We start from the raw sequence: 57,671 nt of genomic DNA, 5'->3' as shown, positions 1-57,671 counted from the left end.
GCCGTCATCGCCGAGGCGCTGTGGCAGGCGGGTGTCCCGCGGGACGTACTCGCGCTCGTCGACCTCGGTGAACGCGAACTCGGACGCCGGCTCATCGCGCATCCGTCGGTCGATCGGGTGATCCTCACCGGCGCATGGGACACCGCGGCGCTGTTCCGCTCGTGGCGCCCGGACCTGCCGCTGCTGGCCGAGACCAGCGGAAAGAACGCGATTGTCATCACCCCCACCGCCGATCTCGATCTCGCCGTCGCCGACCTCGTACGCAGCGCCTTCGGCCACGCCGGTCAGAAGTGCTCGGCGGCCTCGCTGGTGATTCTGGTCGGTCCGGTGGGCCGCTCCAAGCGGTTCGTGCGGCAACTGACCGATGCCGTGAAGTCGATGCGGGTGGCCTGGCCGTCGGACCCCGCAGCCGAGATCGGCCCGGTCATCGAACCGCCGCAGGGCAAGCTCGCCTGGGCGCTGAATGACCTGGAGGGTGACGAGAAGTGGCTGATCCGCCCCCGATCGCTCGATGGCAGCGAGCGGCTGTGGAGTCCCGGCGTGCGTGCCGGGGTGCAGCCGGGCTCGCGCACACACCTCGAGGAGTTCTTCGGGCCGATGCTGGGGGTGATGCACGCGGCGACGCTGAGCGAGGCGATCGAGATGCAGAATGCCGTGGCCTACGGGCTGACGGCGGGGCTGCACACGCAGGACCCCGCTGACCTGGAGCTCTGGCTCGAGCGGGTGCAGGCCGGCAACCTCTACGTGAACCGGGGCATCACCGGCGCGATCGTGCAGCGCCAGCCGTTCGGAGGGTGGAAGCGCTCGTCGGTCGGACCCGGCGCGAAGGCCGGCGGGCCGAACTACCTGGTCGGGCTGGGGCGCTGGCGCTCGCAGTCGCGGGGCAAGGTGTCGAGCACCTTGCATCTGCGGGGTCTCGACACCCGCATCTCGACGTTGATCGAGGCGGCGCAGCCCTCGCTCGGGTTCGACGAGTTCGAGTGGCTGCGGCAGGCGGCGCTGTCAGACGCCGTCGCGTGGGATCGCGAGTTCGGTCAGGTGCGTGACGTCTCGCACCTGGGGGTCGAACGCAACCTGTTCCGGTACCGGCCGGTTCCGGTGACGGTGCGTGCGACGTCGGATGCCGGGCTGCACGAAGTGCTGCGGGTGGTGTTCGCCGGCATCCGCGCGGGTGCGACGTTCGTGCTGTCGGTACCGGCGGGCCTTCCCGCCGGCGTGCGCGGGCAGCTCAGTGACTTGGAGGTGCTCATCGCGGTCGAGAGCGACGCGGAGTGGATCGACCGCGTCGCGCGGCGCGGCGGTGCGGTGCACTCCGGAGGGGTGGATGCCGTGATGTCGGATGCCGGGGCCTCGGGCCGTGTGGATGCCGGGCGCGTGCGGCTGGTCGGATCGCGCGAGGCCGTCGCGGCGCTGCACGCGGATCTGGCGCGTGCGGTGGCCGGTGACCCGGATCTCGCCGTCTATGACAATGAGGTGACTACGGCCGGGCGGCTGGAACTGCTGCCGTTCGTGCACGAGCAGGCGATCTCGATCACCGCGCACCGCTTCGGCGACCCCGACGACTGGAGCGCCGGGGTCATCTGAGTCGGCCCGCGCGGGTTGTTCTCGTCGCAAGCGGTCGTTCCGGTCGCAGTTTGTGCCGCTTCCGCGGTGATGTTGCGGGACTTTTTGCGACCTGAACGGGGCGACCGCGACCCGTGTAAAAGATTCTTGACATCGCGCCGCGGGTAGGCGTAACCTCCGTGTAAAGAATCTTTTACACGGAGGTGTGTGATGGTCGCTGAGGAACGGGCCGCCTGGGCCGGACTGATCAGCCTGGTGCTGACGATCCCCGTATACGTGGTGGTGCTCGTGGGTGCTTCCGATCCCACGACATCGTGGCTGCCGATCATGCTGTGGACGATCGGTGCCGGCATCGTGCTCACCGTGCTGATCATCGCGGTCTGGGCGCTCATCGCCCGTGCCCGTGAGGGAGACGCGGTCGCCGCCACCGACATCCGCGACCGCGACATCTCACGTATGGGAACACGCGTCGAGCACGCCTTCCTGGTCATCGCCGGGCTCGGCGTCATCGCCCTGTGCGCGGTGAACGCCGATGTCTTCTGGATCGCACAGACCATGTTCGCCGGGTTCGCCGTCTCGGCTTTCGTCGGCGGAATCGCTCGCGTGATCGCCTACCGGCGGGGGCTCATCTGATGGTCAAGCCGACACTGGTCACCAACAGCATCCGCGCGCACCGCGAACGCGCCGGGCTCACGCAGGCCGAACTCGCCCGCACCATCGGCGTCACCCGCCAGACCCTCATCGCGATCGAACAGGGAAAGTACTCGCCCACGCTCGAACTCGCCTTCCAGATCGCCCGCGCGCTCCAGCTCGGGCTCGATGACCTCTTCCAATACCCGGAGGAATGACATGACCGTTTCGACCACCGCCATGACCGCCTGGATGCAGCACCGCTACGGGCCGGCATCCGGCATCCGACGCCACGAGCGCACCATGCCCGAGCCGCGACGCGGCGAGGTGCTGCTGCGCATCGAGGCCACCGCGCTCAACGCCGGAGACGTGCGGATCATGCTCGGCGACCCGCTGATCGTCCGACCCGCCTTCGGACTGCGCGGGCCCCGTCAGCCGGTCCGAGGCATGGATGTCGCGGGTACGGTCGTCGCCCTCGGCGACGGAGTGACGGATGCCACCGTCGGCGACGCCGTCGTGGCCGAACTGCCCGGCGGGGGAGGGCTGGCGCCGTTTGCGACGGCCCCGGTCGCTCGCTGCGTTCCGCGACCCGAGGCCGTGCCGCCGCAGATCGCGGCGACGCTGCCGATCGCGGGCGGAACCGCCTGGCAGGCGCTCGACCTCGCCGGGGTGACCGAGGGCCGCCGGGTGCTCATTCTCGGGGCCTCCGGCGGCGTCGGCACGTTCGCCGTCCAGCTCGCGGCGATCCGTGGCGCCGAGGTGCACGCCACGTCTGGCGAACAGCGCCACCCGCTGCTCTCCGGGCTCGGCGCCGCACGGGTGCTCGGCCGGGACACCCCGGTGGACGAACTGCCCCACGGTGAGTACGACGCGGTGATCCAGATCGCGGGCGGGCAGTCGCTGCGCGCGCTGCAACGGCTCACTCGCCCCGGTGGCACGGTCGTGCTCGTCGGGGGCGACGGTGGACGCGTACTCGGACCGATCCCTCGGATGCTACGGGCCGCTGTGCTCTCGATCGGATCGCGCCATCGCATCCGCCCTCTCGCCGCCGTCGCGAAGCCGGACATCCTCGCGAACCTGCTCGACCTCGTGGCACAGGGGCGCCTGCGTCCTGTGATCGCCGACGAGTACGCATTCGAGGCGGCGGGCGAGGCAATGGCCCGCATCGAGGCGGGGCACGTCGCTGGAAAACTCGTCGTGCACGCTGAGGATTCGCCCACTGCATCGTGAGCCTTCCCGTGAAATAATGGTCTCTGGCGTGCCCGCGTGCATCTTCCCCGTCAATGTTGCGGGTCGAACTTCCGCCGGGCCCCTGGACAGCGTCCGCCGCACCTTCACGAGGAGCCTCCATGTCCATGCCTGAGACCACCACGGCCACCGCACCCACCCGCGTCGCCCACCACCGCCGCTACCTGATGTGCCGTCCCGAGCACTTCACGGTCAGCTACAAGATCAACCCGTGGATGGAGCCCGCCAAGCCCACCGACACGGCCAAGGCCCTCGAGCAGTGGCAGAAGCTGTACGACCTGTACCTCGAGCTCGGTCACGAGGTCGAGCTGATCGAGCCCCTCGACGGCTACCCCGACATGGTCTACACCGCCAACGGCGGATTCGTCATCGACGGCCGCGCCTACGTGCCCGAGTTCTACTTCGAGCAGCGCCAGGGCGAGGCCCCCGCCTTCGCCGAGTGGTTCCGCGCGAACGGCTTCGACACGGTTCTGCCCCAGGAAGTCAACGAGGGCGAGGGCGACTTCCTGCTCGCCGGCGACGTGATCCTCGCCGGCACCGGCTTCCGCTCCGCCGGCGACAGCCACCGCGAGGTGCACGAGGTCTTCGGACGCGAGGTCGTCACGCTCACGCTCGTCGACCCGCGGTTCTACCACCTCGACACCGCGCTCACCGTGCTCGACCCGGTCGTGGGTCACGAGAACGGCGGCCCCGAGCGCGCCAACATCGCCTACCTGCCCGGCGCGTTCGACGAGGCATCCCAGCGCATCCTCGCCGCGCGCTTCCCCGACGCGATCCTCGTCGCCGACGAGGACGGCGCCGTGTTCGGCCTGAACTCGGCCAGCGACGGCTACAACGTGATCATCTCGCCGCGCGCCAAGGGATTCGAGAAGCAGCTGCGCGAGCGCGGATACAACCCGCTCACCGTCGACCTGTCCGAGCTGCTGCTCGGCGGTGGCGGCATCAAGTGCTGCACGCTCGAACTGCGCGGCGCGAAGACCGACGGGGAGTCCTGATGTCGACCTCGACGACCGCGCCGCTCGAACCGCACGTCGCCGAGAACTACAGCCCACTGCCCGTCGTCGTCTCCGAGGCCGACGGGGTGTGGGTGACGGATGCCGACGGCAAGCGCTACCTCGATCTGCTGGCCGCCTACTCGGCTGTCAACTTCGGTCACCGGCATCCGGCGATCGTGCAGGCGCTGACCGCGCAGCTGGGCCGCGTCACGCTCACCAGCCGCGCGTTCATGAACGACCAGCTCGAACCGTTCGCCGCGGCCCTCGCCGAACTGTGCGGCAAAGAGCTGGTGCTGCCGATGAACACCGGCGCCGAGGCCGTCGAGACGGGCATCAAGGTCGCCCGCGCGTGGGGGTACCGGGTCAAGGGCATCCTGGCCGGTCGGGCGCGCATCATCGTCGCCGACGGCAACTTCCACGGCCGCACCACGACGATCGTCAGCTTCAGCGACGATGAGCAGGCGCGTGCCGATTTCGGCCCGTACACGCCCGGTTTCGACGTGGTCGCCTACGGCGATGCGGATGCCATCGCGAACGCGATCACCGACGACACCGCGGCCGTGCTCATCGAGCCGATCCAGGGCGAGGGCGGCGTGATCATCCCACCCGAGGGATACCTGCGCCGGGTCCGAGAGATCTGCGACGAGCGGAGCGTGCTCTTCATCGCCGATGAGATCCAGTCGGGCCTCGGCCGCGTCGGCGAGACCTTCGCCTGCGATCGCGAGGGCGTCGTGCCCGACCTGTACCTGCTGGGCAAGGCGCTCGGTGGGGGCATCCTGCCTGTCTCGGCCGTCGTCGGCAACCGGGATGTGCTCGGGGTGATTCGTCCTGGCGAGCACGGCTCGACGTTCGGCGGCAACCCGCTGGCCGCAGCCGTGGGCACCAAGGTCGTCGAGATGCTCAGCACGGGCGAGTTCCAGCAGCGTGCCCGTCTGCTCGGCGCGCATCTGGCATCCGCTCTCGAACCGCTCATCGGGCACGGTGTGACCGCGGTGCGCATCGCGGGGCTGTGGGCCGGCGTCGATATCGACCCCGCGATCGGAACCGGGCGAGAGATCGCAGAGAAGCTGCGCGAGCGCGGCGTGCTGGTGAAGGACACCCACGGGCAGACCATCCGCATCGCGCCGCCGCTGGTGATCCGCGCGACCGAGCTGGACTGGGCCGTCGAGCAGCTGCGGCACGTGCTCGCCGCGTAGCCCGCGCAGCGCACGCACGCATGCAACACCTCTCCTCCTCACGAGGGGTCAAGAAATGTCGCGTTCAGAGGGTTGGACTGCGCAGAACTTGGCCCCTCGTGGGTCACGCAGCGCACGCAACACCTCTCCTCCTCACGAGGGGTCAAGAAATGTCGTGTTCAGGGGGCTGGACTGCGCGATTCTTGACCCCTCGTGGGTGGGGACGGGCCGGGGCGCGTGGGGCTTGGGCGCGAGTGCGCGAGTGCGCGGGGCTTCAGTCCTTCAGGAACGGGCCTGCGTCCTGCGAGGGAACGTCGGGGTCGTCGAGGCCGGCGAGCTCGTCCTGATCCACGAGTACGTCGACGTCGATCGTCGACGGCGACGCATCCACGTGACTCTCGATCGCGAGTGCTGTCGGCGTGATGCGCGACGGCTCGGTCGGCGCCACGGGCAGCCCGAACCGGCGCTGCAGGCTACGCATCCATCGGGGCTGGGCTCCCAGCACGCCGGTGGCGTCGTGCGCCTCGACCTCCAGGCCGTAGTAGTCGCCGATCCGGTCGATGAACTGCGCACGCTCGGCCTTCGCATAGGCGCGGCGCTCACGGGTGAACGCCACGACAGTCGACCAGCAGATCAGCAGCATCACCACACTGAAAGGCAGCGCGATCGTGATCGCCGCCGTCTGCAGCGCGGTGAGGCCTCCGGCCAGCAGGAGCGCGATCGCCAGCAGGGCCGTCGCCGCGACGAAGAACGTGCGGATCCATCGGCGCGGTTCGGGCTTGCCACCGGTGGCGATCATGCCCATCACCAGGGCGCCCGAATCGGCCGAGGTCACGAAGAAGATCGTCAGCAGCAACAGCACACCGATGCTGACGATCGCCGACCCGGGCACGTGCTGCAGCATCTCGAACAGCGCACCCTGCAAGTCCACCTCGCCATCGGGTCCGGTGAGGGTGCCCGGGTTGGCGAGCTCCATCGCCAGCCCAGAGCCGCCGAGCACGGCGAACCACAGGATGCCGAGCAGCGTCGGCACCATGATCACGCCGATCACGAACTCGCGCACCGAGCGGCCCTTCGAGACCCGGGCAATGAAGATGCCGACGAAGGGCGCCCACGAGATCCACCAGCCCCAGTAGAACGACGTCCACCCCGCCTGCCATTGCTCGCCGGCCTCGCCCTGGAACGCACTCACGTTGAACGACAGACCCACGAAGTTCTGCACGTAGTACCCGATCGACTGCACGAAGTCGCGCAACAGGAACTCGGTCGGGCCGACAGCCAGCAGGTAGAGCACCAGCAGCCCGGCCAGCACCAGGTTGGCGTTCGACAGCCACTTCATACCGCGGGTGACGCCCGACAGCACCGACATCAGCACGAACACCGAGATGATGAGGATCAGCACGACCTGGGTCGCCTCGTCGGGGTCGGCGAAGCCTGCCGCATGCAGGCCGGAGCTCATCTGCAGCACACCGAGCCCGAGCGAGGTCGCGACGCCGAAGAGGGTGCCGACCAGGGCGATCACGTCGATCGTGTGCCCCCAGCCGCCTTCGACGCGCTTGCCGAGCAGAGGTTCGAGCGTCCACCGGATCGACACGGGCCGCCGACGGCGATGGATCGCGTACGAGAGGGCGAGCCCGATCACGACGTAGATCGACCAGGCGTGCACGCCCCAGTGCAGGTACGTCTGCCCCAGCGCCCCCTGTGCGAGCTGCTCGGGTGTTCCCGTCACGCCGGGTCGCGGGTTCACGAAGTGGCTGAGAGGTTCGCTGACACCGTAGAAGACCAGACCGATGCCCATTCCGGCGGCGAACAGCAGCGAGAACCAGCTCATCAGCGAGAACTCGGGCTCTTCGTCGTCTCGCCCGAGCTTGATATCACCGAACCGGCTGAAGCCGAGGAACAGGCTGAACGCGACGAAGAACGCCGCGATCAGCACGTAGTACCAGTTGAAGGCGTTCACGATCGAGGTCTGCACGGCCGCGAACACCTCTTCGGCGACCTGCGGGAACAGCAGGGTGAACAAGACGAACGCGATGATGATCGCCGCCGCGGGCCAGAAGACCCATCGCAGAACCTGGGGTTCGCGCATCTCGGTCTCGGTCATCTGAGTCGCCTCGCCGTGTCCGCTCATGCCCTCCACGCTATCCAGTGCGGGTCACAGGTGACGAATGCGGCCTCAGGATGCGGGGTGCAACTCGCGTCGGCGCATGAGCCACAGCGCTGCCGCAGCACCCAGCACGGTGATCGCGAGCAGCCACCATCCGCCATTGACGTCGATTCCGTCGGGTCCCGGCGCCGGCGCCTGCGCGAAGGGCGACAGCCGGGTCGCCCATTCCGGTAGCGAGAACAGTGGGCCGAACAGGCCGATGAGCAACGCGACGAGCACCAGCATCCACCCGAAGACGATCGTCGCTCGCGGCGCGACGACGAAGACTAGCGCGGTCAGCGCCAGGATCACTGCGGCCGCCAGCCCCTGGCCCGCGCCGGCGATGACAGCGTCGGCGACCAGGTCGGCACCGCCGCGCAGACCTCCCAGCGCCGATCCTGCGATCGCGGCGGCCAGGGTCAGTGCCGCCGCGGCAGCCGCCGCCACGAGGTGCGAGGCCAGCCAGCGGGTTCGGTCGACGGCGCCCGCCAGGACGGGCTCGGCGGTGCCGTGTGCCTCTTCCTGGCGGGCCCGGCAGACCGTCTGCACAGCGGCGCACGAGGCGAGCACGCCGACGATCAGGTAGAAGACCACGACCATGCTCTGCTCGATGTCGTTCTGCTGCGACATCGCTTCGAGCAACTGCTGCACCGAGTCGATCCGCGCGAGTTCGTTCATCGCCGAGGTGAGGCTCGTGGCCAAGACGCCGGCGATCAGTCCGCCCGTCGCCCATCCCCACGCGGCGCCGCGCGACAGACGCCAGGCCAGGCCGATCGGCGATCCCAGCATCCGCGACGCCGAGGCGCGACCGTGTCGTTGCGGCACGATGCCCTCGCCGAGATCGCGCGTCGACTGCACGAGGAACGCTGCGGTCGCGAGCAGAACGCCCAGGGCGATGCCCAGCAGTGCCGGCCAAGTGACGTCATCGGCGTAGGCGCGGGTGTTCTCGGCCCATCCGATGGGCGACAGCCAGGTCAGCCAGCTGCTCTCCAGACGGGTGAGGTCGTCGCTGGGCGTGCCGAGCGCGTTGCCGAGCCCGGCGGTCAGGTAGGCCGCGACCAGCAGCCACACGGCCAGGGAGTTCGCGCCGCGTGAGGTGCGCATCAGTTGCGCCGACAGCAGCCCGACCCCGAGAAAGCACAGACCGACGGATGCCACGGCGAGCCCTGCGATGAGTGAGCCCGCGACCGGGTACCCCAGGGCGATGAACGCGAGGGCGATGCCGACGCCGATCACCGTGTTGACGAGGAGGCCGTGCAGCGTGGTCGCCGCCAGGGGGAGCACTCGCGCCGCGGGGGTTGCCGCGATCAGTTCGGCCCGCCCCTGCTCCTCATCGGTGCGGGTATGGCGCACGGCGAGGAACACGCTCATCATGCCGACGAGCATCGACAGGAACGGGAGGATCAGGAACACCGCTACCTGCGCCTCGCCCGCCCCGGACGGCAACCCGCGGAACAGCAGGATGACCGGATTGGCCATTACCGCGGCCAGCAGCCCGTGGCGGTCGGCCTCGGTCGTGAACGAGGCGGTGACACCGCCGACCGCGGCCGCAGCGAGCAGCGTCGTTCCGACGACCCACAGCGGCACCTGCAGGCGGTCGCGGCGCAGCCGCAGCAGCAGGAGCGTCCTCATTGACGGAGCTTCCCGCGTGCGTCCACTGTGTCGTCCACTGTGTCGTCCACCACGTCGCCGTAGTGACGCAGGAACAGCTCTTCCAGCGAGGGTGGTTCGATGCGCAGTCCCGTAACGGCCCGACGGGAGAGTTCCGGGAGGACGGCGGTGACCCGGTCGCTGTCGACCGTGAATCGGGCGCGGCCGCCACGCACAGCGCCGTCGTGGGCTTCGGGGATCCCTGCTAGAGCGTCGTCGGAGGTCGCGTCGAACGAGACCTCGGTGCGGGTGAGGTGCCGCAGGTCGGTGAGGGTGCCGGTCTCGACGATGCACCCCGCCCGGATGATCGATACGTGATCGCACGTGTGCTCGACTTCGCTCAGGATGTGGCTCGAGAGCAGCACGGTCGCGCCGCCGTCCCTCAACCGGGTGAGCTCATGCCGAAACGTCACTTCCATCAGCGGGTCCAGGCCGCTGGTCGGCTCATCGAGGATGTACAGGTCGGCGGGAACCGCGAGAGCCGCGACGAGCGCGACCTTCTGCCGGTTGCCCTTCGAGTACGAGCGACCCTTCTTGTGGGGGTCGAGCTGAAACACGTCCAGCAGACGCGCTCGCTGTGCGCGGTAGTCGGCGGCGTCGGTGCGGGCGCCGCGCAGCCGGGCGAGCAGGTCGATCGCCTCGCCGCCCGACAGGTTCGGCCACAGGCTGACATCGCCGGGCACGTACGCGATGCGCCGATGCAGGCGGGCGGCCGACGTCCACGGGTCCTCGCCGAACACCGACACAGTCCCGCCGGTCTTGCGCGCCAGCCCCAGGAACACGCGGATCGCGGTGGACTTGCCGGCGCCGTTGGGGCCGAGGAAGCCGTGCACCTGCCCGGCGCCGATCTCGAGGTCGAGGCCGTCGAGGGCGCGCACCCGTCCGTAGGTCTTCGTCAGCCCGCGCGTGCGGATGATGGGGTCCATGCGACAGGACGCTACTCCTGTCGTGCCGCCGGCGGAATGGGGCTCACGCCACGGTCGCGGTGACGGTGTGCCATCCGGTCGCGCCGTCGGGCGCGGGAGGAGCGGATGCCCCGGTCTGGACGTTCCCGTCGGCATCGATCGCCCGACAGCGCAGCACGTGCGCGCCCGGGGTGGCGCGCCAGGGCATCCGCCACTGCACCCACGTGTCGGACGAGAGCGCCGGGGCGAGCTCGGCACGCTGCCACGGGTCGTCGTCGACCTGCACCTCGACGCCGGACACACCGGTGCCGGGCTGCCAGGCGACGCCGGCGATCACGGCGTCGCCGGCGGCGATCTGCGCGCCCGAGCGCGGTACGTCGATGCGCGACTGCAGTTTGATCGGACCGCGTGCCGACCAGCCGCGGTCGGTCCAGTACGCCCGCGACCGATCGAAGCGGGTCACCTCAAGGTCGGTCACCCACTTCGTCGCCGAGACGTACCCGTACAGGCCGGGCACGACCATTCGCGCGGGAAAGCCGTGCTCCAGAGGGAGGGGCTCGCCGTTCATGCCGATCGCGAGCAGAGCGTCGCGGTCGTCGGTGAGCGCTTCCAAGGGGGTGCCGGCGGTGAAGCCGTCGGCCGAGGTCGACAGCACCATATCGGCGTCGGCGTGCGGTTGAGCACGGGCAAGGAGCTCGCGGATCGGGTATCCCAGCCACACAGCGTTGCCGACCAGGTCTCCGCCCACCGGATTCGATACGCACGACAGGGTGACCGGTGCCTCGATCAGCGGCAGGGCGAGCAGCTCGTCCCAGGTCAGCCGCACCTCGTGGTCGACCAGACCATGGATGCGCAGCTGCCACTGCGCCGGGTCGACGGTGGGCACCACGAGGGCGGTGTCGATGCGGTAGAAGTCGCTGTTCGGAGTGATCAGCGGGCTGAGCCCGGCGACATCGAGCGCTGCTCCGGCCGGTGCCGCCGGAGCGGGCACGGCCGGTCGGGGCAGGCGGATCGCGTCGCGCACGACCGTGACCGCGGTCGAACCGGCGCGGGCGAGCGTGCCGCCCACCGCCAGGGCGACCCCGACGATCGCGGCACCACCGGTCCAGGCGAGGAAGCGCCGCCGGGAGTGCGCGGACGTGTCGGATGGTGCGCCCTCCGGCGCGACCCCCTCGGACGGCACGACCCCCTCGGCGGGCACGACCCCTTCGGCGGGCACGACCCCTTCGGCAGGCACGAGCGAAAGCAGCGTCCGCAGGAACACCGCCGCGACGGCGCCCGCGACGACGGCGGGCAGCCACGACAGCGGTCCCGCGTCGGCCCGGGTGAGCGCGAGAACGCCGACTCCGACGCCCAGCGCGGCGAACGCGATGACGCCGACACCCCGCCACCGAGATTCGGCGACGCCTGCGATGGCCGCGACGGCGAGCAGCGCGACGCCGATGCCGATCAGCAGCGCGAGCTTGTCGGCCGTGCCGAACCAGGCGATCGCGGTGTCTTTCGCCCATGTCGGCGCCGCGTCGATGAGGGCGCCGCCGATCACGGCGAACGGGCTGGCCGTCGGTGCCGCCAGGGCCGCGACGAGCTCGCCTGCTCCTGCGCCCAGCAGCGCTGCCGCGCCACCGGCCGCTGCCGCCGCACCGGATCGCCTCATGACTCCACGTTACGAGCCCCGGCCCGCGTCGTGCGCCTGATCTTCGCGCGAGGCGGCGCTACGCGTTCCGGGCGCCGCGGGCGCTCGCCACGGCCAGCAGCACGAGTGCCCCGACGAGCGCTGCGAGCATGGTTCCGCCGAGAACCGCGGCCGAGACTCCGAACAGCGAGACCAGCGGCGGCACGAGGGCGCCCAGCAGCATCGAGACGGTGCCGAGCACGGCGGATGCCGACCCGGCGCTGCGCGTGATCTGGCCCAAACCGAGCGCGGTGAGCGAGGGGTTGTTGATGCCGTGCGATGACATGACGACGAACAGCGGCACCAGCAGCCACGGCAGTGACGAGTCGAGCATCCCTGCCAGCAGCACCGCGATCGCGGCTGCCGCGGCGATCGACAACGACCACCGCACGACCCGCTGAGCGGGGGCTCGGCGGGCGAGGCGCCGGTTGAGGGTCGCAGCGGCGAGGATGCCGACCGAGTTCGCCGCAAACACCAGGGCGAAGCCCTGCGGACTCAGACCGTACTGCTGCTGCAGCACGAACGGCGACATCTGCAGGTACGAGAACAGGGCGATCGAGGCGAGACCGAGCGTGGCGGCCGCGAGCATGAACGGACCGTTCGTGAGGGCCGCACCGATGCCGCGGAAGTCGTTGCGGATGCCACCGGCGGTGCGGTCGTCGGGGGCGTGCGTCTCGGGGACGGCGAGGGCGGCGACCGCGAGCAGCAGCGCACCGATCACGGCGAGCGTCACGAAGACGCCACGCCAGTCCGACACCAGGGCGATGCCGCCGCCCACGAGCGGGGCGAGCACCGGCGTGATGCCGAGCACGGCGGCGAGTGTGGAGTACGCCGCGACCGCTTCGGCACCCGAGAACAGGTCGTGCACCACGGCGCGGGCGATCACCATTCCGGCGGCGCCACACAGTCCCTGCACGATGCGGATGCCGATCAGCACCTCGATCGTGGGTGCTACGGCGCACAGCAGCGAGGTGACGATGAACCCGGTGATCGCGATGAACAGCGGCATCCGCCGTCCGTACCGGTCACTGATCGGCCCCCACAGCAGCTGGCCCAGCGCCAGGCCGATCATGCACGCGCTCAAGGTGAACTGGGTCAGCGACTCGGAAGCGCCCAGGTCACTGCCGAGCTGTGGCAGCGACGGCAGGTAGACATCGAGTGAGAGCGGGCCGAAGGCCGTCAGTGCGCCGAGCGCGAGGAGCAGTGAGCGCGGATGCCGCTGCACGGGTCAGCGCTTGCTCTTGCGAAGGCGGGGCAGGCGGATCGGCGAGGTGATCGCGGTGCGCTCGTCGAAGGTCTCGGGTTCCATCGCGCGCACGACCGAGACCGGTCGGGTCTCGTCGAGCGTGAGCTTGAACTTCGCCCCCTCGCGCCGGTGCAGGCGGCCGGACCACAGCATCCACCCGACGCCGATCCCGAACGCGACGATGCCGGCGACGCCGCCGACGACGATCGCGGTGCGCGCCGAGAAAGCATCGACGATCCACCCGGCGATCGGCGCGCCGATCGGCGTCGATCCCATGATGACCGCCATGTACAGCGCGAGCACTCGGCCGCGCAGCGCTGGCTCGGTCGTCGTCTGCACGTAGCCGTTGGCCGTGGTCAGCATCGAGACGATGCTGAACCCGACGAAGACGAGCACCAGCGCGTAGGTCCAGTACGTCGGCGCGAACGCCGAGAGGACGGATGCCACCCCGAACCCTCCCGCCGAGAGCACCAGCACCCTCACCCGGGCGCGGTCTCGCCGCGCCGCGAGCAGTGCGCCCGCCACTGATCCGATCGCGAGCACCGAACTGAGCACGCCGTAGCCATCGGCGTCCTTGCCGAACTCCAGAGCCATCGTCGAGGCGAAGATCGGGAAGTTCATGCCGAACGCGCCGATCAGGAACACCATCACGAACACCACGACGAGGTCGGGCCGGCCCCAGACGTACCGGAAGCCCTCGGCGAGGCCACCCGAGCGGTGGTCCTTGGCGCGCGGGATCAGCTCGTGCACGCGCATCGCGAGCAGGGCGATGATCATGGCGAGGAAGGTGACGGCGTTGGCGACGAACACCCACCCGCTGCCGAGTACGACGATCAGCAGGCCGCCGACGGCCGGGCCGATCAGTCGGGCCATGTTGAACGCCGCTGAGTTCAGCGCGACGGCATTCGAGGCGTCGTCGATGCTCACCATGTCTGACACGAACGCCTGGCGGGCCGGGGCGTCGAAGGCGTTCGCGACGCCGAACGCTGCCGCGAAGCAGAACATCAGCGGAAGCGTCATGACGCCGGTCAGCAGCAGCGCCGCGACGCCGAGCGCCAGCAGCATCAGCGTGGATTGCGTCACGAGAAGCACCTTGCGCCGGTCGAACCGGTCGGCCACCCAACCGGTCATGCTCACCAGCACCAGTGGCGGGCCGAACTGCAGCGCCATGGTGATGCCCATCGCGGTGGCGTCGTTGTCGGTCAGCTCGGTGAGCACCACCCAGTCCTGGGCGGTCGCCTGCATCCAGCCGCCGATGTTCGAGATGACGCCGCCGAGGAACCAGGTGCGGTAGTTGAAGGTGCGGAACGACCGGAACATGCCGCTCATGCGTCGGCCATCCTCTGCAGCAGGGCGGCCGCCTCGCGCAGCACCGCGAGGTCGCTGTCGTCGAGGCCGGCGTCGGTGATCATCGCCGCCAGCAGCTCGTCGCGGCGGCGGATGGTCTCGGTGACCACATCCTCGCCCTGTGGGGTGATCTCGACGTGCACCCGGCGGCGGTCGTCCTCGTCGGGGATGCGCACGACGAGACCCATCTCGACCAGCCCGCCGACGATGGCGCTCATGGTCGGCGCGGTGACGCGTTCGCGCTCGGCGAGCCGCGACAGCGTGTGCCTGCCGTGCGCGCGCAGGCCGCCCAGGATCGCCAGCTGCGCGTCGCTCAGGGAGTCGACGGCTCGCGCGCAGCGGAGGCGCCGGGCGAGGCGGAAGACGGCGTAGCGGAGTTCAGTGGCGGTGGCGGGGAGATCGGCAGTCATTGCTTAGATAGCCTAACTAACTTTTGGGTGCTCCGGGGGATACATTTCGGGGGCGATGAAAATAAAGACCAGAACACTTGACGTCGAGGGCGATCCTGCGAAAATCGTTTTCATGTCACTCGCGCTCGAACTCGCCATCCAGGACCCTGCCGGAATGCGCATCGCGCGCGAGGCGGGTGCGGCGCGCGTCGAACTCACCCAGGCGCTGGCCCTCGGCGGGCTCACGCCCTCTCAGGCGACGATCGAAATCACCAGCGAGGTCGCGGGGGAGGACGGCCCCGAGGTGCACGCCCTGGTGCGCTCCCGTGCCGGCGACTTCCACTACGACGCCGACGAGATCGCCCTCATGGCGCGCGATGTGCGCCTCGCGCTCGCCGCGGGTGCGCACGGTGTCGTCGTCGGATGCCAGAGCGACGACGGCGCGCTCAACCGGGAGGGTCTCGCACGACTGGTGGATGCTGCCGCTGGCGCCCCGGTGACGCTGCACCGTGTGATCGACACCACCCCCGACCCGATCGCCGCGCTGCGTACGGCGCGAGAACTCGGCATCCGACGTGTCCTGACCTCGGGCGGCGCCTCGCGCGCGGTCGACGGCGTCGACGTGCTGCGCGCGCTCGTCGCCGAGGCCGACGGCGGCATCGAGGTCATGGCGGGAAGCGGCATCACGGCATCCGACGTCGTCGCGATCGCCGCCACCGGAGTCGACGCGGTGCACTTCTCGGCCAAGCGCACGGTGACCGCCGATGGGGGAGTCCGCCTGGGATCCGCCAGCGACGGCGTCGGCGGCTACGAGACCACCGATCGCGACGCGGCACTGGCCGTCGTCGCCGCCCTCGCCCCGGTCGTCGCCTGACCCGCGCCGAGCGAAATCCGTAGACTCGGGCCATGGCCGCACCCACAACAGCCGAGTTCGTCGACGCCCACGGGATCTCGATCGTGTACGACGTGTACACGGCAGAGGGCGAACCGCGCGGCGTCGTGCAGCTGCTGCACGGCGTCGGTGAGCACGCCGGTCGGTACGGGGCCGTCATCGACGCTCTCACGGCGGCCGGCCTCCACGTCTACGCCGACGACCACCGCGGCCACGGGCGCACCGGCATCAGACAACACGGCGGCCCGGCGAAGCTGGGCCGACTGGGTCCGGGCGGTCTGCGCGCCGCCGTCGCCGCCTGCTGGCAGCTCACCGGGATCATCCGCACCCAGCATCCGGAACTGCCGCTCGTGCTGATCGGTCATTCCTGGGGGTCGTTCCTGTCGCAGATGCTGGTGAACCAGCATCCCGAGGCGTACGACGCCGTCGTGCTGACCGGCTCGGCGCTGCGCACCCCCGGTGACCTGAATGCGGCGCCGTTGAACGCGCGCTGGGCGGGGCCCGACGCGCACGGCCTGGAGTGGCTCTCGCGCGACCCCGCCGTGTGGGAGGCGTTCCGCGACGACCCGCTCACGACCGAGACGCCGCTGTTGAAGCTGTTCGGTCCGATCGAGGCGCTGCGCCTGTACGGCCGACCGGCACGCGATCTCGGACGCGACATCCCCGTGCTGCTCATGGTCGGCGGTGACGATCCGGTCGGCGGCCCCCGCAGTGTGCACAAACTCGCCGACGCCTACCGCACGCGATCCGGGCTCACCGACGTCACCACACTGGTGTACCCCGATGCCCGGCACGAGATCTTCCACGAACTGCAGGCCGAATCCGTGCGTGCCGACCTGCTGGCCTGGCTCGACGCGAGGGTGCCCGTCCGGGAGTGAACCCGGTGCGCTCGCGCCCCGGCGGCTTAAGCTGGACGGGTGCATGGTGAGTACAAGGTTCCCGGTGGAAAGCTCGTCGTCGTCGATCTCGAGGTCGAAGACGGCCTGATCCGCGACTTCCGCCTCGCGGGCGATTTCTTCCTCGAACCCGACACGGCCCTCGACGCCATCAACGCCGCGGTCGAGGGTATGCCGGTCGAGGCTGACTCGGCCACGATCGCCGCCGCCGTGCGCGCGGCCCTGCCCGACGGCGCGCAGCTGCTCGGGTTCTCGCCCGAGGCCGTCGGCACTGCCGTGCGGCGCGCCCTGGTCACCGCCCCCGGATGGAGTGACTTCGACTGGGAGGTCGTGCACGAGAAAGCAGTCTCGCCGCGTATGAACCTCGCCCTCGACGAGGTGCTCACCGCCCGCGTCGGCGAAGGGCGTCGGCGCCCCACCCTGCGCATCTGGGAGTGGGACGAATCGGCCGTGGTGATCGGCTCGTTCCAGTCGTACCGCAACGAGGTCGACCCCGACGGTGCCGTGAAGCACGGCTTCGACGTCGTGCGCCGCATCTCGGGTGGCGGCGCGATGATGATGGCCGCGGGTCAGATCATCACGTACTCGCTGTACGTTCCGGCATCCCTCGTGCAGGGCATGACGTTCGCCGACTCGTACGCCTTCCTCGACGACTGGGTGCTGCAGGCGCTGCGCTCGCTCGGTATCGAGGCGACGTATCAGCCGCTCAACGACATCGCCTCACCCACCGGCAAGATCGGCGGTGCGGCGCAGAAGCGCCTCGCCAACGGTGGCGTGCTGCACCACGCCACCATCTCGTACGACATCGACGGCCAGATGATGACCGAAGTGCTGCGCATCGGACGCGAGAAGCTCAGCGACAAGGGCACCACGTCGGCCGCGAAACGCGTCGACCCGCTGCGCACGCAGACCGGCATGGAGCGGTCCGAGATCATCGAGCGATTCAAGAGCACGTTCCGCGCGCTCACCGGCGCCGAGGACGGCGCGATCTCGGACGACGAGTACGCGGCAGCCGAGCAACTGGTGCAGTCGAAGTTCGCCACCGACGCGTGGCTGCACAGGGTTCCGTGACCGAGTCCGCTGCTCGGGGCTCGGTCGAGATCATCCAGGGCGACAATCTGGCCGTCGCGCCCACCCTGGCATCCGGGTCGTTCACCCTCGTCTACCTCGATCCGCCGTTCAACACCGGGCGCACCCGTGAACGGCAGGTCGTCACCGCCCGTCGCCTGCACGCAACTCCGGAGAATCTGGATGATCCCGGCCCAGAACCGGCAGATTCTGCCGAATCTGCCGCAGATCTCCGGAGTTGTGAACCGGAAGCCGACGAGCCGAGCGTCGACCGCGAGGTGCGCCAGGGGTTCCATGGCCACACGTACGAGCGCGTGCGCGGCATGCTGCGCGCATATGACGACCGTTTCGACGACTACGGCGACTTTCTCATCCCCCGCCTGGAAGAGGCGTGGCGGCTGCTGGCCGCCGACGGCACCCTGTATCTGCACCTCGACTACCGAGAAGCGCACTACGCCAAGGTGATGCTCGACGCCGTGTTCGGCCGCGACGCCTTTCTCAACGAGCTGATCTGGGCGTACGACTACGGCGCCAAGTCGCGCAGGCGCTGGCCCACCAAGCACGACACGATCCTGGTCTACGCCAAGACGCCCGGCGCGCACTACTTCGACTCGGATGCCGTCGATCGTGAGCCGTATATGGCGCCGGGGCTCGTGACCGCCGAGAAGGCCGCGCGCGGCAAGTTGCCCACCGACGTCTGGTGGCACACCATCGTGCCGACCACCGGCCGCGAGAAGACGGGATACCCGACGCAGAAGCCCGAGGGGGTGCTGCGCCGTATCGTGCAGGCGTCCAGTCGGCCCGGAGATCGTGTGCTCGACCTGTTCGCGGGATCGGGGACGCTCGGGGCCGTGGCTGCCCCACTCGGACGGCACGCGGTGCTCGTCGACGACAACGCCGATGCGATCCGGGTGATGCACGAGCGGATGCCGCACGCGTACGTCCGCACGATCTGAGGCGTGCCGCGGTGGCCGCAATTAGGATGGGCACGTGTTCGAGCTGAGGCGCCTGCGCCTGTTGCATGAGCTGGCACTGCGCGGCACGATCGCCGGGGTGGCGGCCTCGCTGTCGTACAGTCCGTCGACGGTCTCGCAGCAGCTCGCGCTGCTGGAACGCGAAGCGGGGGTACCGCTGCTCGAACCGGACGGGCGCCGGGTACGACTGACGGCCGAGGGGCGGATGCTGGCAGAGCACGCCGCTCGCGCGCTCGAACTGGACGAGGCAGCTCGCGCGGAGCTGTCGGCGCCGGGGGCACTCGAACCCGTGCGGTTGGCCGCGATGCCGACAGCGGCGCAGACGATCGTGCCGGCTGCGCTGACGCTGCTGGCCGAACGCGCCCCGCAGCTGCGTGTGGAGCTGGCCGAGCTGCCGCCCGAGAAGAGCCTGTTCGAGTTGTCTGCGCGCCGATTCGATCTGGTGATCGCCGAACAGTACCCGGGGCACACCCGCGAGGTGCACGCCGGTCTCGAACATCGACTGCTGGGCGAGGATCCGATCCGCATCGTGCTCCCGCCCGATGAAGAGCCGCGTGGTCTGGCCGAACTCGCCGACCGGGTCTGGGTCATGGAGCCGGCCGGTACGGCCGTGCGCCACTGGGCCGTGCAGCAATGCCGGGCCGCGGGTTTCGAGCCCGATGTGCGGTTCGAGGCCGACGATCTGACCGCTCACCTGAGGCTCATCGCGGCGGGTCATGCGGTGGGGTTGTTGCCCGATCTGATCTGGGGAGATGAGCCCAGCGGCATGAGTCTGGCGACCCTTCCCGGCGCCCCCGTGCGCGAGGTTTTCACCGCCGTGCGGTCGGCGGCACGGGCATCCGAGAGCGTGACGCTGGTGCGCGCGGCGCTTGCCGACGCGTTCGCCGCGCACCGCAAGGTGGCGCCGTAGGCGCACCCGCCACAAAACCATCGATGAAACCAAACAGTCATCGTCGTAAAAGTTCGCTTTTCTTTAGGGATCTCAGGCCGCATTCTGAGAACATGACCACCCCTCTGCTTCCCGACTCCGACACGTCCGCCGAGCTCGCCGAGCTCGCCGACGACGCTGTCGCACTCGTCCGTCAGTGGCTCGTGCAGAGCCGCGAAGTTCCTACCGATGTCGCCGCACAGCGCCTGGCCGGCGTGCTGCGCGACGAGAACGGCCTCGCATTCACCGTCGGCTTCGTCGACGGCGTCGTGCGCCCCGAAGACACCAAGGTCGCCGCTCGTGCCCTGCGCGAGATCGTGCCGCTGACCCCCAAGTTCCTGCCCGCACCGCTGCGCGGCGCCATCGCCCTGGGCGGCGCTTTCGCCCCGATCCTGCCCGGGATCGTCGTGCCGATCAGCCGTCGCGTGCTGCGGGGCATGGTGCGCCACCTCATCGTCGACGCCCGCGACGCCCAGCTGGGCTCGGCCATCCGCCGCATCCGCTCGGCCGAGAACGTGCGCCTGAACGTCAACCTGCTCGGCGAGGCCATCCTCGGTCAGGAAGAGGCCGCCCGTCGTCTGGCCGGCACGCGCCGCCTGCTCGAGCGCGACGACGTCGACTACGTCTCGATCAAGGTGTCCTCGACCGTTGCCCCGCACAGCCCCTGGGCGTTCGACGAGGCCGTCGACGAGGCCATCGAGGCACTGCGCCCGCTGTACGAGGTCGCCAAGGCGAACGGCACCTTCATCAACCTCGACATGGAGGAGTACAAGGACCTCGACCTCACCATCGCGGTCTTCACGCGCATCCTCGACCGTCCCGAGTTCCAGAACGTCGAGGCCGGCATCGTGCTGCAGGCCTACCTGCCCGACGCCCTCGGCGCGATGATCCAGCTTCAGGAGTGGGCCGCCGCACGCGTGGCCGCCGGCGGTGCGCCGATCAAGGTGCGCGTCGTCAAGGGCGCCAACCTGCCCATGGAGACCGTCGACGCCGAGTCGCACGGCTGGGAGCTGGCGACCTGGTCGACCAAGCAGGAGTCGGATGCCTCGTACAAGGCCGTCCTGGACTACTCGCTGCAGGCCGAGCGCGTCAAGAACGTGCGCATCGGTGTGGCCGGTCACAACCTCTTCGACATCGCCCTGGCCTGGCTTCTCGCTGAGAAGCGGGGCGCCACCAGCGGCATCGAGTTCGAGATGCTGCTGGGCATGGCCTCGGCGCAGGCCGAGGTCGTCAAGCGCACCGTCGGCTCGCTGCTGCTGTACACGCCGGTCGTGCACCCCGACGAGTTCGACGTTGCGATCGCTTACCTGATCCGTCGCCTTGAAGAGGGCGCCAGCCACGAGAACTTCATGTCGGCCGTGTTCGATCTCGACGCCGACGCGAAGCTGTTCGATCGCGAGAAGCAGCGCTTCCTGGCATCCGTCGCCTCGATGCCCACCGAGGTTCCCGGTCCGAACCGTGTGCAGGACCGCAGCAAGCCCGCGGCGCCCGCACTGCGCGACGGCTTCATCAACACCCCCGACACCGACCCGTCGCTGGCGGCCAACCGTGCCTGGGGCGACGCCATCCGCGCCCGCATGGAGGGCTCGACGCTCGGCAACGACACCGTCGCGGCGAACACGCTGAACTCGGCCGCACAGGTCGACGAGCGCATCGCAACGGCGGTCGCCGCCGGCGAGGCCTGGCGTGAGCTGGGTGCCGCCGGTCGTGCCGAGATCCTGCACCGTGCCGGTGACATCCTCGAGGCGCACCGCGGTGACCTGCTCGAGGTCATGGGTTCGGAAGCCGGCAAGGTCATCGAACAGGGCGACCCCGAGGTGTCCGAGGCGATCGACTTCGCGCACTACTACGCCGAGAGCGCCAAGAAGCTCGCAGACGTCGACGGTGCCACGATGCAGCCGGTCGGCCTGACGGTCGTCACCCCGCCGTGGAACTTCCCCGTCGCGATCCCCGCCGGCTCCGTGCTGTCGGCTCTCGCCACCGGCTCGCCGGTGATCATCAAGCCCGCACGCCAGGCACGCCGCTCCGGCGCCGTCATGGTCGAGGCGCTGTGGGAGGCCGGTGTACCGCGCGATGTGCTGCAGTACGTGCAGCTCGACGGACGCGAGCTGGGCACCCAGCTGGTCAGCGACCCGGCCGTGGGCCGCGTGATCCTCACCGGCGGCTACGAGACCGCCGAACTGTTCCGCGGGTTCCGCAACGACCTGCCGCTGCTGGCCGAGACCAGCGGCAAGAACGCCCTGATCGTGACTCCCTCGGCCGACCTCGACCTCGCCGCCAAGGACGCCGTCTACTCGGCGTTCGGTCACGCCGGTCAGAAGTGCTCCGCCGCATCGCTGGTGGTGCTGGTCGGCTCGGTCGCGAAGTCGGACCGCTTCCGTCGCCAGCTGCTCGACGCGGTCAGCGCGTACGAGGTCGGCGCGCCCAGCAACGGCTCGACCCGCATCGGTCCGCTGATCGGACCCGCTGAGGGCAAGCTGCTCGGAGCGCTCACGCAGCTGCACCCGGGACAGTCGTGGATGCTCGAGCCGAAGAAGCTCGACGACGAGGGTCGTCTGTGGCGTCCGGGCATCCGCGAGGGTGTCCAGCCGGGCAGTGAGTTCCACATGGTCGAGTACTTCGGCCCCGTGCTCGGTGTGATGACCGCCGAGACGCTCGATGAGGCGATCGACATCGTCAACGCGATCGAGTACGGCCTGACCTCGGGTCTGCACTCGCTCGACGAGGCTGAGATCCAGCAGTGGCTCTCGCGCATCGAGGCCGGCAACGTCTACGTCAACCGCGGCACCACGGGCGCCATCGTGCAGCGCCAGCCGTTCGGCGGATGGAAGAAGGCCGCCGTCGGCGCGGGTACCAAGGCCGGTGGCCCGAACTACCTCGTCGGTCTGTCGGAGTGGACGGATGCCCCCGTCTCGACCTCGCGTCCGCTGGATGAGCTGGGCCTGTCGGCCGTCAAGCTGGTCGACGGCGATGAGGCGGCCTGGCTGCGCGGCGCCCTCGCCACCGACATCGACGCGTGGGCGGACGAGTTCGGTGTCGTCCGCGATGCCACCGGTCTGGTGACCGAGCACAACGCCCTGCGCTACCAGGCGATCCCCGCCGCCATCCGTTTCGACGGTGGCCGTATCGTCGACCTGATCCGCGTCGCTGCCGCCGGTGTGCGCGCCGGCTCGCGCGTCACGGTGAGCACGGCGTCGGCCCTGCCGAACCCCGTCGTCACCTGGCTGGGTGCGCACGATGTCGTCGTCGTGACCGAAGACGCGCAGGCCTGGGCGGGTCACGCCCGTCGCCTGGCCGACGCCGACGGTCGCGTGCGCCTGGTCGGATCGGATGCCGGTGCGACAGCATCCGCCGTGAACGGCTCGCCGAGCCTGGCGATCTACGCGAACCCGGTCGTCGCGGCCGGTCGTGTCGAGCTGCTGACGTTCCTGCGCGAGCAGGCCGTCTCGGTCACGGCGCACCGCTTCGGTACGCCGCACCGCTACGAGATCCCGCTGCTGGATCCCGTGCGCTGACACGTGAGTCGCTGAGACACGCAGAACAGCGCGAAGGGCGCCGGGGTTTTCCCCGGCGCCCTTCGTCGTCCCCGCGCAACAGCTGCCCAACACCACGAGGGGGCCACAACACCACGAGGGGCCACACACCACGAGGGGCCAATAAACGTCGGGTCGGGGGTGCCCGATGCCGCGTTTACTGACCCCTCGTGAGGAAGTGCCGGGTGGGTGTCAGGCGGTGTACTCGTCGGCGACCGAGAGGGCGTCGTCGAGCACGGCCAGGCCACGCACCAGGTCGTCCTCGCTGATCACCAGCGGCGGGGCGACGTGCATGCGGTTGAAGTGCGTGAACGGCCACACGCCGCCCTTCTTCGCCGCCGCAGCGAACGCGCCCATCGGCGCAGCATCCGCTCCCGCCGCGTTGAACGGCACCAGCGGCTCGCGGGTCTCCTTGTCGCGCACCAGCTCGACGGCCCAGAACAGACCGCGACCGCGCACCTCGCCGACGCTCGGGTGGGCGTCGACCCACGCGCGCAGTGTCGGCTCGACGACGCGCTCGCCCAGGTCGCGCACCCGCTCGAGGATGCCGTCGCGTCGGAACACCTCGAACGTCGCCACACCGGCGGCGCAGGCCAGCGGATGCCCCGAGTAGGTCAGCCCGCCGGGGAATGCGGTCTTGTCGAAGTGCGCCGCGATGGCATCCGAGATGACGACTCCACCGAGGGGCACGTAGCCCGAGTTGACGCCCTTGGCGAAGGTGATCAGGTCGGGCTGGGCGTCGAACGCGTGGATGCCGAACCATTCACCCAGGCGGCCGAAGCCGACCATGACCTCGTCGGCGATGTACACGATGCCGTACCGGTCGCAGAGCTCGCGCACGCCCTGCAGGTAGCCGGGCGGCGGCACGAGCACACCGTTGGTGCCCACGACCGTCTCGATGATGATCGCCGCGATGGTCGAGGGCCCCTCGAGCACGATCGTCTGCTCGAGGTGCTCCAGCGCACGCTGCGACTCCTCGGCGAGGGTGGTCGAGTGGAACGGCGAGCGGTACAGGTAGGGGCCGAAGAAGCGCACGGCTCCGGCGTCGCTGACTTCGTTTGCCCAGCGGCGCGGGTCGCCGGTCAGCGAGATCGCGGTCGAGGTCGAGCCGTGGTAGCTGCGGTACATCGAGAGCACCTTGCGGCGTCCCGTGGCCTGGCGGGCCATGCGCACGGCGTACTCGTTCGCCTCGGCGCCGCCGTTGGTGAAGAACACCTTCTCGAACCCGTCCGGGGCGACCTCGCTGATGAGGCGGGCCAGCTCGCCGCGCACGTCGTTGGCGACGGCGGGCTGGATGGTCGCGAGGCGTCCGGCCTGCTGCTGGATCGACGCGACGAGATCGGGATGCTGGTGACCGAGGTTGAGGTTGACCAGCTGGCTGGAGAAGTCGAGGTACGCGTTGCCCGCGTAGTCCCAGAACGTCGATCCCTCGCCGGCGGCGACCGGCAGCGGGTCGATCATCGCCTGGGCGCTCCACGAGTGGAACACGTGGGAGCGGTCGTCGGCGCGCACCTGCGCCTCGGCCTCGGGTGCGGGGAGCGGATGCTGCACGCCGTGCCGGTCGGTGAACTGTGCCATGTCGGTGTCTCCTTCGCGATCAGTGGTTGCTCGGGAAGCCGAGGTCGATCTGGGCGGGGGTGTGGTCGGGCCAGCGGGTGGTGACGACCTTGGAGCGGGTGTAGAAGTGGATCGATTCGGGGCCGTAGATGTGCGAGTCGCCGAACAGGGAGTTCTTCCATCCGCCGAACGAGAACGCGCCCACGGGCACGGGGATCGGCACGTTGACGCCGACCATGCCGACCTCGATGTCGAATTCGAACTGGCGGGCGGTGCCGCCGTCGCGGGTGAAGATCGCGGTGCCGTTGCCGAAGGCGTTGGCGTTGATGAGCTCGACGGCGTCGGCGTAGGTCTCGACGCGCACGACCGACAGCACGGGGCCGAAGATCTCTTCGTCGTAGGCCTTCATGCCGGGGCGCACGTTGTCGAGCAGGGTGACGCCGGTGAAGAACCCGTCATTGTCGAAGCGCTTCTGCGTGCCGTCGACGACGACGGTGGCGCCCTCGGCTGCGGCGCCGGTGACGTACGACTCGACCTTGTCGCGGTGCTCACGGGTGATGAGCGGGCCCATCTCGCTGGCCGGGTCGGTGCCGTCGCCGATGCGCAGGTCGCCGATGCGTGAGCGGATGCCCTCGACGAGCCCGTCGGCGATGTCGCCGACGGCGACGAGCACCGAGACGGCCATGCAGCGCTCGCCTGCCGAGCCGTAGGCGGCCGAGATGGCGGCGGCGGAGGCGGCCTCGATATCGGCGTCGGGCATGACGACCATGTGGTTCTTGGCGCCGCCGAGTGCCTGCACGCGCTTGCCGTTGGCCGAGGCCCGCTCGTAGATCGACTTCGCGATCGGGGTCGAGCCGACGAAGCTGATGGCGGCGACGTCGCGCGCGTCGAGCAGGGCGTCGACGGCGGTCTTGTCGCCGTTGACGACGTTGAGTACGCCGTCGGGCAGGCCGGCCTCCTGGAAGGCGCGGGCGATCCAGAGCGCGGCCGAGGGGTCCTTCTCGCTGGGCTTGAGTACGACGGTGTTGCCGCAGGCGATGGCCGAGGCGATCATCCACAGCGGAACCATGACGGGGAAGTTGAACGGCGTGATGCACGCCACCACGCCCACCGGCTGCTTGACGGAGTGCACGTCGACGCCGCGCGCGACCTGCTCGGCGCGCTCGCCCTTGAGGTGGTGCAGCAGGCCCGCGGCGAACTCGACGTTCTCGATGCCGCGTGAGACCTCGCCGGCGGCGTCCGAGAGCACCTTGCCGTGCTCGCTGGTGATGATCGCGGCGAGCTCGTCGGTGCGCTCGACGAGGATCTGGCGCAGGCGGAAGAAGACGTCGGCGCGCTTGATGAGGCTCGACGACCGCCATGCCGGGGCGGCGGCCTTCGCCGTGGCGATCGCGTGGGAGACCTCGTCGGCCGAGGCGGCCGCAACCTGACGGTGCACCTCACCGGTGGCCGGGTTGTACACCGGCAGGGTGCGGGCGGTCTCGCCGGCGTCGGCGCCGTTGATGAAGTGGCGGATGGTGCTCACAGATGTGCTCCTCGTCGAGATTCAGGGGATGTGCCGTACAGAATGACCGAATCGGTACGGGTGGCTTGATCCCCATGCTGACAGAGGCAAGGATGGGGGAGTGGGTGCAGATCGTCAGGACATCGGCGCGGATCAGACAGATCGTCCGGAAGAGGATGCGCTCCCTCGTGTGCGCGATGTGCTCAGTGTGGACGCGCTGCAGCGCGGCGCCCCCGAGGTGTTGGTCGGCGGCGAGGCGCTGGATGCCCGTGTGCGCTGGGTGCACGTCTCGGACAGTGACCAGGTGGCCGACCTTCTTGACGGCGGCGAGCTGCTGCTGACGACGGCAGCGGGTTGGGCGGGGGCGGATGCCGCGCTGCACGATCTGGCCGACCGACTGGCCGGGGCCGGCGTCGCCGGGGTCGTGATCGAGCTCGGGACACGCTTCACGGTCGCACCGCCGGCGTTCATCGCCGCGTGCCGCGCCCGGGGTCTGGCGCTGATCGCCCTGGAACGCGTGGTGAAGTTCGTGACGGTCACCGAGGCGGTGCATCGCCGGATCATCTCGGGGCAGCTGGAGGCGCTGCAGGAGCGTCAGCGGTTGCATGAGCTGTTCACCGGGCTGAGCCTGCGCGGCGCACCCGCGGATGTCGTCGTGCGCGAGACGGCCCGCGTGCTCGATGCGCCCATCGTGCTCGAGACGCCCGGGCGCGAGGTGGTCACCGCCGAGGTGCGCGACGTGCGGGCATCCGATGTGCTCACCGGGTGGGCCGCCCGATCCCGCAGCGACGTGGAGTTGTTGACGGTGCCGGTGCAGGCGCGTGGCGTGCGATGGGGTGCGCTGGTCGCGCTGCCCGGAGCGGAGCATCCGGCGGGGGTGCTGACCGTGCTCGAGCTGGCCGCGACAGCGCTGGCCTTCGCCCGGCTCGCCGACGGCCCTACGGCCTGGGAGGTGCTCCCGGCGCGGGATCTCGTTCAGGCGATCGCGGGGGGCGGCCACAGCGGCGACGCGGATGTGGCGGCGCGCTTGGCGGCGGCGGGGCTGCCGGTGGTGGGGCGTACGCTCGGCGTGCTGGTGGTGCCGCGGGCGCAGCCCGGGCAGGTGCAGCGTCTGGTCGAGGCGCTCATCGCGACGGATGCCCGAAATGCGGATGCTGATACGCGGGCGATGGGCGCCGTGCACGATGGCGATGGTGTGGTGCTCGTCTCGGCGCGGCGGGAACTGTCGTCGGCGCAGATCTCCGCCGCGGCGGCAGGGCTTCCGACGGGGCTCGCGATCGGAACACCGGCGTCGACGGTCGCCGAGCTGTTGGCATCCGTCCGTCCGGCGCGGCTCCTGGCCGCGCGCCTCGGCCCTGCCGAGGTGCGGCGCGTCGATGACCGGCCGCTGACGCGCCTGGTCACCGAGCTCGGCGGCGATCACCGCCTGCAGGAGCACAGTGAGCGGATGCTGGCGCCGTTGATCCGGTTCGATGAGCAGCACGGCGGCGACCTGCTGCGCGTGCTGCGCGCCGTGGTCGCGCACCCGGGCAGTCGCACGGCCGCAGCGGCGTCGTCGCACCTGTCGAGGTCGGTGTTCTACCAGCGGCTGACGCTGATCTCGGACCTGCTCGACGTTGACCTCGACGACGGTGAGACGCTCGCGGCGCTGCACCTGGCGGTGCTGACGCTGCCGGGATGACGCCGATTCGGAAGCTCTAGATAGGGAGCGCCGCCCGATACGATCTCCTCTGGTAGGGATAGATCGCAAAGCATGACGCGGGGGCTGTCGGACCGCAGCAGGAGCGAAGGAGCAGGACGATGACGATGAGGTTTCGGTTCGAGAGCATCACGTCCACCCTTGGGGACCGCGTCCCACTTGTTGCCGCGGGGGTTACGTGCGTCGTTGGGGCCAACAATGCGGGCAAGTCGCAACTGTTGCGCGACCTCGTGTTGAAAGCCCAGAACGGCAATCAGGCGAGCACAGTCGTGCTGAGAGAAGCAGAATCCGAGCTCGTTGTCTCCGATGCGCAAGAAGCGGGCGATTGGCTGGAACGGCATGCCGTTCCAGCGGAATACGCCAGCGTCCCTCCGAGGCTCATGTTTTTGCCGAGCCAGAATCAGTGGTGAACATGTTGAACACCGACTCGTACCCGACATTGAGACTCGAAGTCTGGTTGCGGTGCTTGTTACTGTCCGCTGTTCCAATCTTGTTGGTGATCTTCGCCATTATCACCTTGCAGTCAACCAGTTTAACTGTGACTATCAGTTTCACATTGGTCGGGCTCGCGCTTTCTCTGATTGCATTGCATTCATTGCGCGCCTGGCGATCGACCGCACGCTCAGCCAGGATTAGATCTGCGAGTAGCAGCGCAAGCTTCGTGCGCCCGTTCGTCAAGTGCACGGTTGTTGACGCAGATGGAAAGACTCGGCACGAAGGGAGGGGGTGGTGTCTCGTTGTGGACGATCGCCTACACCTTGAGACTTCGAGAGCTTTACCTCCGAAGGGTGACGCGGTTATTGCACAATGCGAACTGTCGGAAATCTCCAATATCTCTGCAACGCGGGTCGCGTTCGGATGGGGTGTGCCTCAGGTGTCGATTGCAGTAGACGGCCGCCAGATTTCCTTCGAGCCAATGCGATGGTCGGGTACTCCTTACCGGGCCGCAACAACGGCGATGGTGGGGAGCATTGCCGCTGAGCTTAATGCTGTCCTGCGCGCATCGCGGGCGATCTGAAGGAAGATTCTATGGCGGCGTTGTCTTCTCGGGACGCGACCCCGCCCATCGGTCCGACCAAGCGGTGGCGGGCCAGAGCGCGAAGGGGCCTCCGGCTGCGGAACTGGCCATACTCAACCGGCGCCCGAACTCCGGGTCATGCAATGCGCATCGAACAGCGCATTCGCCCGACATGCCTCCACCAGCTCGGCTCTCGCGATCGGGACGGCGAGTCAGCGGTCGATCAGGTGTCACCTATCCATGCAGCAGAACCCTCAACTGCGAAGCCCCCCTTCGCCTGAAGCGAAACGGGGACGGGGCGAGAGCAGCGTGCGTTGCGGCGGTGAGCGCCTGGGTAGGCGGATCAGGGGCAGACCAGGTACACCTTGCGCAGGGTCTCGGTGACGGTCCATACGGTGCGCATGCCCTCGGTGAGGCGCACGACCGAGCCGGGGCCGAGGTCGATCGACGGTAGTGACGGATGCTCGAAGTCGACACGCGCCCGCCCCGACAGCACGATGAAGACCTCATCCTCCTCGGTATCCGAGGCCACACCGGGACTCATCTCCCAGACGCCCAGCTCAACGCCCGAGAACGTCCCGAGGTCCTGTACGCCGGCCGTCGGTTCGCCACGGCGCACGTCGACGGCCGGGAGCGGTTCATGTGCGAGGGTCAGGCCCGCGGCATCCGACGCTGTTCCCGGCGTGAGCGCATCCGCACTCACGAGTCGAACCCCATCCCGATCGCGTCGAGGGTTTTCAGCAGCAGGTTGCGCTTGCCCTCGTTGTGATCGGCGCGGTCCATCGCACGGCGCACCATGTTCACTCCGATCGCGGCGGCCGGCTCGGGTGGGAACGGGATCGGGCGGGTGCGCACCATCTCGAGCTGGGTGCGCTCGTTCTCGACTCCGGCGAGCTTGTCGAGCATCACGTCCGCCGCGAAGCGGGATGCCCCGACGCCCAGGCCGGTGAAACCGGTCGCGTACGCGACACGGCCGCCGCGCGCGACACCGTAGAAAGCGCAGAACCGACTGCATGAGTCGATCGCGCCCGCCCAGCGGTGCGTGAAGGTCACATCCTCCAGCTGCGGGAACGTCGTGAAGAAGTGCGACGCGAGTCGTCGGTGCGATTCGGGGCGCTCCTCGTAGGTGGCGCGTACCTTGCCGCCGAAGTGGTAGATCGCGTCGTAGCCGCCGAACAGGATCCGGTTGTCGGCGCTGAGTCGGTAGTAGTGGAACTGGTTCGCGGAGTCGGCCAGGCCCTGACGGTTCTGCCATCCGATTGCGCCGAGCTGGTCGGTGGTGAGCGGCTCGGTCATCAGCACGTAGTCGTACACCGGCACCGTCATGAGCCGGTTGCGTGCCAGCAGCGACGGGAAGACGTTGGTGGCGAGTGCCACCTGGTCGGCGGTGACGGTGCCGCCCCCGTCGACCGTCACCGTCTGGGTGCCCTTGCCCGAGAGCCCGGTGACCCGGCTGTGCTCGTGGATCTGCACACCCAGCTCGGTCGCGACGCGGGCGAGTTCAACGGCGAGCTTCGCCGGATGCACCATCGCGCAGCCCCGCCGATCCCAGTTGCCGGCGAGATAGGTGGGGGAGTGCACCTCGGCGCGCACGGCGTCCTGGTCGAGGAACTCCTCGCCGTGCATCCACTCGATCTGGTGCCGCTCGGTGGCCACCGCCAGCTGGCCGGTGTGCTCCCAGTCGACGTCCATGCCGTAGCGCTGCACGGTCTGCTCGATGCCGTCGAGGTTCTCAAGGCCCAGGCGTTCGAGCTGCTCCATCTCGTCGGGCCAGCGGTTCATGCCGTTCTCGTAACCGTGCGTCAGGCTCGCCTCGCAGAACCCGCCGTTGCGCCCCGACGCGGCCCAGCCGATCCGCGACGCCTCCAGCAGCACGACGGAGCGCTGCGGGTCGCGCTCCTTGGCGCGCACCGCCGTCCACAGGCCGGCGTACCCGCCACCCACGACGACGAGATCGGCGCGCACATCGGTGCGCAACGGCGGATGCTCGGGGCGGGCGACATCGTCGAGCCAGAAGGTCGAGTGTCGGGTGTCGCGCAATGCCGCATCGATCTGCGATTCGGCAGGACGGAACCTCTCGAAGACGGTGGTTCCCATAGTTCTCACTCCGTTGTGGATATCGGGGAAGGGGTGGGGGTCGGCGTCAGCGCGTGCCCCAGTTGTAGAAGTCCTTGTGCAGGCCGGCGTAGAGGAAGCTCTCGGTGTGCGTCACCCCGGGGATCGATCGCACGCGCGATGAGACCAGGTCGAGCAGGTGCTCATCCGATTCGCAGATCGCCTCGGCGAGTACATCGAACGATCCGAGCGTCACCACGACGTAGGCGATCTCGTCGATCGCCTTGACTGCGTCGGCGAGCTCGCGCGGATCACCGGTCGTGCGGATGCCGATCATCGCCATACGAGAGAAGCCGAGCTGACGGGGGTCGGTCACCGCGACGATCTGCATGATGCCCGCATCGGTGAGGCGCTGCACGCGTTGGCGCACCGCGGCCTCACTGAGTCCGACCGCACGGCCGATGTCGGCATACGGTCGGCGTCCGTCCTGCTGCAGCAGCTCGATGATCTGCTTTGACACATCGTCGAGGACGGGGGCTTTCGACTTGTCGCTCACGTGTCGATCCTGACACTCAAAACGGGAGAACGCAACTGATTTCGCAGGATCTAGCGCAGAATACTTCCGATTCCGTAGGGATCCTGGTTAGAGTGGCGGCATGGCCACGACGACGTTGCGCAACCACATCGCGGGTGAGTACCGCGAAGCCCTCACCGACGAGCGGCTCGACCTGATCGACCCTGCCACAGAAGGCGTGTACGGCAGCATCCCGCTCTCGGGTGTCGCCGACATCGACGCCGCGTACGCCGCCGCCGCGGCGGCTTTCCCCGCCTGGCGCGACGCGACGCCCGGAGACCGCCAGCTCGCCCTGTTCCGCATCGCGGATGCCATGGCCGCCCGCGCCGAGGAGTTCGCCGACCTCGAATCACAAGACACCGGCAAGCCCCGCGCCACCCTCGTGGCCGACGAGATCGAGCAGTCGATCGACCAGCTGCGGTTCTTCGCCGGCGCGGCGCGCAGCCTCGAAGGGCGCGCGGCCGGTGAATACCTCGCCGGACACACCTCGTACGTGCGACGCGAACCGATCGGCGTGATCGGCCAGGTCACCCCTTGGAACTACCCCCTCAACATGGCGGTCTGGAAGATCGCACCCGCGCTCGCCGCCGGGAACGCCGTCGTACTCAAGCCCGCCGAGTCCACGCCGCAGTCCACGCTGCTGCTCGCCGAGATCGTCGCCGAGCACACCCCCGCGGGCGCGTTGAACGTGGTGCTGGGTGGGCGTGAGACCGGGGCAGCGCTGATCGCGCACCCGAGTGCGCAGATGGTCGCGATCACCGGATCGGTGCGGGCTGGCATGGCCGTGGCCGAGTCTGCGGCATCCGATCTCAAACGCGTGCACCTCGAGCTCGGAGGCAAGGCGCCCGCCGTCGTCTTCGACGACGCGTCGATCGACAAGGCGGTGGATGCCATCGTGTCGGGCGCCTTCTTCAACGCCGGTCAGGACTGCACCGCGGCGACCCGGGTGATCGTCCACGCATCAGTGCACGACGAACTCGTGCGCGCGCTGGTCGCCCGCACGCAGACGCACGCCCGCACTGGTGGGCCGCGCGAGGAGGGCGTGTTCTACGGTCCCCTCTCCAGCGCTGCCCAGCTCGCGCAGGTGCAGGGCTTCGTCGACCGGCTGCCGGGCCACGCGAAGGTCGAGACCGGAGGCACGCGGGTCGGCGAGCAGGGCTACTTCTTCGCACCCACGATCGTGTCGGGCATGCGTCAGGACGACGAGGCCGTGCAGGATGAGATCTTCGGCCCGGTGCTCACCGTGCAGTCGTTCTCGGATGATGACGAGGCCTTGGGCATGGCCAACGGCGTGCGCTATGCGCTGGCGGCATCCGTCTTCACCCGCGACCACAACCGCGCGATGCGTTTCACCCGCGATCTCGACTTCGGCTGCGTGTGGGTGAACACCCACATCCCGTTCGTGTCAGACATGCCGCACGGCGGATTCAAGCACTCCGGGTACGGCAAGGACCTCTCGCAGTACGGCTTCGACGACTACACGCGCATCAAGCACGTCATGTCTGCCTGGGACTGAGCGCTGGCTTTCGGCTGGCGAATCGGCATTCCGGTCGCAATTTCTCCCGCATCCGACGCCGGGAAGCGGGAGAAACTGCGACCGGAGTGATCTGCCTCCCCGACGACCCGGGAGAAACTGCGACCGGAGTGATGTCGCCGATCACCCGGCGTTGCGGCGGGCCTCCCAGCCCGAGCGCACCATCTCGTCGACGGTGTGACGCATCGTCCAGTCCAGGTCGCGCGCGGCGAGCTCGCCGGTGGCGACGATGCGGTCGGGGTCGCCGGGGCGACGCGGGCCGACGGTCGGCGTGAAGTCGATGCCGGTGACGCGCACCATGGCATCCATGATCTGCTTCACACTCAGGCCGTCGCCCGAGCCGAGGTTGTATGCGGGCTCGATCGGGCGGCCGTCGGCGAGGCGCTGCGCCGCCACGACGTGGGCGGCCGCGATGTCGCCGACGTGCACATAGTCGCGCACGTTCGTGCCGTCGGGGGTGTCGTAGTCGTCGCCGAAGATCGCCGGGGTCTCGCCGGCGAGCAGCTTCTCGAACACGATCGGGAACAGGTTGTGCGGGCTGACGTCGTAGACGGTCGGATCAGCCGACCCGACGACGTTGAAGTAGCGCAGCGAGGTGTGGCGCAGCGGAGCGTCGGATGCCGCGGTCGCGGTGCCCTGGTCGCGCAGCATCCACTCTCCGATCAGCTTCGACTCGCCGTAGGGGCTCGCGGGGCGCTTGGCGGTGTCTTCGGTGACGAGTGCGACGTCCGGCGTGCCGAACACGGCAGCGCTCGACGAGAACACGATGTTCGTCACGCCTGCGGCATCCATCGCCTCGAGGATCACCCGGGTGCCCTCGACGTTCTGCGCGTACGTGTGCAGTGGGCGCTGCACCGAGACGCCGGCGTACTTGAAACCCGCCACGTGGATGACGCCCTCGACATCGTGCTCACGCAGGGTGCGCTCGACCAGCTCGCGGTTCAGGATGCTGCCGTCGACCAGCGCCACGTCCTCGGGGACGAACGACGGTTTCCCGCTGGAGAGGTCATCGAGCACGACGGGGGTCAGGCCGGCCGCGGACAATGCGCGCACGACGTGTGCTCCGATGTAGCCGGCGCCGCCGGTGACAAGCCAAGACATGATGTTCCTTCCCTCGCGCGGGTGCGCAGTGTCATTGTGTCAGGGGGCCGTGTCAGATGCCCGTGCCGTCAGGTGTCCCGCCGCGGGCCGCCCGAGGGTTGCACGGTGAAGATGTGCGGGGCGGCGAAGCCGGCATCCGAGAACGCCCGCGCGACAGCATCCGACACCGACGCAACCGACGCGTGCTCGATCAGGGCGATCGCCGCCCCGCCGAACCCGCCGCCGGTCATGCGCGCGCCGATCGCGCCGTGCGCGAGCGCCGTCTCGACGGCCAGGTCGAGCTCAGGCACCGAGATCTCGAAGTCATCGCGCATCGATGCGTGCGACGCGACGAGCAGGTCACCGATCGCGCGCGGTCCCTGCGTGGCGAGGGCGTCGACGGTGTCGAGCACGCGCTGGTTCTCGGTGATCACGTGGCGCACCCGGCGGAACGTCACGTCGTCCATCAGATCGGCGGCGCGGGGCAGGTCTTCGACGCCGGCGTCGCGCAGCGAGCGGATGCCGAGCAGCTCGGCGCCCTGCTCACACGATGCCCGGCGTTCGCGGTACCCGCCGGTCGAGTGCGAGTGCTTGACCTGCGTGTCGATGACGAGCAGTTCAAGGTGCTCAGCGGTGAACCCGGTCGGCACCGAGCGGGTTTCGAGCGTCCGGCAGTCGAGGAAGGTCGCGGCGTCGGGCAGGCCGAGCATCGACGCCATCTGGTCCATGATGCCGGTGGGCGCGCCGACCGCCTCGTTCTCGGCGCGGCGTCCGACCTGTGCGAGCGTCACCGGGTCGAGGTTGAGTTGCCAGAGCTCGTCGAGCGCGGATGCCACGGCCCCTTCGATCGCGGCGGACGACGACAGCCCGGCGCCGACCGGAACGTCGGATGCGATTGCGATATCGGCACCGTGTTCGGCGGGCGTGGGGGCGAGTGCCCGCATCGCCCAGGCCACGCCGAGCACGTAGGCCGACCATTCGGGTACGGCGGGCGCCTCTCCCGCAGGCGTGGGGAAGAGTCGGTCGAGGTCGTCGAGCGACACCTCGACCGGCTCATCGGCGAACGTCGAGGCGACCCGGATGCGGCCATCTTCGCGCGGGCTCGCCGCAGCGTAGGTGCGGTGCTGGATCGCGAACGGCAGTACGAAGCCCTCGTTGTAGTCGGTGTGCTCACCGATGAGGTTCACCCGGCCGGGCGCCGACCAGATGCCCTGAGGGGCGGTGCCGGTGAGGGCTGTGAACAGGTCGCGGGCGGCGGCTTGTGCTGTTGATGTGTGGCCCGGTGACGGTTCGGTCGCTGGTGTGTGGGTCATGGTGCCTCGGTTCGGATTCTCGGTCGCCCCGTGTGCGAGGGGGCGCACCCTCACGAGGCGTCCCACCCTCACGAGGGGTCAAAATGTGTCGTGTTGAGTGGGGGTGACCCAACGTTTTGTGACCCCTCGTGGGAGGGGTGGGGAGGGGCGGGGGTCAGTGCGTCGAGGTCGCTGCGATCGCGGAGCGCAGTCGGTCGGCGGCGACTTCGGGCAGGATCTCGGCCGTCCACGCACCCATCGCGGCCTCCGAGCCGGCGAGGAACTTCAGCTTGTCCTCGGCGCGGCGCGGGCTGGTCAGTTCCAGCCGCATCCGCACGGTGTCGCGGCCGACGTTCACTGGCGCCTGGTGCCAGGCGGCGATGTACGCCGTCGGCGTCTCGTAGAGGGCATCCACTCCGCGCAACAGACGCAGGTACATCGGCGCGAGCTCGTCGCGCTCCTCATCGCTGAGCGTGGCGAAGTCGGGAACGTGCCGGTGCGGCATCAGCTGCACCTCGAGTGGCCACCGGGCGGCGAACGGCACGAAAGCGGTCCAATGCTCGCCCTGCAGCACCACGCGCTCCGAGGTGCGTTCGAAGTCGAGCACGCGCCCCATCAGATCGGGAGCGGTGCGGTGGATGCTGTCGAGCAGCCGCTGCGTGCGCGGCGTGACGTACGGATACGAGTAGATCTGTCCGTGCGGATGCGGGAGCGTGACGCCGATCGCCTCGCCCCGGTTCTCGAACGGGAACACCTGCTCGATGCCGGGCAGTGCCGACAGGGCGGCGGTGCGGTCGGCCCATGCCTCGATGATCGTGCGTGCGCGGGTGATGGACTGGCTGCCGAACGACCCCTCGTGCTCAGGGCTGAAGCAGACGACCTCGCAGCGGCCGATGCTGGTGCGGGTGCGTCCGATGCCGAGTTCGGCGAGGTCGTCGAGTCCGCGGGTCGGGTTGCTCGCGGCGGGAACACCGCCGGTGGCCCGGTTGAGCGCGGGGCCGAAGGAGGGGGAGCGGTTCTCGAACACCGCGACGTCGTAGCGGGAGGGCACCTCCGACGGGTTGGATGCCGTCTGCGGTGCGAGGGGATCGGCGTCGGCGCTGGGCATCATGACGCGGTTCTGCCGCTTGGTGGCGAACGTGATCCAGTCGCCGGTGAGTACGTCCTGGCGCATGGTGGCCGTCTCGGGGCGCTCGTCGAGTGCGCGGGCATCCATGCTGCGTTCGGGGCCGAGTGTGGTGCCGGGGTCGTCGAAGTAGAACAGTTCGCGGCCGTCGGCCAGGCGGGTGCTGCGCTTGATGACGCCGGCACCGAGTTCGTCGGTTCGCAACTCCGGAGAATTTTCCATGTTCACGTGAACATGGTACGCGCGGCGCCGTGGTAACGTCAACACTCCGGAGTTGCGAACCGTGAATGAGGGGAAGATCGGATGCCACAGGCCAGACGCGTCTCGATGGCCCAGGTCGCCACCCGCGCCGGGGTGTCGAATCAGACCGTTTCGCGCGTCGCCAACGACAGTCCGCGGGTCGACCCCGCCACCCGCTTGCGCGTCGAGCAGGCGATGGCCGAGCTCGGGTACCGCCCGAACCGTGCCGCTCGTGCGCTGCGCACCGGTCGCACGCAGACTCTCGGACTGGTTGCCCAGACCCTGTCGACGGTCGGCAACTCGCGCATGTTGCAGGCGGTTGCCGATGCCGCCTCCGCACGCGGGTACGCCCTGACTGTGGTCACGCTGGGGGATGCCGGCGATATCGCGCACGCGTTCGAGCGTCTGCATGACCAGGGCGTCGACGGCGCCATCGTGTTGAACGAGGCCACGGCTCTCGCCCGCGAGGCGGGTTCGGCGGGCATCCGCCTGGTCGTGGTCGACTCGCCGCCCGATGAGCGCTTCACCGTCGTCGCCACCGACCACGCTGCGGGAGCGCGGGCGGCGACGGAGCGGCTGCTCGCGGCCGGGCATCGCACGGTGCATCACCTCGGCGGTCCGCTCGACTCGTTCGCGGCATCCGAACGCGAACGCGGCTGGCGTGCCGCGCTCGCCACGGCCGGTGCGTCTGCTCCCGACGTCGTCCGGGGCGATTGGAGCGCCGACGCGGGGTACGCGCAGACAGAGCGGATGCTCGATGCTCGCCGCACGCAGCCGGCCGACGCTGCGTTCACCGCGCTGTTCGCGGCCAACGACCAGATGGCCCTCGGAGCGTTGCGGGCGCTGGCTGACGCGGGTGTGCGGGTGCCCGACGATATCGCGGTGATCGGTTTCGACGACGTCGCGGATGCCGCCCAGTACCGGCCGCCGCTCACGACGGTGCGACAGGATTTCGATCGCCTCGGCGAGGCGGCCGTTCAGTGCCTGGCCGACCTGATCGAGGGTGGCGAGCCCGAAGATCTGCGGATGCTGCCCGTCATGGTTTCGCGCCGGAGCGGCTGAGAAGCGGGCCGATCGGCAGGCGCGTGACGTGCCCGTCGGGCCAGGCGATGTGCCGGCCCTCGTGGTGGGTCGAGACGACGGGCGCTGCGGTCGCCTCGGTGGGGGCGCCCAGGTGGATGCCGAAGGCGCGCCACGCGCCGGCATCCGGGGCCGTCTCCAGCCAGGGAACCGCGGTGCGCCCTGCCAGAGGCGTGGCGTCGTCGAGGGTGAGCACTCCGGAGGAGTGCGGGTCTGCCACGTCACCGAGCGTGTCTTCACCGAGCGCCACGACGCCGGTCGCCAGTCGCTCGGTCCGTGCCCATGCGGCGTGGGGTGCTGCGTCACTCGGCGCAGGGCCGTCGGTGAACGGGGCCACGTCGCCGGTCAGCGCCCAGCCGCCGACGCGCAGTGTGTCGCCCGGCTGCAGCGGCGCATCGGCGTGCACGCGGATCAATCGCACCTCCCACGCGCCGTGGGTCACCGATACGGTGTCGATGCGCGGCCCGTGCATCGTTGCGCCGTGGTGGGTGCCGACGCCGTGGTCCGGTCCTGCCTCGTAGCCGATCGGCCAGTGGGCTGTCGACGTCGACCAACCCAGGAGGGTCTGCGCGTCCAGGGCGAGCGTGTTCCCCACGGTGAATCCCGAGCGGTGGCTGGGCAGTCCGTCGCGCACGAGCGCCACTGTCCCGTCGACGGGCCAGGAGACGCCGGGATCGGTCAGCACGGGGGCGGTCGCTGTCGAGTAGCCGAACTTCGCGTACAGGGGCGCGTCGGGGTGGTCGGTGCCCTCGGCGCGATGGTCGGTGCCGTGGTTGACGATGCGCACGATGCCGTCGGTCGTTCCCATGGCGAGCCACCCGGGCGCGGACAGGGCACGCGCGAAGGCGCCGCGGTCGATCGGCAGCGGTTGCTCGGGCGCGGTCCACGCGGGGTGCGAAGCGGGCAGGGCCAGCCCCAGCATCCCTTTCGCCGCCCAATAGGGCGATCCCAGCCCCGAGTAGTTCTGCGCGATCGCCCGCCACGGATGGTGCCAGCCGAGTGAGAGGACGCCATCGGCATCGGGGGCGCCGCGCTCGACGAAATGCTTGATCTGGCCGCTTGCGGCCCGGCGCAGCAGTCCGGGATCGTGGCGGGATCGCCCGTGGAACGCGGCCGCCCACGCGGGGGCCGCCGTGGCGAACCGGTAGGTGAGGCTGCGACCCTGCAGTAGCGGTGCCCCGTCGGCGCCGATCAGGTGCAGCGCGTCATCGAGGTAGTCGTCCAGTCGCTCTGTGTACCGAGCCACCCGCTGGGCATAGCGGGCATCGTCCTGAACGAGCTGCGCCCAGACGATCGGGTAGAACGGCAGCGCCCACCCGCAGTAGTGGTCGAAGTCGCGGCCGACGCCATCGGAGGTCCACCCACCGGGCAGGTCGAATCCGTCTAGCAGTGCGAAGTCCTCGTCGCGGTCGGATGCCGAGAACGGCCCGCCCACGCTCTCGAGGAAGAACGACACCATGATGCGGAACCAGGCCCAGTTGTTCGGCGGATACGGCTCGCCCATGAATGCCGAGAGGTAGTCGATCGTCTGCGTTCGCGCGCGATCGTCGAGCTGTGCCCAGACGGTGTCGCGCGTGAGGTGCAGTCCCAGTGCGAGCGCCGCAGCCTCGACCTTCGCCTGGGCGTGCTCTTCGATGCGCACCCAGCGCTCCGGATGCGTCGGATCGACCCCGGCGGCGATGCCGCGCGCGTAGCGCCGGGCCAGCGACTGGGTGCGGGCGGGATCGCCGGCGATGCGGAACGACGCCAGCATGAACGTGCGCGTGAAGCCCTCGAGATGGTCGATGTCGCGTCCGAGGCCGCCCGGGACTCCGGGGTAGCGGATCAGCGATCCGGTGGGGCTGGCGTGGCGGGCGGCTCCGTCGAGGATCGTGTCGGCAACGCGCTCCCAGTGTGCGCGTGTCCAGCCGGTGAAAGGCGAGAGAGCGGTGTCGGCGGCGGGGAGGGTGATCATGCGAAGGTGGCGAGGCCGGTGGTGATCGGATGCCGTGGCGCGGCCCCGTGCGCGTGTGCGTCGAGTTCGTACGGGGTGGTCATCAGTCCTCCATTGGATCGGATGCTGCGCGTCAACCATAGGGGCTTTCGGGGTGAGCTGCGTCGGCTCCGGCTTCTTGTTCTCGCTCGCTCGCTCGCTCGGCTCGTGATTGATCTTGTGCAATGGTTGCTCAATCGCAACTAGTGGCGTATCGTTGACGTCGATCAACTATCTATCCAGGAGCGCCCACGCCTTTGAGTACCACCGCAGCCACCCATTCGGATCCCGTCCCGCAGCGCTCCGCGCGCGAGGTCTTCACCGCCATCTCGGGCCTCATCGTCGGCATGTTCGTCGCCGTCCTTTCGGGCACGGTCGTCTCGACCTCGCTGCCGGTGATCGTCGCAGACCTCGGCGGAACGCAATCGCAGTACACCTGGGTGATCACCGCGAGCCTGCTCGCCACAGCTGTCTCGACGCCGGTCTGGGGAAAGCTCGCCGACCTTCTCGACCGCAAGATCCTGGTGCAGCTGTCGCTCATCCTCTTCACTGTCGGCACGGTGACCGCCGGGTTCTCGGTCGACATGAACATGCTCATCGCGGTGCGCGTCGTGCAGGGCATCGGCGTCGGCGGTCTGATGTCGTTGGTCATGGTCGCCGTGGCACTTCTGATCTCTCCCCGTGAGCGTGGCAAGTACATGGGGGTGGTCGGCGGTGTCATGGCGTTCGCCACGATCGGCGGGCCGCTACTCGGCGGCGTCATCACCGACACGTGGGGGTGGCGCGCCAACTTCTTCATCGGCGTCCCCTTCGCGGTGCTCGCCCTGATCCTGCTGCAGGTGACCCTGCACCTGCCCAAGCCGCAGAAGGCCAAGGTCTCTATCGACTATCTCGGCATCGTTCTGCTGGCTGTGGGGGTGTCAACCCTGCTGATCTGGGTGTCGATGGGCGGCAGCCAGTTCGCGTGGGATTCCGCCACCAGCTGGATCCTCGCGAGCATCGCAGGTGTCTTCCTGGTCGCCTTCATCGCCGTCGAGTTCGTCGTGAAAGAGCCGATCGTGCCGATGTCGCTGTTCCGCAACCGCACGTTCACGCTCTCGGTGATCGCCTCGATCGCGATCGGTGTGTCGATGTTCGCCACGTCCGTCTTCCTCGCCCAGTACTTCCAGTTGGCGCGGGGCGCCACGCCGACCGAGTCGGGACTGATGACGATCCCGATGATCGTCGGTCAGATGGGTGCGTCGATCATCATCGGCCAGTTGGTGAGCCGCTTCGGAAAGTGGAAGGGGTGGATGCTGACCGGCTCGGCGCTCACCCTGATCGGCGTCACACTGATGTCGACGCTGCGCTATGACACCCCGTTCGCCCTCGTCGCCACCTACATGTTCGTGCTCGGCGCGGGACTCGGCATGGTCATGCAGAACCTCACGCTGATCGTTCAGAACGACACCCCGCCGCAGCAGCTTGGTGCGGCATCGTCGAACGTGAACTTCTTCCGTACGATCGCCGGCACGATCGGCGTGACCATCATGGGTGCGCTGCTCGCCTCCCGTGTCGGGGTCTACATCGCCGACGGCCTGGCCGGTTTCACCCCGGCGGCGCCCGACGAGGTTGACGCGTTGCAGGGGCTGGCTTCCGGAGACGTCCCGAAGGTCGGAGAGCTGCCCGACAGCATCCGAGTCATCGTGGAATCCGCGTACGGGCACGGCATCGCCGACGCCTTCATGATCGCCATTCCACTGGCGGTGGTCGGGGTCATCGCGATCGCGTTCATCCGCAACAAGCCCCTGTCGACCAAGACCTCGGCCGAACTGCTGCGGGAGCAGGCCGAGGAATCGACGATCGAGGTCGCCGAGGCAGAGGTCGGCGCATCGATGGCCGTCACCGGTGGCATCCGCGTCGTTTCGGATGCCGGAGGCGACGGTGCACGCACACGCTGACCGGGTGGCGCCCGTCGCCGATTCGTGCGCGGCCGCGTCGTACACTGGCGGGATGACCGCCGCCCCGCACGCGGCCGACGGTGCTGCCGTCGGCGCCGATGCCTCAGACGGCACGGACGGCCGCATCGGCGTGGGCGACATCGAGCTCGATCAGGCCGTCTCGCGCGTCGAGCACGAGCTCGGGCGGCTGTTCGCCCGCATCCGAGTGGGATGGCGTGAGGCGGCGGCCTCGGTGCATCCGGATCTGCAGCCGCTCGGCTACCAGGTGCTCACGTCGATCGTGAACGGCACGGCGACAACGGCGGGCGAGATCATCGATCGACTGCAGACCGACAAGTCCACGGTGAGTCGTCAGGTGCGTCAGCTCGAAGAGCTGGGGCTGGTCGACAGCATCCGTGACCCCGACGACCGACGCGCTCGCCGCCTCGTCGCGACGGAACTCGCGCAGGAGCGCGTCGAGATCGCGCGCGCGACGTACAAGGAGCGCCTCGGCGACCGCCTGCGCGCCTGGTCGGCCGACGACCTCGAGCACTTCGCCGATCTCCTCGACGCGCTCGGTCGCTGACGCTCTCTGTCGGCCGTCGCTGTCACTGACGCTCTCTGTCACTGACGCGCTCTCTGTCGACCGTCTCGAGCGTTCGAAGGTTGCGCTCGATGACCCGACCTGCTTTGATAGCGGAAAGCGCTTACCCGTACGAATGCGGAGCGCACAGACTTCCGAGCATCACCGACAGAACGGATCACCATGACCGACGCACGCGAGATCGGCATCATCATGAACGGCGTCTCCGGGCGCATGGGCTACCGCCAGCACCTGGTGCGATCGATCCTGGCGATCCGCGACCAGGGCGGCATCGAGCTCCCCGACGGCACGAAGGTCACCGTCAAGCCGCTGCTCGTCGGCCGCAACGAGGCCAAGCTCGCCGAGATCGCCGCGCAGCACGACATCGCCGACTACACCACCGACCTCGACGCCGCTCTGGCCGACCCGCAGTGGGAGATCTACGCCGACTTCCTGGTGACCAAGGCGCGCGCCACCGCTATCCGCAAGGCCATCGCCGCCGGAAAGGCGATCTACACCGAGAAGCCCACGGCCGAGTCGGTGGATGAGGCGCTCGAGCTGGCGCGCCTGGCGCAGCAGGCCGGCGTCAAGACCGGTGTGGTGCACGACAAGCTCTACCTGCCGGGCCTGCAGAAGCTCAAGCGCCTGATCGACTCGGGCTTCTTCGGTCGCATCCTGTCGGTGCGGGGCGAGTTCGGCTACTGGGTGTTCGAGGGCGACTGGCAGCCCGCGCAGCGCCCGTCGTGGAACTACCGCACCGATGACGGTGGCGGCATCATCAGCGACATGTTCCCGCACTGGAACTACGTGCTCGAGAACCTCTTCGGCGAGGTCAAGAGCGTGTACGCGCAGGCCGCCGTGCACATCGCCGATCGCTGGGATGAGAAGGGCGAGCACTACACCGCCACCGCCGAAGACGCCGCGTACGGCATCTTCGAGCTCGACGGCGGCGTGATCGCCGAGATCAACTCGTCGTGGACCGTGCGCGTCAACCGCGACGAGCTCGTCGAGTTCCAGGTCGACGGCACGCACGGTTCGGCCGTCGTGGGCCTGTTCGGCTGCAAGATACAGCCGCGCAACGCCACGCCCAAGCCGGTCTGGAACCCCGACCTCGAAGACACCCACGACTACGACGCCGACTGGCAGAACGTCCCCACCAACGACGTCTTCCTCAACGGCTTCCGTCAGCAGTGGGAGGAGTACCTCACCTCGTACGTCCTGGGCACCGAGTACGACTTCGACCTGCTCGCCGGTGCGCGCGGTGTGCAGTTCGCCGAGGCGGGCCTCACCTCCAGCGCCGAAGGGCGCAAGGTGGCGATCGAGAAGCTGTCGCTCTGATGACGACGCTTCGCCTGCTGGCAGCATCCGGAGCGATCTCGGATGCCGCACTGAACGACTCCGGCGCGTACGCGCGTCCGGCATCCGCCCTGCGCAGCCGCGTCGCCTACGCGGCCGCGCACGTCGTGCCCAAGGTGCACGCTGACAACACGCCGGGGCAGCCCGCCGACATCGACTGGGACGCCACGCTCGCGTTCCGCCGCAACGCGTACTCGTGGGGACTCGGCGTCGCCGACGCCATGGACACGGCGCAGCGCAACATGGGCCTCGACGCGGCCGCCACTCGCGAGCTGATCGCACGCAGCGCCCAGGTCGCCCGCGAGGAGGGCGGCTCGGTCGTGGTCGGCGTCAACACCGACCACATCGACGACGAGCACCTCTCGCTCGACCAGATCATCGACGCGTACACCGCTCAGCTGCACTTCACGGAGGAGCAGGGTGCGGGACCGGTGCTGATGGCATCCCGTCACCTTGCGCGCACCGCGACGAGCGCCGACGACTACCGGCGCGTCTACCGTGCCGTGCTCGACAAGGCGACCACTCCGGTCGTGCTGCACTGGCTGGGCACGGCGTTCGACCCGCAATTGGAGGGGTACTTCGGATCGACCGAGTGGCCTGCGGCCGCCGAGGTGCTGCTGCAGATCATCGCCGAGGATCCGGCGAGGATCGCGGGTGTGAAGATGAGTCTGCTCAACGCTGAGAGCGAGATCTCGGTGCGCGAGCGACTGCCGCAGGGCGTGCGCATGTTCACCGGCGACGACTTCAACTATGTCTCGCTGATCGGCGATTCGGGTGTCGGCGAGCGGTCGTACTCGGATGCTCTGCTGGGCGCCTTCGCTGCGATCACCCCGGTCGCGTCGGCGGCGATCCAGGCGTTGGATGCCGGTGATCACGCCGCCTACGCGCGCATCCTCGGACCCACCGAAGAGCTCAGCCGGCAGGTGTTCGCCACACCCACGTTCTATTACAAGACCGGTGTCGCGTTCCTGTCCTGGCTCAACGGCCACCAGCCGGCGTTTCAGATGGTCGGGGGCCTGCACTCAGCGCGCAGCCTGCCGCACCTGTCGCGCATCGTCGAGTTGGCCAACGCCTCGCTCGCGCTGGAGAACCCCGAGCTGGCGCAGCAGCGCTGGCACGGGATGCTGCGCCTGAACGGCATCGACGCATGAACGCCCGCCAACGCGACGCGATGCCCCCCACGAGGGGTCAAAATACGTCGCATCTGCACCCTCAGACCCCGCATTTCTTGACCCCTCGTGGAGAGCGGAGCGCGATATGACCGTCGACGCGCGCCTGTCGATCAACCAGGCCACCATCAAGTACGCCGATCTCGCGACCGCGTTGCGGGTGACCGCGGATGCCGGAGTGCAGTCCATCGGACTGTGGCGCGAGCCCGTGAACGAGGTCGGTCTCGACACGGCGACGCGGATGCTGTCGGATTCGGGCCTGCGCTTCTCGACGCACTGCCGGGGAGGGTTCTTCACTCTGCCGGCCGGGCCTGAGCGCGATGCTGCTCTCGCTGACAATCGGCGAGCGATCGACGAGACCGCGGCGCTGGCGGATGCCGGTGCCGACGGCTCAACGGCCGTGCTCGTGCTCGTCGCGGGTGGACTGCCCGAGGGATCGCGCGATCTCGTCGGGGCTCGTGAACGGGTGCGGGACGCCCTCGGCGATCTCGTGCCGTATGCGCGCACCGCCGGGGTGACGTTGGCGATCGAACCTCTGCATCCGATGTTCGGCTCCGATCGGTGCGTCGTCTCGACGCTCGGGCAGGCCCTGGATCTGGCATCCGATTTCGATGCCGCGACGGTCGGCGCTGCGGTCGATACCTTCCACATCTGGTGGGATCCGCAGGTGTACGAGCAGATCGCTCGCGCCGGGCGCGAGGGGCGCATCGCCACGTACCAGGTGTGCGACTGGCAGACGCCGCTGCCGGCCGATGTGCTGCTTTCTCGGCACTACATGGGCGAGGGCATCATCGACTTCGCCTCGCTCACCCGCGCGGTGGTCGACACCGGATACGACCGCGATATCGAGGTCGAGATCTTCAACGCCGACATCTGGGCCGATGCCCCCGAGGCGGTGGTTGCCCGCACGGCCGCGGCCTTCGCCGCCACGGTGTCCCCGCACCTCACACCCTCCGCCCCCGTCTATTCGTCACAAACTGCCTGAATCCGGGCCGAATAGCGGGAGTATGTGACGAATAGATGCGAAAGGGGACGGTGATGAGACCGGGATTGTGCTCGGTGACCTTCCGGCAGCTGACGCCGGAGCAGCTCGTGCCGCTGGCCGCTGAAGCGGGCCTGCAGGTGATCGAGTGGGGCGGCGACGTGCACGTGCCGGCCGGCGACGTCGAGCGTGCCGCGCAGGTCGCCGAACTGACATCGGATGCTGGACTGCTCACCTGCTCGTACGGAGCGTACTTCCGCGCAGACCCGGACGAGCCGCTCACCCCGGTGCTCGACAGCGCGGCCGCGTTGGGCGCTGACCGCGTGCGGATCTGGGCGGGGCGCGTCGACTCCGCTGATGCGTCTGCGCAGCAGTACGCGCAGACGGTCGTGCGGCTTCGGGACGCCGCCGCCGAGGCGGGGGAGCGCGGGATCACCCTGGCCTTGGAGTATCACCGCGGCACGCTGGCCGACACCCCGCAGGCGACGTTGCGGTTGCTCGCCGACGTTGGCAGTCCCGCCCTGACGACGTACTGGCAGCCGTCGGTCGGGGCACCGGATGCTGTGGCCCTGGCCGAGTACGAGGCGGTGGCTGCGCACACCAGCGCTGTGCATGTGTTCTCGTGGTGGCCCGCTGGCGAGCGCCTGCGGTTGCACGAGCGCGCGCAGCTGTGGCGAGCCCTGTTCACGGCGGCATCTGCTCAGGTGTCGCCGCCGCGGGACGCCCTATTGGAGTTTGTTCCCGACGACGACCCCGCGTTGCTGGCATCCGAAGCGGCGACCCTGCGCGCTCTGCTCGCGGGCGAGGCGGGCGAACCAGCCCCGTGAGAAACCCAGCTCCCGTGAGAAACCCAGCTCCCGTGAGAAACCCCACTCCCACGAGGGGTCAAGAAACGTCGTGTATCGGGCGCGCAACCCCGCACATTTTGACCCCTCATGATGGGAGAACACCCACCCCTCGTGAGAGCAGTCCGCGCCGGATGGGTAGGCTCGGCGCATGACCGCTGACGTGCGACGCTCACCGACCCTGCACGATGTCGCCCGCGCCGCGGGGGTGTCGCTGGCGACGGCATCCCGCGTGCTGAACGGCTCCGACCGCAAGGTCGCCGAGTCGTATCGCGAGCGGGTTGAGAAGGCCGCCGATGAGCTCGGCTACACGGCCAATGCCTCGGCGCAGGCCACAGCGCGCGGAACCTCGGCCGCCATCGCGTTGCTGGTCGCCGATATCGCTGACCCGTACTTCGGGCAGATCGCCGCGGGGGTCGCGCGGGGCGCCGATGAAGAGGGCCTCATCGTCACCGTCGCCATCACGCAGCGCGATCCCGAGCGCGAGGCGAAGATCCTGCGTGCTCTGCGTGGGCAGCGTCCGCGTGGTGTGATCCTGGCGGCTTCGCGCACGGATGACGGCGAGACCCGCACGGCGGACGAGCTGGACGCCTTCCGTCACCTCGGCGCACGCACGGTGGCGTTCGGTGCGGGCGCGGATCGCAGCATCCGCATTGACAACCGCGACGGGGCCGAGCGTCTGGGCCGCGAGATGGCGCGTCTCGGCTATCGCCGCGCGATCGCGATCGGTGCGGCGGACGGCGTGCGCACGTCGGATGACCGCCTCGCCGGTTTCGCTGAGGGCTTCACTGCCGAGGGTGGTGCGCTCGAGCGCACCTATCGCGGCACCTTCGAACGCGAGTCGGGTGCGGCGTCGATGGCTGACGCGCTGCGCGACGGGGTGGATGCCGGAACGCTGGTCTTCGCGCTGAGCGACGTCGTGGCGATCGGCGCCATGACGGCGATTCGCGAGGCCGGGCGCACGGTTGGCGCCGACATCGCGGTGTGCGGCTTCGATGATGTGCCGGCGAGCCGCGATGTGACGCCGCAGTTGACGACGGTGCGCGTGCCGCTCGGTGAGCTCGGGTACCAGGCGTTCCGGGCGACCGTCGATGCGCAGTGGCAGCAGTCGCCGATCGAACTGGATGTGCTCGTGCGCGACAGCACACCGGTGGTCACGCCGTGACCCGCGTGGTGCTCGCGCCCGACAGCTTCAAGGGAACGATCACCGCCGCGGATGCCGTCGACGCGCTCGCCGCGGGCTGGCGGTCGGTCGACCCCGCGGCAGAGATCGTGCCGCGTCCGATGGCTGACGGGGGCGAGGGAACGGTCGCCGCGTTCGAGGCGTCAGTGCCGGGCGCGCGGCGGATGCCCGTGACCGTCGACGGCCCGACCGGCGCGCCCGTCACGACGTCATGGCTGCTGCTTCCGGCATCCGACGATGCCCCGCAGGGGACGGCCGTGATCGACATGGCGTCGACCTCGGGCATCGAGATGCTCGAGCGGTTGCGTCCGTGGGATGCCGATTCGCGGGGGTTCGGGCAGGCGATCGCGGCGGCGCTCGATCATGGGGTGTCGCGGGTGGTGCTCGGTATCGGATCGAGCGCATCGACCGACGGCGGCACCGGAATGCTGCGGGCGCTCGGCGCCCGGTTCCTTGACTCCTCGGGCACGGAGACCGCCCCCGGCGCGCGGGGGCTTGCCGATATCATGACGGCCGATCTGAGTGGCCTGCGGCGGGCATCCGACGTGATCGTCCTCACCGACGTCACCAACCCGCTCACCGGTCCTCGCGGTGCGGCCGCGGTCTTCGGTCCGCAGAAGGGACTCACCGACCTCGCGGATCAGCACCGGGTCGATGCCGCACTCGGTCAGGTGGCGCACCTGCTCGGCGGTGATCCTGCGACGCCTGGTGCCGGTGCGGCCGGCGGCGTCGGCGGCGCGCTCGTGGCCTGGGGCGCGCAGTTGGTGCCGGGCGCGATCGAGGTCGCGCGGCTGATCGGACTGGCCGAGGCCGTCGCCTCGGCCGACGTCGTCGTCACCGGCGAGGGGGCGTACGACGGGCAGTCCGGAGACGGCAAGGTGCCGTCGTACGTCGCGTCGCTCGCGGCGGATGCCAGCGCGCGCGCCCTACTCGTCGCCGGCCGTATCGATGATGGGGCCGACACCGACCTGTTCACCGGCACGCTGTCGTTGACGCAGATCGCCGGCTCTGCGGCATCCGCCCTTGCCGACCCCGCGCGCTGGTTGCGCGAGGCCGGCGCACAACTCGCCCGCGGCTGAATCGGGCGAGCCCGACCCGCGGCTGAACCGCGCGCAACTCGCCCGCGGCTGAACCGCGCGCAACTCGCCCGCGGCTGAACCGGGCGCGACGCGCCCGGGTGGCGTACCCGCGCGCCGCGGGCCGATCCCGGTGCCGGGCGTCGCGTCAGTCGGCGAGTGCGGCCGAGACGACCGCCCGGGCCTCCTCCTGCACCTGCGCGAGGTGCTCGGGGCCGCGCAGGCTCTCGGCGTACAGCTTGTAGACGTCTTCGGTGCCCGAGGGGCGCGCGGCGAACCAGGCGTACTCGGTCTGCACCTTCAACCCGCCGATCGCGGCGCCGTTGCCGGGCGCGTGCGAGAGCTTGGCGGTGATCGGTTCACCGGCCAGCTCGGTGGCATCCACAGCATCGGGGGCGAGCTTTGACAGCGTCGCCTTCTGCTCGGGCGTCGCCGGCGCGTCGACCCGCTGGTAGGCCGAGGCGCCGAAGGCCGCTTCGAGTTCGCGGTAGCGCTCCGAGGGGGTCTTGCCGGTCACGGCGATGATCTCGGCGGCCAGCAGGCACAGCAGAATGCCGTCTTTGTCGGTCGACCAGACGCTGCCGTCGCGGCGCAAGAACGACGCTCCCGCCGACTCCTCCCCGCCGAAGGCCACGGTGCCGTCGAGCAGGCCGGGGACGAACCACTTGAAGCCGACCGGAACCTCCAGCAGGCGCCGACCGAGCGACTCGGCGACCCGGTCGATGATCATCGACGAGACCAACGTCTTTCCGATGGCCGCATCGCGAGGCCAGTCGGCGCGGTGCGAGAACAGGTAGTCGATCGCGACGGCCAGGTAGTGGTTGGGGTTCATCAGTCCGGCGTCCGGGGTGACGATGCCGTGCCGGTCGGCGTCGGCGTCGTTGCCGGTGAGCACGTCGAAGTCGCCCTTCTTGGCGACGAGCGAGGCCATCGCCGACGGCGACGACGGGTCCATGCGGATCTTCTCGTCCCAGTCCAGGGTCATGAACCGCCAGGTGGGGTCGACCTCGGGGTTGACGACGCGCAGGTCGAGGTCATGCATCTCGGCGATGAGCGTCCAGTAGTCCACCGACGCCCCGCCGAGCGGGTCGGCGCCGATGCGCACGCCCGCGCGCCGGATCGCGTCGATGTCGATGATCGAGGGCAGATCGCGCACGTACGCATCGCGGAAGTCGTAGGTGCCGATCGTGTCCTCGTCGATGTCGGCGTGACGGATGCGTCGCACACCCTCCAACCCGGCAGCGATCAGGTCGTTCGCGCGCTGGGCGATCCAGCCCGTTGCGTCGGTGTCGGCGGGGCCGCCGTGCGGCGGGTTGTACTTGAAGCCGCCGTCGCGGGGCGGGTTGTGCGAGGGAGTGACGACGATCCCGTCGGCGCGGTCCGCGTCGGATGCCTCGCGGCCACGGTTGTGGGTGAGGATGGCGTGGCTGAGGGCGGGTGTGGGAACCCATGATTCGCGGGAGTCGATGCGCACATCGATGCCGTTGCCGATCAGCACCTCGATCGCGCTGCGCTCGGCGGGCAGTGAGAGCGCGTGCGTGTCGCGCCCCAGGAAGAGCGGTCCGCGGATGCCCTGAGCGGCGCGGTAGTCGACGATGGCCTGAGTGGTGGCGAGGATGTGGTCCTCATTGAAGCTCGACGTCAGCGCCGAGCCGCGGTGGCCGCTCGTGCCGAACACGACGCGCTGCGCGGGAACGGACGGATCCGGGCGCCGGTCGTAGTACGCGGCGATCAGCTCATCGACGTCGATCAGGTCATGTTCCTCGGCGGGGAGTCCGGCACGGCTGGTCATGGGGATAGTCTGCCCCGGCATTCGCGCCTGCGCATCCTCGTGTCGCGGTGAGACGGAGGGTCGGGGCTGGGATTGTTCCGGCGTTCACCGAGAACAGGCTCGTTACCGAGAACAGGACGATTTTCGGACATCCGTCCTGTTCTCAGCATCCGTCCTGATCTCGGAACACGGCCGACCTCACTCACCCTGCCGCGGGCCCCGGAAACGCGGCGTCGACGCACCGGGGCGCGGGTCTAGGCTGGCGGAGTGACCGAACGCCGCACATACAGCTATCTCGGCCCCGCCGGAACCTTCACCGAGGCAGCGCTCGACCAGGTGCCCGAGGCGCGCGGACACGACTGGCGTGCTGTGCACAACGTCGGTGAGGCGCTCGCCGACGTGCTCGAAGGCCGCAGCCACGCGGCCATGATCGCGATCGAGAATTCGGTCGAGGGTGGTGTCTCGACCACACTCGATGCCCTCGCGACGCTTCCCGGGCTGCGCATCATCGGCGAGTACCTGGTCAACGTCAACTTCGTGCTGGTCGGCGCGCCGGGCACCCGCCTCGACGACGTGCAGGTAATTGCCGCGCATCCGGTCGCCTACGCGCAGTGCCACGGCTGGCTCGGCGAGCACCTGCCGCGGCACGCGCACGTGCCGGCCGCCAGCAACGTGGCCTCCGCGATCGGCGTGCTCGACGGAACCCTGCCCGCGCAGGCCGCGATCGCCGCCCCGGGAATCGTCGCGCACCACGAGGTCGAGGTGCTCGCCGAGCAGATCGGCGACAACGACAATGCCGTGACACGGTTCGTGCTGGTCTCGAAGACCGTTGCCCCCGCAGAGCCGACCGGCGCCGACAAGACCTCGCTGATCATCGAACTGCCCGACGATCGTCCCGGCGCGCTGCTGGAGATGCTCGAGCAGTTCTCCACCCGCGGCATCAACCTCTCGCTGCTGCAGTCGCGTCCGATCGGAGACGCCCTCGGGCGGTACCGATTCGTCGTCGACGCCGACGGCCACGCGCACGATGAGCGCATGGCCGATGCGCTGATGGGGATCCGGCGCTTCAGTCCTCGCGTGGCTTTCCTGGGGTCGTACCCGCGCGCCGACCGCAAGATCGTGCAGTACCCGGAACGGTATGCCGACGAGGTGTTCGTCGAGGCGCGCGATTGGCTGCGCGCGCTGATCCACGGCGAGCCCGAGGCATAGGCCCCGCGCTCGCCGCCCCGCCCGCCTCAGCGGGCGAGCAGCTCCAGCGTGCGGATGCGTCCCGGCGTCTCGTCGAGAGGCTCGGCGTCGTAGGCGCCGGCGACGGGCGAGATCATGATCTCGTCGACGCCGTGCCGGGCGGCGAATGCCGAGAGATCGGATGCCACCGACGGGCCATCACCGATGAACCAGCGCTGCCGCATGGCGGCGATGAGCGAGTGCTCGGCCGGGTCGGCGTCGGCGGCGAGTCCTGTCTTGGCCTGCTCGACGGTCTGCAGTGCGGTGAGTGGCTTGTTCTGCTGCAGGCGCGCCATCATGCGCAATTGGGGCAGGGCGCGATCGTCGGCTTCTTCGGCGGTGTCGGCAGCGACGACGTTGGCCGTCAGGAAGGTGCGCGGCTCGGCCAGCGTCTCGGACGGCTGGAAGCCGGACCGATACAGGTCGAGCGCACGCTCCAGGCCATGCCCCGAGAAGTGATTGGCGAAGACGTAGGGCAGGCCGTGCGCGGCGGCGAGCTGCGCCGAGTAGTCACTTGATCCGAGCATCCAGATCTGCGGAGCCCCGGTTGCGGAGGGTGTGGAGCGCACCTGGTACTGCCCGCCGGACGTGAACTGCACGGTGGCACCGTCGGGCTGCAGCATCAGCGCGATGTCCTGGACATGCTGCGGGAAGCGCTCGACATCGCCGGCCGCGCCGGATGAACGCAGGAGCTGCGTGATGACGGGATCGCTGCCGGGTGCGCGGCCGAGACCGAGGTCGATGCGGCCGGGCGCGAGCGCTTCGAGCGCGGCGAACTGCTCGGCGACGATGAGTGGCGCGTGGTTGGGCAGCATGACGCCGCCCGAGCCGACGCGGATGCGTCGGGTGCGTGCTGCGGCCGCGGCGATCAGTACCGGGGGAGAGGTGGATGCCACCGCCGGCATGTTGTGGTGCTCGGCGAACCAGTAGCGACGCAGGCCCAGTTCGTCAGCGCGCTGCGCGAGAGAGAGGGAGGAGGTCAGCGCCTGGGCGCTGGTCTGCACGGTGCCGTCAGACCTGGCGCGGACGGGGACGAGATCGAGAACGGAGAGCGCAGGAGTAGTCATCGTCGGATGCAACCGCAACCGCGGCCGCGGCATTCCTCCGCGGGGGGCGACACGCCCGACCGGCTGGGCCCGATTTGCCGGGATGCCCGGACGCACGTAAGCTCTTACATGTTCGCCCCAAGCGGTTGAGCGGAAGGCCTCAGGGTCTGGCTCCCCACCAAGTAGCGAACATCCACCTCCTTCATCCTCGGATGATCAGCCTTGTGCTGAAGAGCGTGGAAGTCCCGCCCGGGAGTCAACTTGACAGATCGGCTGAGACGGATAAGATAGACAAGTTGCCTTCACGGGCAGCGGATTCGTTCTGATCCTCACGGCCGTCGATTTGACAGTCGGGTCGGGATGATTATGATTGTGAAGTTGCCTTGCGCGTCTGGCCTTTGTTGGTTGGTGTGTGGGTGCGTCCGATCCTTGAGAACTCAACAGCGTGCACTTGTCAAATGCCAAATTATCCTCGTCCAGTCTTTTTGGCTGGTTGAGAATTCCTTTGGATCAAATTATATGTGAATGTCAGCAATGATGTTCGTTTTTTGGTCATGATTGAACTCGCTGCCTGTTCGCCGTTTTCCCGGTGGGTGGGTATGCATCGTTTTTTTACGGAGAGTTTGATCCTGGCTCAGGATGAACGCTGGCGGCGTGCTTAACACATGCAAGTCGAACGATGAAGCCTAGCTTGCTGGGTGGATTAGTGGCGAACGGGTGAGTAACACGTGAGCAACCTGCCCCTGACTCTGGGATAAGCGCTGGAAACGGCGTCTAATACTGGATATGTCCCATCACCGCATGGTGTGTGGGTGGAAAGATTTTTCGGTTGGGGATGGGCTCGCGGCCTATCAGCTTGTTGGTGAGGTAATGGCTCACCAAGGCGTCGACGGGTAGCCGGCCTGAGAGGGTGACCGGCCACACTGGGACTGAGACACGGCCCAGACTCCTACGGGAGGCAGCAGTGGGGAATATTGCACAATGGGCGGAAGCCTGATGCAGCAACGCCGCGTGAGGGATGACGGCCTTCGGGTTGTAAACCTCTTTTAGCAGGGAAGAAGCGAGAGTGACGGTACCTGCAGAAAAAGCACCGGCTAACTACGTGCCAGCAGCCGCGGTAATACGTAGGGTGCAAGCGTTATCCGGAATTATTGGGCGTAAAGAGCTCGTAGGCGGTCTGTCGCGTCTGCTGTGAAATTCCGAGGCTCAACCTCGGGCTTGCAGTGGGTACGGGCAGACTAGAGTGCGGTAGGGGAGATTGGAATTCCTGGTGTAGCGGTGGAATGCGCAGATATCAGGAGGAACACCGATGGCGAAGGCAGATCTCTGGGCCGTAACTGACGCTGAGGAGCGAAAGGGTGGGGAGCAAACAGGCTTAGATACCCTGGTAGTCCACCCCGTAAACGTTGGGAACTAGTTGTGGGGTCCTTTCCACGGATTCCGTGACGCAGCTAACGCATTAAGTTCCCCGCCTGGGGAGTACGGCCGCAAGGCTAAAACTCAAAGGAATTGACGGGGACCCGCACAAGCGGCGGAGCATGCGGATTAATTCGATGCAACGCGAAGAACCTTACCAAGGCTTGACATACACGAGAACGGGCCAGAAATGGTCAACTCTTTGGACACTCGTGAACAGGTGGTGCATGGTTGTCGTCAGCTCGTGTCGTGAGATGTTGGGTTAAGTCCCGCAACGAGCGCAACCCTCGTTCTATGTTGCCAGCACGTAATGGTGGGAACTCATGGGATACTGCCGGGGTCAACTCGGAGGAAGGTGGGGATGACGTCAAATCATCATGCCCCTTATGTCTTGGGCTTCACGCATGCTACAATGGCCGGTACAATGGGCTGCAATACCGTGAGGTGGAGCGAATCCCAAAAAGCCGGTCCCAGTTCGGATTGAGGTCTGCAACTCGACCTCATGAAGTCGGAGTCGCTAGTAATCGCAGATCAGCAACGCTGCGGTGAATACGTTCCCGGGTCTTGTACACACCGCCCGTCAAGTCATGAAAGTCGGTAACACCTGAAGCCGGTGGCCTAACCCCTTGTGGGAGGGAGCTGTCGAAGGTGGGATCGGTAATTAGGACTAAGTCGTAACAAGGTAGCCGTACCGGAAGGTGCGGCTGGATCACCTCCTTTCTAAGGAGCACTGCGGTTCTTCGGGACCGACAGAGCCGGATTCACACCGAATGTGTGTGACCGGAGCTCATGGGTGGAACATTTGACATGGCTCTTGGTGAGTCTTCTGGTTTTAGTACGCCGCTTGCGGTGGGAACGGACTGGGGGATGAGCTGGGGGCCTGCACGCTGTTGGGTCCTGAGGGACCGGGCCGGCCTTCCCTGTTGTGGGGTGGGTTGTTCTGTTTCCTTGTGGCCCCTTTCGTCGTCTCCCTTTGTGGGGGGTGGTGTGGGGGACCGCCCGTACTTTGAGAACTACACAGTGGACGCGAGCATCTTAAAGAATTATTTGCTGCCAGTCTTTTCCTGGGCTGGTGGCTTCTCATGTGATTTCAAGTCTTTAAGAGCAAACGGTGGATGCCTTGGCATCTGGAGCCGAAGAAGGACGTAGCAATCTGCGATAAGCCTCGGGGAACTGATAAGCGAGTTTTGATCCGAGGATGTCCGAATGGGGAAACCCCGCCAGGCGTTTGTGCGACCTGGTGACTCCCGCCTGAATATATAGGGCGGGTAGAGGGAACGTGGGGAAGTGAAACATCTCAGTACCCACAGGAAGAGAAAACAACAGTGATTCCGTGAGTAGTGGCGAGCGAAAGCGGATGAGGCTAAACCGGGTGTGTGTGATAGCCGGCAGGTGTTGCATGCCCGGGGTTGTGGGACTTTTCTGATCATTCTGCCGAGTGGTCGACGTGATGTGACGGTGTAGACGAATGGTCTTGAAAGGCCAGCCATAGTGGGTGCCAGCCCCGTAGTTGAAACGCTGCTCACAGCGTGAAGAGTATCCCAAGTAGCACGGGGCCCGAGAAATCCCGTGTGAATCTGTCAGGACCACCTGATAAGCCTAAATACTCCCAGATGACCGATAGCGGACAAGTACCGTGAGGGAAAGGTGAAAAGTACCCCGGGAGGGGAGTGAAATAGTACCTGAAACCGTTTGCTTACAAACCGTTGGAGCCTCCTTAGTAGGGGTGACAGCGTGCCTTTTGAAGAATGAGCCTGCGAGTTAGTGATATGTGGCGAGGTTAACCCGTGTGGGGTAGCCGTAGCGAAAGCGAGTCTGAATAGGGCGATTCAGTCGCATGTCCTAGACCCGAAGCGAAGTGATCTATCCATGGCCAGGCTGAAGCGACGGTAAGACGTCGTGGAGGGCCGAACCCACTTAGGTTGAAAACTGAGGGGATGAGCTGTGGATAGGGGTGAAAGGCCAATCAAACTTCGTGATAGCTGGTTCTCTCCGAAATGCATTTAGGTGCAGCGTTGCGTGTTTCTTGCCGGAGGTAGAGCTACTGGATGGCCGATGGGCCTCACCAGGTTACTGACGTCAGCCAAACTCCGAATGCCGGTAAGTGAGAGCGCAGCAGTGAGACTGTGGGGGATAAGCTTCATAGTCGAGAGGGAAACAACCCAGACCACCATCTAAGGTCCCAAAGCGCGTGCTAAGTGGAAAAGGATGTGGAGTTGCTTAGACAACCAGGAGGTTGGCTTAGAAGCAGCCACCCTTGAAAGAGTGCGTAATAGCTCACTGGTCAAGTGATTCCGCGCCGACAATGTAACGGGGCTCAAGCACGCCACCGAAGTTGTGGCATTGACATTTTTGGTAGGCCTTCGTGGTCCAGCCGTGTTGATGGGTAGGAGAGCGTCGTGTGGCGAGTGAAGCGGCGGTGTGAACCAGCCGTGGACGCTACACGAGTGAGAATGCAGGCATGAGTAGCGAAAGACGTGTGAGAAACACGTCCTCCGGAAGACCAAGGGTTCCAGGGTCAAGCTAATCTTCCCTGGGTAAGTCGGGACCTAAGGCGAGGCCGACAGGCGTAGTCGATGGACAACGGGTTGATATTCCCGTACCGGCGAAGAACCGCCCAAGCTAATCCAGTAATGCTAAGTGTCCAAAGCCAGTCATCGTCACCTTCGGGTGGCACCGGCTGGTGGAGCACACGACCCTATGCTGGTGCGGCTAGCGTATTAACAGGTGTGACGCAGGAAGGTAGCCCAAGCCAGGCGATGGTTGTCCTGGTGCAAGTGTGTAGGCCGAGTCATAGGCAAATCCGTGACTCATGATGGCTGAGACACGATGCGGATAAAAAGTGGGTGATCCTATGCTGCCGAGAAAAGCATCGACGCGAGGTTCAAGCCGCCCGTACCCCAAACCGACTCAGGTGGTCAGGTAGAGAATACCAAGGAGATCGAGAGAATCGTGGTTAAGGAACTCGGCAAAATGCCCCCGTAACTTCGGGAGAAGGGGGGCCATCCACTTATACCCACTTGCTGGGAAAAGGGTGTGGTGGCCGCAGAGACTAGTGGGTAGCGACTGTTTACTAAAAACACAGGTCCGTGCGAAGACGCAAGTCGATG

The 57,671-nt window shown here is 68.3% G+C and carries 43 protein-coding genes and 2 rRNA genes (2 of these 45 running past the window's edge); 26 read left to right on the top strand and 19 right to left on the bottom strand.

All coding sequences use genetic code 11. The features are described 5' to 3' along the window. The 6 genes from PTQ19_RS13620 to rocD all read left to right on the top strand — a co-directional run. Positions 1-1,584, top strand: the 3' end of a protein-coding gene (locus tag PTQ19_RS13620) for a proline dehydrogenase family protein (RefSeq protein WP_274367721.1). The gene continues 2,106 nt to the left of window position 1, outside the view; the window shows 1,584 of its 3,690 coding nt (coding positions 2,107-3,690); its start codon lies beyond the left edge, outside the window; it ends in the stop codon at positions 1,582-1,584. Between the two features lie 189 nt (positions 1,585-1,773). Next, positions 1,774-2,196 carry a hypothetical protein gene (locus PTQ19_RS13615; protein WP_274367720.1) on the top strand — a complete coding sequence of 141 codons (423 nt, stop codon included), beginning with the start codon at positions 1,774-1,776 and terminating at the stop codon, positions 2,194-2,196. Beyond that, positions 2,196-2,411 carry a helix-turn-helix transcriptional regulator gene (locus tag PTQ19_RS13610; protein ID WP_274367719.1) on the top strand — a complete coding sequence of 72 codons (216 nt, stop codon included), beginning with the start codon at positions 2,196-2,198 and terminating at the stop codon, positions 2,409-2,411. Before PTQ19_RS13615 ends, PTQ19_RS13610 begins: the two co-directional genes overlap by 1 nt. 1 nt (position 2,412) lies before the next feature. Then, positions 2,413-3,423, top strand: coding sequence for an NAD(P)-dependent alcohol dehydrogenase (locus PTQ19_RS13605; protein ID WP_274367718.1), 1,011 nt, complete (start codon positions 2,413-2,415; stop codon positions 3,421-3,423). 119 nt (positions 3,424-3,542) lie between these two features. After that, positions 3,543-4,436 (top strand): dimethylargininase, encoded by an 894-nt coding sequence (gene ddaH, locus PTQ19_RS13600; protein WP_274367717.1) that lies wholly within the window; start codon positions 3,543-3,545, stop codon positions 4,434-4,436. Further along, entirely contained in the window at positions 4,436-5,632 is a 1,197-nt protein-coding gene (gene rocD, locus PTQ19_RS13595; RefSeq protein WP_274367716.1) for an ornithine--oxo-acid transaminase, read from the top strand. The genes ddaH and rocD overlap by 1 nt, the downstream gene beginning before the upstream one ends. A gap of 253 nt (positions 5,633-5,885) precedes the next feature. Here rocD and PTQ19_RS13590 read toward each other — a convergent pair whose 3' ends face one another. From PTQ19_RS13590 to PTQ19_RS13560, 7 genes are all read right to left on the bottom strand, one after another. Continuing rightward, positions 5,886-7,715, bottom strand: coding sequence for a BCCT family transporter (locus PTQ19_RS13590; RefSeq protein ID WP_274367715.1), 1,830 nt, complete (start codon positions 7,713-7,715; stop codon positions 5,886-5,888). Positions 7,716-7,787: 72 nt separating this feature from the next. Continuing rightward, the gene (locus PTQ19_RS13585) at positions 7,788-9,389 is read right to left on the bottom strand and encodes an ABC transporter permease (protein WP_274367714.1); all 1,602 of its coding nucleotides are present in this window, start codon (positions 9,387-9,389) and stop codon (positions 7,788-7,790) included. Then, entirely contained in the window at positions 9,386-10,333 is a 948-nt protein-coding gene (locus PTQ19_RS13580; protein WP_274367713.1) for an ABC transporter ATP-binding protein, read from the bottom strand. The genes PTQ19_RS13585 and PTQ19_RS13580 overlap by 4 nt, the downstream gene beginning before the upstream one ends. A gap of 43 nt (positions 10,334-10,376) precedes the next feature. Then, complete coding sequence (locus PTQ19_RS13575) at positions 10,377-11,966, bottom strand: molybdopterin-dependent oxidoreductase (protein ID WP_274367712.1); 1,590 nt, start codon at positions 11,964-11,966, stop codon at positions 10,377-10,379. A 58-nt stretch (positions 11,967-12,024) separates the two neighbouring features. Next, entirely contained in the window at positions 12,025-13,209 is a 1,185-nt protein-coding gene (locus PTQ19_RS13570; protein ID WP_179409882.1) for a multidrug effflux MFS transporter, read from the bottom strand. A gap of 3 nt (positions 13,210-13,212) precedes the next feature. Further along, positions 13,213-14,550, bottom strand: a complete 1,338-nt coding sequence (locus tag PTQ19_RS13565) for an MFS transporter (RefSeq protein ID WP_274369080.1) — start codon at positions 14,548-14,550, stop codon at positions 13,213-13,215. A 5-nt stretch (positions 14,551-14,555) separates the two neighbouring features. Next, entirely contained in the window at positions 14,556-14,987 is a 432-nt protein-coding gene (locus tag PTQ19_RS13560) for a MarR family winged helix-turn-helix transcriptional regulator (protein ID WP_179409883.1), read from the bottom strand. 112 nt (positions 14,988-15,099) lie between these two features. Here PTQ19_RS13560 and PTQ19_RS13555 point away from each other — a divergent pair, with 112 nt between their 5' ends. From PTQ19_RS13555 to PTQ19_RS13530, 6 genes are all read left to right on the top strand, one after another. Continuing rightward, positions 15,100-15,840, top strand: a complete 741-nt coding sequence (locus tag PTQ19_RS13555) for a copper homeostasis protein CutC (protein WP_274367711.1) — start codon at positions 15,100-15,102, stop codon at positions 15,838-15,840. 32 nt (positions 15,841-15,872) lie between these two features. After that, a complete protein-coding gene (locus PTQ19_RS13550; RefSeq protein ID WP_274367710.1) occupies positions 15,873-16,736 on the top strand; it encodes an alpha/beta fold hydrolase in 864 nt (287 codons plus the stop codon). Between the two features lie 39 nt (positions 16,737-16,775). Then, positions 16,776-17,825, top strand: coding sequence for a lipoyl protein ligase domain-containing protein (locus PTQ19_RS13545; RefSeq protein WP_206822394.1), 1,050 nt, complete (start codon positions 16,776-16,778; stop codon positions 17,823-17,825). After that, positions 17,822-18,778 carry a DNA-methyltransferase gene (locus PTQ19_RS13540; protein WP_274367709.1) on the top strand — a complete coding sequence of 319 codons (957 nt, stop codon included), beginning with the start codon at positions 17,822-17,824 and terminating at the stop codon, positions 18,776-18,778. The genes PTQ19_RS13545 and PTQ19_RS13540 overlap by 4 nt, the downstream gene beginning before the upstream one ends. Before the next feature lie 34 nt (positions 18,779-18,812). Then, positions 18,813-19,706 carry a LysR family transcriptional regulator gene (locus PTQ19_RS13535; RefSeq protein WP_274367708.1) on the top strand — a complete coding sequence of 298 codons (894 nt, stop codon included), beginning with the start codon at positions 18,813-18,815 and terminating at the stop codon, positions 19,704-19,706. 92 nt (positions 19,707-19,798) lie between these two features. Next, positions 19,799-23,239, top strand: coding sequence for a bifunctional proline dehydrogenase/L-glutamate gamma-semialdehyde dehydrogenase (locus PTQ19_RS13530; protein WP_274367707.1), 3,441 nt, complete (start codon positions 19,799-19,801; stop codon positions 23,237-23,239). 210 nt (positions 23,240-23,449) lie between these two features. Here PTQ19_RS13530 and PTQ19_RS13525 read toward each other — a convergent pair whose 3' ends face one another. Further along, positions 23,450-24,835 (bottom strand): aspartate aminotransferase family protein, encoded by a 1,386-nt coding sequence (locus PTQ19_RS13525; protein WP_206551145.1) that lies wholly within the window; start codon positions 24,833-24,835, stop codon positions 23,450-23,452. A gap of 19 nt (positions 24,836-24,854) precedes the next feature. Beyond that, the gene (locus PTQ19_RS13520) at positions 24,855-26,339 is read right to left on the bottom strand and encodes a CoA-acylating methylmalonate-semialdehyde dehydrogenase (protein WP_274367706.1); all 1,485 of its coding nucleotides are present in this window, start codon (positions 26,337-26,339) and stop codon (positions 24,855-24,857) included. Positions 26,340-26,439: 100 nt separating this feature from the next. On the opposite strand from PTQ19_RS13520, the gene PTQ19_RS13515 reads away from it, so the two are divergent. After that, entirely contained in the window at positions 26,440-27,999 is a 1,560-nt protein-coding gene (locus PTQ19_RS13515; protein ID WP_274367705.1) for a PucR family transcriptional regulator, read from the top strand. Between the two features lie 396 nt (positions 28,000-28,395). On the opposite strand, the gene PTQ19_RS13510 is transcribed toward PTQ19_RS13515, so the two are convergent. The 4 genes from PTQ19_RS13510 to PTQ19_RS13495 all read right to left on the bottom strand — a co-directional run bounded on the left by PTQ19_RS13510 (position 28,396) and on the right by PTQ19_RS13495 (position 31,646). Beyond that, on the bottom strand, positions 28,396-28,695 hold the full coding sequence (locus tag PTQ19_RS13510; protein WP_274367704.1) for a hypothetical protein: 300 nt from the start codon (positions 28,693-28,695) through the stop codon (positions 28,396-28,398). A 683-nt stretch (positions 28,696-29,378) separates the two neighbouring features. After that, positions 29,379-29,738, bottom strand: a complete 360-nt coding sequence (locus PTQ19_RS13505; protein WP_274367703.1) for a cupin domain-containing protein — start codon at positions 29,736-29,738, stop codon at positions 29,379-29,381. Continuing rightward, on the bottom strand, positions 29,735-31,132 hold the full coding sequence (locus PTQ19_RS13500) for an NAD(P)/FAD-dependent oxidoreductase (RefSeq protein ID WP_274367702.1): 1,398 nt from the start codon (positions 31,130-31,132) through the stop codon (positions 29,735-29,737). The genes PTQ19_RS13505 and PTQ19_RS13500 overlap by 4 nt, the downstream gene beginning before the upstream one ends. Positions 31,133-31,178: 46 nt before the next feature. After that, positions 31,179-31,646 carry an Lrp/AsnC family transcriptional regulator gene (locus PTQ19_RS13495; protein WP_179409893.1) on the bottom strand — a complete coding sequence of 156 codons (468 nt, stop codon included), beginning with the start codon at positions 31,644-31,646 and terminating at the stop codon, positions 31,179-31,181. A gap of 100 nt (positions 31,647-31,746) precedes the next feature. Here PTQ19_RS13495 and PTQ19_RS13490 point away from each other — a divergent pair, with 100 nt between their 5' ends. Next, complete coding sequence (locus PTQ19_RS13490) at positions 31,747-33,180, top strand: gamma-aminobutyraldehyde dehydrogenase (RefSeq protein ID WP_274367701.1); 1,434 nt, start codon at positions 31,747-31,749, stop codon at positions 33,178-33,180. Between the two features lie 141 nt (positions 33,181-33,321). Here PTQ19_RS13490 and galE read toward each other — a convergent pair whose 3' ends face one another. The 3 genes from galE to galT form a co-directional block, all read right to left on the bottom strand. Next, complete coding sequence (gene galE / locus PTQ19_RS13485) at positions 33,322-34,299, bottom strand: UDP-glucose 4-epimerase GalE (RefSeq protein WP_274367700.1); 978 nt, start codon at positions 34,297-34,299, stop codon at positions 33,322-33,324. Positions 34,300-34,367: 68 nt separating this feature from the next. Continuing rightward, entirely contained in the window at positions 34,368-35,591 is a 1,224-nt protein-coding gene (galK, locus tag PTQ19_RS13480) for a galactokinase (protein WP_274367699.1), read from the bottom strand. Between the two features lie 154 nt (positions 35,592-35,745). Beyond that, positions 35,746-36,918: a galactose-1-phosphate uridylyltransferase gene (gene galT, locus PTQ19_RS13475; protein ID WP_274367698.1), complete on the bottom strand. Its 1,173-nt coding sequence runs from the start codon at positions 36,916-36,918 to the stop codon at positions 35,746-35,748. Between the two features lie 81 nt (positions 36,919-36,999). Here galT and PTQ19_RS13470 point away from each other — a divergent pair, with 81 nt between their 5' ends. Next, positions 37,000-37,998, top strand: a complete 999-nt coding sequence (locus PTQ19_RS13470) for a LacI family DNA-binding transcriptional regulator (protein ID WP_274367697.1) — start codon at positions 37,000-37,002, stop codon at positions 37,996-37,998. On the opposite strand, the gene PTQ19_RS13465 is transcribed toward PTQ19_RS13470, so the two are convergent. Further along, positions 37,973-39,970, bottom strand: coding sequence for a DUF2264 domain-containing protein (locus PTQ19_RS13465; protein ID WP_274367696.1), 1,998 nt, complete (start codon positions 39,968-39,970; stop codon positions 37,973-37,975). The genes PTQ19_RS13470 and PTQ19_RS13465 overlap by 26 nt on opposite strands. Before the next feature lie 275 nt (positions 39,971-40,245). Between PTQ19_RS13465 and PTQ19_RS13460 the strand changes: the two genes are divergently transcribed. The 8 genes from PTQ19_RS13460 (at position 40,246) to PTQ19_RS13425 (ending at position 49,104) form a co-directional block, all read left to right on the top strand. Further along, positions 40,246-41,928, top strand: coding sequence for an MFS transporter (locus tag PTQ19_RS13460; protein WP_274367695.1), 1,683 nt, complete (start codon positions 40,246-40,248; stop codon positions 41,926-41,928). Between the two features lie 52 nt (positions 41,929-41,980). Next, positions 41,981-42,493 (top strand): MarR family winged helix-turn-helix transcriptional regulator, encoded by a 513-nt coding sequence (locus PTQ19_RS13455; protein WP_179409900.1) that lies wholly within the window; start codon positions 41,981-41,983, stop codon positions 42,491-42,493. 180 nt (positions 42,494-42,673) lie between these two features. Next, a complete protein-coding gene (locus tag PTQ19_RS13450) occupies positions 42,674-43,828 on the top strand; it encodes a Gfo/Idh/MocA family protein (protein WP_274367694.1) in 1,155 nt (384 codons plus the stop codon). After that, positions 43,828-44,997: a dihydrodipicolinate synthase family protein gene (locus tag PTQ19_RS13445; protein WP_274367693.1), complete on the top strand. Its 1,170-nt coding sequence runs from the start codon at positions 43,828-43,830 to the stop codon at positions 44,995-44,997. The genes PTQ19_RS13450 and PTQ19_RS13445 overlap by 1 nt, the downstream gene beginning before the upstream one ends. Positions 44,998-45,103: 106 nt before the next feature. Next, positions 45,104-46,000 (top strand): sugar phosphate isomerase/epimerase family protein, encoded by an 897-nt coding sequence (locus PTQ19_RS13440; RefSeq protein ID WP_274367692.1) that lies wholly within the window; start codon positions 45,104-45,106, stop codon positions 45,998-46,000. A 53-nt stretch (positions 46,001-46,053) separates the two neighbouring features. Next, positions 46,054-46,824, top strand: a complete 771-nt coding sequence (locus PTQ19_RS13435; protein ID WP_274367691.1) for a sugar phosphate isomerase/epimerase family protein — start codon at positions 46,054-46,056, stop codon at positions 46,822-46,824. A 169-nt stretch (positions 46,825-46,993) separates the two neighbouring features. Continuing rightward, the gene (locus PTQ19_RS13430) at positions 46,994-48,007 is read left to right on the top strand and encodes a LacI family DNA-binding transcriptional regulator (protein WP_274367690.1); all 1,014 of its coding nucleotides are present in this window, start codon (positions 46,994-46,996) and stop codon (positions 48,005-48,007) included. Continuing rightward, entirely contained in the window at positions 48,004-49,104 is a 1,101-nt protein-coding gene (locus PTQ19_RS13425; RefSeq protein WP_274367689.1) for a glycerate kinase, read from the top strand. The genes PTQ19_RS13430 and PTQ19_RS13425 overlap by 4 nt, the downstream gene beginning before the upstream one ends. A gap of 145 nt (positions 49,105-49,249) precedes the next feature. Here PTQ19_RS13425 and pgm read toward each other — a convergent pair whose 3' ends face one another. Then, positions 49,250-50,893, bottom strand: coding sequence for a phosphoglucomutase (alpha-D-glucose-1,6-bisphosphate-dependent) (pgm, locus tag PTQ19_RS13420; RefSeq protein WP_274367688.1), 1,644 nt, complete (start codon positions 50,891-50,893; stop codon positions 49,250-49,252). Positions 50,894-51,139: 246 nt separating this feature from the next. Here pgm and pheA point away from each other — a divergent pair, with 246 nt between their 5' ends. After that, positions 51,140-52,081 carry a prephenate dehydratase gene (pheA, locus tag PTQ19_RS13415; RefSeq protein WP_179409908.1) on the top strand — a complete coding sequence of 314 codons (942 nt, stop codon included), beginning with the start codon at positions 51,140-51,142 and terminating at the stop codon, positions 52,079-52,081. A gap of 26 nt (positions 52,082-52,107) precedes the next feature. Here pheA and PTQ19_RS13410 read toward each other — a convergent pair whose 3' ends face one another. Next, the gene (locus tag PTQ19_RS13410; RefSeq protein WP_274367687.1) at positions 52,108-53,166 is read right to left on the bottom strand and encodes an LLM class flavin-dependent oxidoreductase; all 1,059 of its coding nucleotides are present in this window, start codon (positions 53,164-53,166) and stop codon (positions 52,108-52,110) included. 590 nt (positions 53,167-53,756) lie between these two features. Here PTQ19_RS13410 and PTQ19_RS13405 point away from each other — a divergent pair. Beyond that, positions 53,757-55,281, top strand: a 16S ribosomal RNA gene (locus tag PTQ19_RS13405). 368 nt (positions 55,282-55,649) lie between these two features. Further along, positions 55,650-57,671: ribosomal RNA gene (locus PTQ19_RS13400) — 23S ribosomal RNA — on the top strand; it runs 1,084 nt beyond the window's last position. Together the 16S and 23S rRNA genes form the textbook arrangement of a ribosomal RNA operon.

Source organism: Microbacterium esteraromaticum (assembly GCF_028747645.1).
Taxonomy (GTDB): Bacteria; Actinomycetota; Actinomycetes; order Actinomycetales; family Microbacteriaceae; genus Microbacterium; species Microbacterium esteraromaticum_C.
This window is presented reverse-complemented; position numbering and strand designations above follow the sequence as displayed.

Coding starts and splice junctions, on each gene's coding strand:
- PTQ19_RS13615 (WP_274367720.1), top strand. CDS start 1,774: ATGGTCGCTGAGGAACGGGCCGCCTGGGCCGGACTGATCAGCCTGGTG.
- PTQ19_RS13610 (WP_274367719.1), top strand. CDS start 2,196: ATGGTCAAGCCGACACTGGTCACCAACAGCATCCGCGCGCACCGCGAA.
- PTQ19_RS13605 (WP_274367718.1), top strand. CDS start 2,413: ATGACCGTTTCGACCACCGCCATGACCGCCTGGATGCAGCACCGCTAC.
- ddaH (WP_274367717.1), top strand. CDS start 3,543: ATGTCCATGCCTGAGACCACCACGGCCACCGCACCCACCCGCGTCGCC.
- rocD (WP_274367716.1), top strand. CDS start 4,436: ATGTCGACCTCGACGACCGCGCCGCTCGAACCGCACGTCGCCGAGAAC.
- PTQ19_RS13590 (WP_274367715.1), bottom strand. CDS start 7,715: ATGACCGAGACCGAGATGCGCGAACCCCAGGTTCTGCGATGGGTCTTC.
- PTQ19_RS13585 (WP_274367714.1), bottom strand. CDS start 9,389: ATGAGGACGCTCCTGCTGCTGCGGCTGCGCCGCGACCGCCTGCAGGTG.
- PTQ19_RS13580 (WP_274367713.1), bottom strand. CDS start 10,333: ATGGACCCCATCATCCGCACGCGCGGGCTGACGAAGACCTACGGACGG.
- PTQ19_RS13575 (WP_274367712.1), bottom strand. CDS start 11,966: ATGAGGCGATCCGGTGCGGCGGCAGCGGCCGGTGGCGCGGCAGCGCTG.
- PTQ19_RS13565 (WP_274369080.1), bottom strand. CDS start 14,550: ATGTTCCGGTCGTTCCGCACCTTCAACTACCGCACCTGGTTCCTCGGC.
- PTQ19_RS13560 (WP_179409883.1), bottom strand. CDS start 14,987: ATGACTGCCGATCTCCCCGCCACCGCCACTGAACTCCGCTACGCCGTC.
- PTQ19_RS13555 (WP_274367711.1), top strand. CDS start 15,100: ATGTCACTCGCGCTCGAACTCGCCATCCAGGACCCTGCCGGAATGCGC.
- PTQ19_RS13550 (WP_274367710.1), top strand. CDS start 15,873: ATGGCCGCACCCACAACAGCCGAGTTCGTCGACGCCCACGGGATCTCG.
- PTQ19_RS13530 (WP_274367707.1), top strand. CDS start 19,799: ATGACCACCCCTCTGCTTCCCGACTCCGACACGTCCGCCGAGCTCGCC.
- PTQ19_RS13525 (WP_206551145.1), bottom strand. CDS start 24,835: ATGGCACAGTTCACCGACCGGCACGGCGTGCAGCATCCGCTCCCCGCA.
- PTQ19_RS13500 (WP_274367702.1), bottom strand. CDS start 31,132: ATGGGAACCACCGTCTTCGAGAGGTTCCGTCCTGCCGAATCGCAGATC.
- PTQ19_RS13490 (WP_274367701.1), top strand. CDS start 31,747: ATGGCCACGACGACGTTGCGCAACCACATCGCGGGTGAGTACCGCGAA.
- galE (WP_274367700.1), bottom strand. CDS start 34,299: ATGTCTTGGCTTGTCACCGGCGGCGCCGGCTACATCGGAGCACACGTC.
- galK (WP_274367699.1), bottom strand. CDS start 35,591: ATGACCCACACACCAGCGACCGAACCGTCACCGGGCCACACATCAACA.
- galT (WP_274367698.1), bottom strand. CDS start 36,918: ATGGAAAATTCTCCGGAGTTGCGAACCGACGAACTCGGTGCCGGCGTC.
- PTQ19_RS13470 (WP_274367697.1), top strand. CDS start 37,000: ATGCCACAGGCCAGACGCGTCTCGATGGCCCAGGTCGCCACCCGCGCC.
- PTQ19_RS13465 (WP_274367696.1), bottom strand. CDS start 39,970: ATGATCACCCTCCCCGCCGCCGACACCGCTCTCTCGCCTTTCACCGGC.
- PTQ19_RS13455 (WP_179409900.1), top strand. CDS start 41,981: ATGACCGCCGCCCCGCACGCGGCCGACGGTGCTGCCGTCGGCGCCGAT.
- PTQ19_RS13450 (WP_274367694.1), top strand. CDS start 42,674: ATGACCGACGCACGCGAGATCGGCATCATCATGAACGGCGTCTCCGGG.
- PTQ19_RS13445 (WP_274367693.1), top strand. CDS start 43,828: ATGACGACGCTTCGCCTGCTGGCAGCATCCGGAGCGATCTCGGATGCC.
- PTQ19_RS13440 (WP_274367692.1), top strand. CDS start 45,104: ATGACCGTCGACGCGCGCCTGTCGATCAACCAGGCCACCATCAAGTAC.
- PTQ19_RS13435 (WP_274367691.1), top strand. CDS start 46,054: ATGAGACCGGGATTGTGCTCGGTGACCTTCCGGCAGCTGACGCCGGAG.
- PTQ19_RS13430 (WP_274367690.1), top strand. CDS start 46,994: ATGACCGCTGACGTGCGACGCTCACCGACCCTGCACGATGTCGCCCGC.
- pgm (WP_274367688.1), bottom strand. CDS start 50,893: ATGACCAGCCGTGCCGGACTCCCCGCCGAGGAACATGACCTGATCGAC.
- PTQ19_RS13410 (WP_274367687.1), bottom strand. CDS start 53,166: ATGACTACTCCTGCGCTCTCCGTTCTCGATCTCGTCCCCGTCCGCGCC.